We start from the raw sequence: 57671 nt of genomic DNA, 5'->3' as shown, positions 1-57671 counted from the left end.
CTATCCGCTGGTCGTCGTCATGGCCGAGAGCTTCAGCGTCGAACGCCGCAAACTGATGCGCTTTCTAGGCGCGCGCGTGGTGCTGACACCTGCCGCCGCAAAGGGCACCGGAATGGTCGCCAAGGCAAGGGAGCTGGCCGACAGGCATGGCTGGTTCTTCTGCCGCCAGTTCGAGAACGAGGCGAACCCCGACTATCATTCGCGCACCACAGCGCAGGAAATCCTCGCCGATTTCGAAGGCAGGCGTCTCGACTACTGGGTTTCCGGCTTCGGCACGGGCGGCACCTTGCGGGGTGTCTCGCGCATCCTGAAGAGCCACCGTCCCGAGACGCAGATCATCGCCTGCGAGCCAGACAATGCCCCCTTGATCGCGAGCGGCATCGGCCAGTCCTATAACGGCGACGGGTCAGCGGCCGCGAGCCATCCGATGTTCCGGCCGCATCTCATGCAGGGCTGGGCACCGGACTTCATTCCGAAACTGACGAACGATGCGTTCGCCGCGGGCCATGTCGACCGCGTCATGCCGATCAGCGGCATGGAAGCCCTGCGCCTCTCGCGCGAACTTGCCAGGCAGGAAGGCATCTTCTGCGGCATCTCCGGCGGCGCGACGCTTGCCGGTGCGCTCCAGGTGGCCGAGGTGGCGGAGCCCGGCTCGACCATACTGTGCATGATCCCGGATACCGGCGAACGCTATCTCTCCACGCCGCTTTTCGAGCATGTGCCGGAAATCATGGATGACGAAGAGCAGGCCATCGCCGCGTCGACACCCGGATACCGGATCGGCGCTCCGGCCCCCTCTCCGCAGGCCGCAAAGCTCGCACCCGTGGAAGCACCGGAACCGGAACCGGAGGCCGTCGAACGGCTGGATGCGATCATCTGCGACGACGAGGAACCGGTGGTGATGTTCGCGCTCGAATGGTGCGAATTCTGCTGGGCTCTGCGCAAGTTCTTCGACGGCCGCAATATCCCGTACCGCTCGGTCGATCTCGACTCCGTCGCCTGGCAGAAGGACAATCTCGGCGGCGACCTGCGCGTGGCGCTCCATGCACGAACCGGATCACCGACGATCCCGCAGGTCTTCATCGGCGGCAGGCATGTCGGCGGATGCACCGAGACATTCGACTATTTCCGGGAAGGGCGTCTCCAGCGGATGCTTGCCGAAAACCGTGTCGCCTTCCGGGACGATGTCGCCGGCGACCCCTACGACTTCCTGCCGAAATGGGTGCACCCGCGCTAGATGTGCAGTTTGCCCGTCTGAACTTCGGCCCCGGTTCATGCGACCGGGGCTTTTTCATGCGTGCACGCCGCAGGGAAACCGAACCGAAGCACAATCCGAAACAATCGAAACGCAGCCCCTGCCGCGACGGCATCGGACTGAAACATGGGCCTTCTAGAACTGTCACCAGGCGAGAACGACAGGGCCGTCAGATCCTGTCCCGCCGTGACCTCCAAACAGACCCGCCGCGCCGGCCCGGTTAGCCGCCGCGAACGCTTGAAAGGAAATGAACATGAACGCTCCGATGAAATCCGAGAAGATGGCAATGAACGGCATCGACGTACCGACGCTCATGGCCACGATCGGCGCCGTCAACGAACAGCGCGATCTCGCCAGGTTCACCTTCCGCGCCAACGGCGCGTGGCTGAGCGGCACCCACAGCCGCATCAACATCAACGGTTACTTCGGCGCCGGCGGCGAACAGACCCGCGACACCGACCTCATGATGGAAGGCGATCACCCCGGCGTCCTGTGCGGCACCGACAAGGCGCCGACCCCGGTCGAATTCCTGCTCGCCGCGCTCTCGGCCTGCATCACTGCCGGCATCGGCAACATCGCGTCGGCCCGCCAGGTGAAGCTGGAATCCGTGGAGACCACCGTCGAAGGCGATATCAACCTTCTCGGCATCCTGGGCCTCAGCGACCAAGTCCGCAACGGCTTCAACGGCATCCGCGCGACCTTCAAGATAAAGGGCGACGCTCCGGCCGAAAAGCTGCAGCAGATCGTCCAGCAGTCCGTTGCCCGTTCCGCGGTCTTCGACGTGCTCACCAACGGCGTGCCGGTTTCGATCGACATCAAGACAGCCTGATTTCATGCCGGCGGGCGTGAACGACGCCCGCCTCCTCCCCTCTCCCTCACAAAGAGATAGAACCATGACCATCGTTTCAAACCACTTTCCGAAGAAGAAGACGCAGATCCGGACCCAGTTCGAGCGCCTGCACTTCCCCTTCCTGAACGGCACCGACAAGAGCTCGGTCTATCATGTTCCCGGCCGCCGCTGACCCGCAGCTCAGCCCGGAACCATTACCGCAAGGCCCGCCCGGAAACCTCCCGGCGGGCCTTTTGCTGCCGGGCGGTCCCTTTCGAAACAAATGAAACGTGGAACTTCAGCAAAGAAGTCGTGCTGAAACAAGCACTTGCTACTCCTGAGCCCGTTCACGGATCCGCCATCGGATCCATCCACCTCACTGATGGAGATGCATCGTGCCCCAGCAAACGGATGTGCTGATCATCGGCGCCGGCCAGGCGGGACTTGCCATGAGCCGCTGCCTCACGGACGCCGACATCGATCATGTCCTGATCGAGCGCGGCAATGTCGGCGAACGCTGGCACTCCGAACGCTGGGATTCCCTGCGCCTCCTCACACCCAACTGGATGACCCGGCTTCCCGGCTACGCCTATCAGGGAAACGATCCGGACGGCTTCATGCGGCGCACGGATGTCGTCCGCTTCCTCGAAGCTTACCGCTCGTCCTTCGATGCGCCGGTGGAAACGCGTACCCGCGTTATAGATCTCTCAACCGAGGGCTCGGGTTTCCGGGTCACGACCGACGGCGGCGTCTGGAACGCAAGAAGCGTCGTGGTGGCAACCGGTGCCTGCGACCGGCCGAATGTGCCGGCCTGGGCCTCCGGCCTCTCCCATGACATCGAGCAGATCGTCCCCGAACGCTATCGGTCGCCCCGCGACCTTCCGGCCGGCGGCGTCCTGGTGGTCGGCGCGTCCGCCACCGGCATCCAGCTTGCCGACGAAATCCACCGGGCCGGCCATCAGGTGACGGTCGCTGCCGGCCGGCACGTGCGCGTTCCCCGCTGTTATCGCGGCAGGGACATCATGGCCTGGCTCGACGCCTGCGGTTTCCTGGACGAAGGCCGCTCGCCCGATGCGGACGCACGGCAGCTGATCCGGCAGCCGTCCCTGCAGTTGATCGGTCATCCCGGCCGGCACGCGCTCGATCTTCCTCGGCTTGCGGAACGCGGGGTGCGCATTGTCGGTCATGCCATCGGCGCCGATGGCGATCTTCTCGGCGTCGCGCCCGACCTTTCGCACGAATGCATGGCCGCGGAAGAGCGGCGGCGCAAGCTGCTGGCGCGCATCGACACTTTCATCGAAGGCCACGGGCTGAATGCGCCGCAGGACCCGCTCGCCTGGGCCTGGCCCGGAGCGATGGGCAGCAAGATCACCCGCCTGGACCTGCGCGCGGCGGGCATACGCACCGTCGTCTGGGCGACCGGATACCGGCGCAGCTATCCGTGGCTGCAACTGCCGGTCGTCGACGAAACAGGCGAGATCCGCAACATCGGCGGCGTCAGCGACGTGCCGGGGCTTTTCGTCCTCGGCCTGCCGTTCATGCGCCGCCGGTCCTCCACCTTCATCGACGGTGTCGGCCGGGATGCCGAGGAGCTCCTCGCCGATATTGCCCGCCACCTGAACCACATCCCCGAAACAGATTGCCTGAAAGGAACCCGCCATGCCGCTCAATGGGACATTCTCCAAGCACTATGACGCCATCGTCGTCGGCGCGCGCTGCGCAGGCGCTGCCACCGCCATGCTGCTCGCCCGTCAGGGCGCGCGGGTATTGATGATCGACAGCAGCGCGCATGGAAGCGACACGCTCTCCACGCACGCGCTGATGCGCGGCGCCGTGATGCAGCTCGGTTCATGGGGCGTGCTCGACCGGATCAGGCACGCCGGCACGCCGCCCATCCGCACCGCTGCCTATCTCTATGGAGACGAGGCGATCGAATTCGAAATCAAGCCGCTGCACGGCGTCGACGCGCTCTATGCACCCCGCCGCTATGTCATCGACCGCGTCCTCGCGGACGCGGCCATCGAGGCAGGTGTCGACGCACGCTACGGCCTGTCCTGCCGGGGACTGCTACATGGCCCCGACGACCGGGTACGCGGCATCCTCGCCGGCGCTGGAGGCGGGGGAACGTTCTCCGTGACGGGCGATATCGTGATCGGTGCCGACGGGCGGCGCTCGTCCGTGGCACGTTTTGCCGATGCCGAGATCCAACGACATTCCCGCAACGCGACGTCGTTCGTCTACGGCTATTTCGACGGCATGGAACATCGCGGCAACCGCTCGTATTTCGTACCGGGCCTAGCGGCCGGCGTCATACCGACCAATGACGGCCAGACATGCGTCTTTGTCGGGGTCCCGCGCGAGCGTTATCTTTCCGGCATGCGCGGTTCGCTGGAAGAAGGGCTGCTCGCCGTGGCGGCCAGCTTCCCGGAGCTTCGCGAGGCGCTTGCCGGCGCAACGCTTTCCTCGCGGCCGATCGGCTTTCCCGGCCAGAAAGGTCACATGCGCCGGGCCACCGGTCCCGGCTGGACCCTGGTCGGCGACGCGAGCCATTTCAAGGATCCTCTGACGGCCCACGGCATGACGGATGCCTTGCGGGACGCCGAAATCCTTGCGCGCGCAATCGCCGGCGGCACGCTCGACCGCTACCAGGAAGCACGCGACGTACTCGCACGGGAGCTGTTCGAGGTCACCGACACGATTGCCTCGCTCAGCTGGAGCCTTGAAGAGTTGAAGACCCTGCACAAGCGGCTCAACGCCGTCATGAAGCAGGAGCAGGAGTGGATGCAGTCCGCCTTCGAACGCGGCCTACAGGCCGCGTGAGGAGGCAGGCGGGCAGTTCCGGGATGCGTTCCGACGGATGCAGGAATGGCACCGGCAAGCGCCCGAGGGTATGGCCCCGTAAAATTGAATGCACTGGACGCCAAAACGGCTGCGCGTTCAATATTACAGGACCATACCCTGACAACGACAAAAGCCCGCCGTTGCCGGCGGGCCGTTGATGAACGGGAGGAAACCCCCTCGTTACAGGTAGCGTGAATTGCGGATGCACCTTGCCACCTCGTCGCGGCTCACGCCGATATCGGCGAACAGCCGATCCTCGCTCATCAGCAACATTTCGTAGGCGCGCCGGTCACGGGACCGTTTCACCTGGCGTTGTATGACATTCCTGACTGTACTCAACATCGTCTTCTCCAAAGTTCGTTTTCCGATGGCAAGACGATCGCAAGCTTGCGTTTCAGGCGGATTTCGCGGCGCCGCCCGCTGCGTTTCATTTGTTTCGGCGCGGGCCTCAGCCGGATTGAAACATTTGAAACACTCCCCTCCTCCCTGCGAAACGCACCTGAAACGTGGCGATATTAGTCATGAGCGATCGAAGAACGCACATGTTCTCAAGGGGCAGGACCGATGCGGGTCGTGGGGCATCAATTCAATTACCCTCATCATCGCCAGGACGGAGCCAGAATCCCGGATTTCTCCGCTTTCCGCTTGCCTCCCACCGCACGCGTGGGGCAAGATTTTCCTGCATTGGAGAGGGGAGACCGGGGCAGCCTCAGTGCACCGGTCCGGGCTAGGCAGGTACAGGAAATGGAACAGACGCTTTTCCAGAAGTATGGCGGCTTCTCGAAAGTCAGCCGCATCGTACTCGATCTTTATAACCGGCTGCTTGACGACGACGACATCGGTCCGTTCTTCGACGATGTCGACATGGCACGCATCGTCGATCACCAGACAAAATTCATCTCCTCGCTGCTCGGCGGTCCCGCCTCGTACACGGACGAACAAATTTCCAGGATGCACCATCACCTGGAGATACATACCCGTCACTTCGACAGGCTGTCGGAGATCCTCGCCGAAACGCTGACCGACCATGGAATGACGCCTCAGGATGTCGAGACGGTCGTGCAGGGTTTCGAACAACGCCGCAAGCTGATCGTGGTGTAGATCATGTCGATTGAAGCCATCAACGAACAACTGTTGCGCGCCATCGGCGTCGGTGTCGCCCTGCTTGATCTGAAGGAATTCAAGTTCCGCTTTCACAACGACACCTTCGCGGAATGGTTCGGCGAACCGGATGCCGATGCCCGGCTCACGGATTTCTTCAGCTCCCTGGACCCGGAGGCGCTGCGCGAGGCCCTCTCCGACGGGGGACGGTTTGCGACCGAGACGACCTTCAAGGTCAAGCGCCGCACGATGACGGTGGCGATGGACTTCAACCGCGCCCTCGACGGCGGCGAGCGCATCGCGGTGCTGGTGTGCCAGAACATCACCCGTATCAAGGAACTTGAGTCGATGATCGATTCCTATTCCATGATGGTCGAACGCAACACCCGCGAGCTCAAGCGGGAAAAGGAGCAGGTGGAAAAGCTCCTGCTCAACATGATGCCGCGGTCGGTCTACGAGGAATACAAGACCTTCGGCGTGGTCACGCCCCGACTCTACGACCCTGTGTCGGTCCTCACGCTCGATTTCTGCGGCTTCGGCGACATGGTCGCCACACTCGATCCGGGCGTCATCGTCAGCGAACTCAACGACATCTACAGCGCCTTCGACCGGATCGGCGAACAGTTCGGCTGCGAACGCATCAAGACGATCGGCGATGCCTATATCACCGTCTCCGGCATGCCGGATGCCGCTCCCGATCACGCCATGTCCGTGGCGAACGCCGCCATCCGTTTCCTGCGCTACCTCAAGCAACGCAATGGCAGCCATCCGGTCCAGTGGCAGTGCCGCATCGGCATCTCCACCGGAGCGGTGATCGGCTCCGTGGTCGGCGTGCAGAAATACATCTACGACGTCTTCGGCCCGGCCGTGACGCGGGCCCTGCGCATTCGCGGACACGCCGGACCGATGAGTGTTGCCGCTGACGGCGAGATCGCTCAACTGGTCGAAGCGAAGTTCAATCGCATATCGATGGGCCCACGTGAGCTTGTCGGCGGCACTGAAACCGAGATCTTCCGCATGGAGGCCGTCGCCGACCAGCCGCAAACCTACGGGTCGCAGTCATGATCCTTCGTTCCGACATGCCGGCGGACAGGGCGGACGGTACGCCGCCTCGCCAAGGCGACAGCTCGCCGGACATGCTCCGCGAAGTCATCGAGGCGATGTCGGAAGGTTTGGCGCTCTTCGACGAGGAAGCGCGGCTGGTGCGCTGCAACGCCGGCTACCGCGAGCTCAATCCGCTGATTGCCGACCTGCTGGAACCGGGAATCGGGTGGGAACTCATCCTGCGTGAATGCGGTCTGCGCGGCGCCCTTTCCTCAGAAACGCTGGATCGCCTGCGCTGGATGGAAAACCGGCTTGCGACCGGCGCCGACACCTCAGCGCTCCTGGAGATCGAACTTTCCAACGGCGCCATGCATGAAATCGCCATGCGCCAGACCCCGGTCGGCGGTTTCGTCGTCACCCAGTCGGACCTCACCGACAAGCGTCAGTACGAGGAGCACGAACGCCAGGCGGACATCCTCCTGCGCAAGGTGCTGGAGGCCTGCCCGGCCAATGTCGTCATGTCGCGGATCGGCGACGGGCACATCATCTATCGCTCGCCCGCCGCCACAGAGCTTCTCGGCACCACGCACAATTCGCAGGAGCATTTCGCCAGCCGGGAGGAACGGGCGGATTTCGTCACCGCGCTTCTGCCGGACGGCAGGGTCGACGACATGCTGGTGACCGGCGTACGGCCGAACGGATCGACCTTCCCCTGCGCCGTCTCGGCAAGGGTGATCGACTATCGCGGCGAGGAGGTCGTGGTCTCCAGTACGGTCGACATGTCCCGGGAAGTGGAGATGCAGAAGAAGCTCGCCGAACAGCGCGAGCAGATCTTCCAGGCCGAGAAGATGTCCGCGCTCGGCGAGCTACTCGCCGGCGTCGCGCACGAACTCAACAATCCGCTGTCGGTCGTTGTCGGCCACGCGCTGATGATGCGCGAGGAGACGGCGGATCCCGAGGTCCTGCGCCGGCTCGAGAAGATCTCCGAAGCCGCCGAACGCTGTGCGCGGATCGTGAAGTCGTTTCTTGCAATGGCACGGCAGCAGCCGGCGCGGCTCGCGCCGATGGACCTTGAGGAAACCATCGAGATCGCGATCGAAGCGCTGCGCAACGGTGCAAGCGGCCTGAAGGCTTCCGTCGAGATCGACCTTGCGCGCAACCTTCCGTCGATCCAGGGCGATGCGGACCAGCTCGTCCAGGTGCTGATCAATCTCATCACCAATGCCGATCAGGCGATCGCCGCATCGGGAACCGGCGACCGGATCACCATATCATCGACGTTCGACAAGGCGGCGGGCATGATCGAGCTGCGCGTCAGCGACAACGGTCCTGGTGTGCCCTCATCTATCCGCAGCCGTATCTTCGACCCGCTGTTCACCACCAAGGAGGTCGGCCAGGGTACCGGAATCGGCCTCGCATTCTGCCACCGCGTGATCACGTCGCATAACGGCCAGATCCGCTTGGAGTCCGCGCCCGGCAAGGGCGCGACATTCGTGCTGCGGCTACCGGTATCGTCGCTGCAAACTGCTGCGGACAGCCTGAGCCAGTCCGAAGCCGGCGCAGTATCTGCCACGCGCGTCCTCGTCGTCGACGACGAGGCCGATGTCGCTGACCTGATCCGGGAAATCCTGCAACGTGACGGATACCGGGTCGATTATGCCCAATCGGTGGAAACCGCCCTGTCGCTCGCCCGCAAGCAGGCGTATGCCCTGATCCTGAGCGACCTCAACATGCCCGGGATCGGCGGCCGCGGGTTCTACGAGATCATCGCACGGGACCTGCCCGAGATGGCCGACAGGGTCGGCTTCGTCACCGGCGACACGATGAGCCCGTCCGCACGCGGTTTCCTCGACAGTGCCGACAGGCCTTACCTTGAAAAACCGATCGCCCCGTCCGAACTGCGCGCCCTGGCGCAGCGAATGCTGGAGCATGCACGCGGCGGGGGGCACAAATGAGCGAGCAACAACACATCCTGGTCTGTGACGACGAACCGGAAGTCCGCGGCATGGTGGCGGAATATCTGTCACGGCGGGGCTTCCGGATTTCGCAGGCGGCCAATGCCGACGAGCTGCGCGCCTCGCTGGAAGGCGGGATGCCAGACCTGATCCTGCTCGACATCAACATGCCTGGCGAAAGCGGCCTGTCGGTCCTCAGGAGCCTGGAGGCGGATCAGAACCCGCCGGTCATCATGCTGACCGCCGCCGGCGACGTGGTCGACAGGATCATCGGCCTGGAAATGGGCGCCGACGATTATCTCGGCAAGCCCGTCGACCTGCGCGAACTGGAGGCCCGCATCAAGGCGGTGCTGCGCCGCAAGGCGTTGCCGTCGCCCGAAGGCAAGCCATCCGCCGAGGACGCCCGCCAGCGTTTCCGCTTCGGCAAGTACTGGCTGGACCTTGGCGCTGCCAAACTTTCCGACGAGGACGGTACGGAAATCCCCCTCACCGCGATGGAGTTCAACCTGCTCAAGCTCTTCGCGACCAACCGCGGCCGCGTCCTGAACCGCGACCAGATCCTCGAAGGGGCGCATGACCGGTCATGGGACCCGTTCGACCGCAGCATCGACATCCGCATTTCCCGGATCCGCCGCAAGATCGAAACCAATCCGCAAAAGCCGGCAGTCATCCGCACGGTGCGCGGGATCGGCTACATCTATGACGGCGAATAGCGTCACGTCATGACATCGGGAGCCGTGCGCCCGGTGTATTCGGTCAGCTTGCTCACTTCTGCGATCGCCTCGGCGATCTCGCGCAGGGCCGTCTGGGTTTCGATGGTAAGTTCGCCGTCCGCCGGCATGTAGCGTTCCAGGTAGATGCGCAGCGTTGCCCCTTCCGTGCCGGTGCCGGACAGGCGCAGCACACCCCGGCCGCCGCCCTCGAGCCAGATCCGGATGCCCTGGTTGCGGCTGACGGAGCCGTCCACCGGGTCGGTGTAGGAAAACTGATCGGCGGCCGAGACGACCAGATTGCCCGCCCGTGTTCCGGCAAGCTGCGGCAGCCTTTCGGTCAGGTCGGCCATCATGTCCTGCGCGGCATCCGCGTTCACGGCCTCATAATCGTGCCGCGAATAGTAGTTGCGGCCGTAGGTGACCCAGTGATCGGCCAGGATATCGCGCACCGGCAGGCGGCGCTCCGCCAGGATGTTGAGCCAGAGCAGCACGGCCCAGAGCCCGTCCTTTTCCCGCACATGATCCGATCCGGTTCCCGCGCTTTCCTCGCCGCACAGGGTGACGCGGCCCGCGTCGAGCAGGTTGCCGAAGAATTTCCAGCCCGTCGGCGTTTCGTAACAGGCGATGCCCATCCTCTCGGCCACCCGGTCGCAGGCCGAGCTGGTCGGCATCGACCGCGCCACGCCTGCCAGGCCGTGGGCGTAGCCCGGCGCGAAATGGGCATTGGCGGCGAGTACGGCAAGGCTGTCGGACGGCGTCACGTAGACGCCCCTGCCGAGGATCATGTTGCGGTCGCCGTCGCCATCGGACGCGGCGGCAAAGTCCGGGCCGTCGTCTGACATCACCAGATCCACCAGCGGCTTGGCCCAGATCGGGTTCGGGTCCGGGTGACCCTTGCCGAAATCGACCGAGGGGACGGCATTCATCACCGATCCTTCCGGCGCACCGAGCTCTTCCTCCAGAATGGCCCTGGCATAGGGACCGGTGACCGCATGCATGGCGTCGAAGCGCAGGGTAAAGCCGCTTGAGATGAGCGCGCGGATCTTGTCGAAGTCGAACAGCTCGCGCATCAGGGCGGCATAGTCGGTGACCGGATCGACGATTTCGACGGTCATGCCGCCGAGACTTTTTTCGCCGAGCTCCGAAAGATCGAGGTCCTCGCTCTCCAGCGTGCGATATTCCGCGATCCTCGTGGTCTCCTCGTAGATCGCGGCCGTGACGTTTTCCGGCGCGGGACCGCCGTTGGCGGTGTTGTATTTCAGGCCGAAATCTTCGTCGATGCCACCGGGGTTGTGGCTTGCCGACAAGACCAGCCCGCCATTGGCCTCGCGCTTGCGGATCAGGTTGGACGCAGCCGGCGTCGACAGGAGGCCGTTCTGCCCGACGATCGCCCGCGCCGCACCATTGGCAGCGGCGATACGCAGGATCGTCTGAATGGCCTCGGCGTTGAAATACCGCCCGTCGCCGCCGACGACGAACGTCTTGCCGCCGGCCCCGCCGATCGCGTTGAAGATCGACTGGACAAAGGTCTCGACATAGCCGGGCTCCATGAAGACGCGGGTCTTCTTGCGCAGTCCCGAGGTTCCGGGCTTCTGGCCCTCAAAGGGTGTGCAGCTGCGAGTCACTCCAGACATGCTTCCAGTCCTCTCTGCATTGTTTCATCAGTCGGATTTCGCTCGGGCATCAGATCGCGGATACGCGCCAGAGGTCCGGCTGCGGGGAACTGCTCGACCGCCACCGGAAACCGGCGGCGCCAGTTCGGATGCTGGTCGATCGTACCGGGGAGGTTCTGCGCCTCGATGACGCCGAAGAGATCGTCCAGTTGGAGCGCCACCAGCGCCGCGGGCGAGCGGGCAAGTCTGTTGTGGATGGCGGCGCTGATCCGCCTGATATCGGTTTCCTGCCCGATGCCGCAATGGGCGCGGAGGCTGTTGCGCTGATGCGCGCGCAGGCCATGGCGGCTTTCGGCCTCCCCGGCCGGCAGCCAGCCGATCCTTTGCCACCATTCGATGTCGATCCCGTGCCAGAACCCGGCAAGGGTGGGCGTGTCGTGGGTGCTGAAACAGGCGAGACTGAAGGGGCGCAGGTCTTCCGGCGCGCTCAGCCAGCCGCCGTCATCGGCCTCGTATTGCCACACCGCATAGCTGTAGAGCCCGGCGCCGTTGAGGCCTTCGCGAAAGCCTGCGGGAACAAGGCCCAGGTCTTCGCCCACCACCACGCATCCGCTGCGCCAGGCTTCGATGGTGATCACGGCCAGCAGTGCCTCGAAGGGCTGGGAAACATAGCCGCCCGGACTGCCGTCGTCCGGCAGCCAGTAGCTGCGCAACAGCCCCAGGGCGTGGTCGATCCGCAACAGGCCGCATTTTCCCATCAGCGTGCGCAGCATGGTCCTGAGCGGTTCGTACCGGTTGGCCGCCAGCTTGGTCGGCGCGTGGGCCGCAAGGTCCCAGGACTGGCCTTCCGGGCTCAGGTGATCGGGCGGCGCGCCGATGGAAATGCCGCCGGCGATCGTGTCCCGGTTCATCCACACCTCGGCGCCGCCCCGGCGCGGGCCGACCGCGAGGTCGAGGTAGAGCCCCAGCTTCATGCCGGAAGACCGTGCGCCATGCTGTGCCCGGACGATCTGCTGTTCGGCCCGCCACTGCAGCCACCGATGGAAGCCCGCCCTTGCGCCGGCAGCCTGATCCGCCGCCTCGCCCGGGCTTCTGAACGCCGCCGGCCATTTCTGAAACGCCTCGCCGTGCTGCTCGCTCAAGGCCTCGAAGGCAGCGAAATCGTCGAGGGGCCGGCCCGCGGCCCGGCAATACCGGCGAAAGGCCGCCTGGTCCTTTTCCGAACCGCTGTCGATGAAGCCGGCAAATTCGGCCTCCAGCGCCGCGCGATGGCGCTTGCGGAAGTCCGCATAGTCGATCAGATCGCCCGCCGGGCCAGGCCCGAGACCGGTGGCCGGCGAGATATGGTCGGTGTTGAAGAACCCGCGATGCGTCGGCGAATAGGGGCTGATCGTCTCCGCCGCGGCCCACCCCAGGGCATGGACGGGATTGATGCCGAAGAACTGCGCTCCGCTGCGGCCAAGCGCCCCGGCAGCCACGGCCAGATCAGAATAGTTGCCGAGCCCGCCATTCGTCTGCGACCGCAGCCCGTAAAGCGCGCCGCAGATCCCCCAGCTCCGCTCCGCCCCGGTCCGCTGTGAAAGGCTTGGCGCGCAGTGTGGCGGACAGAGCAGGAACACCTCTTCCGTCCAACCATCACCCGACACATGAAGCGTGAAATAGCCGACCGGCAGGTCGGCAAGCGTGATGCCAGTGTCGCTTGCGCCCACACGGACTTCCGCGCCGTCCTCTGCAACGAGGCTCCAGTCGCAGCGGCCGGGCACGGCAATTTCCGCGGGCCTTCCGGCAGGCAGGACGGCTTCGCGCGGCAAGCGGCGCGTCATTCTTTCAGCGCGCCGCTCCGCCAGCGCATCGGCGACGGCGGCATCCGTATCCGCGGCGACGCCCAGCCCGCCAAGCAGCGCACGCAGGGTCGGCGGCTCGGCGGCCTGCCGCTGTCCGGCCATGTTCTGGAACTCCAGATGCACGCCGCTCTCGCGGGCGAGTTCCCTGAGGGCCGCATCCGCAGTCATCACGCGGCTCCGAACGAACGCAATACGAATGCAGAGACCGAGTGGGGCGCAACCCGGACGCTGCCATCGGTGATCGGCCAAGGTGACTGGTGGTTCTGCGAACTGTCGATTTCCCGCACCCACTGCCGCGAACCGGGATCGGGCAGGCCCAACTCGAGTTCGCGGGATTCGCGATTGAAAGCCAGCAGGACCTCGTCCTCGGATTGGTCGCCCACCGCGCTTTCCGCGCAGCCGCGCAGCAGCAGGCACAGGCTGGAAAGTCCGGGATCGCGCCAGTTCAGAGCCGAGCCGTCGAAATCGCGCCACGCCACGTCCGGCTTGCCATCGGACTCGCGCACAGCACCGTGCAGGAAGCTGGTCTGCCGCACAGCCGCGTGTTCCCGCCGGAACCGGGAGACGGCTGCGGTGAATTCGGTCAGGCCGCCATCCATTGCCTGCCAGTCGATCCAGCTCGTTTCGTTGTCCTGGCAATAGACGTTGTTGTTGCCGTTCTGGCTGTTGCCGCCCTCGTCTCCGGCAAGGATCATCGGGGTTCCCTGGGACAGGAGCACGGTGGCCAGAATGTTGCGGATGCGCTGGCGCCGGGCCTCGATGATCACCGGGTCGTCGCTGTCGCCCTCCACACCGAAATTGTCGCTGTAATTGCTGTGGTGGCCGTCATGGTTGCCTTCGCCGTTGGCCTCGTTGTGCCGCTTGGCATAGCGCGTGGTGTCGGCCAGCGTGAAGCCATCATGGGCCGCGGCAAAGTTGACCGAGGACCAGGTGCGCCTGCCGGCGCTGTCGAAAAGGTCCGCCGAGCCGAGCAGCGCCGAGCCGAGGTCCTGGGCGCTGTGTCCGTCGCCCCGCCAGAACCGCCGCACCGTGTCGCGGTAGCGGTCGTTCCATTCGGCGAAAGGCGGCGGGAACTTGCCCAGCTGGTAGCCTCCAGGCCCCAGGTCCCAAGGCTCGGCGATCAGCTTGACGCCAGCCAGCACAGGGTCCTGCCGCAGCGCATCCAGGAAACCGCCCTGGCTGTCGAAACCATGGCGTTCGCGGCACAGCCCCACGGCAAGGTCGAAGCGGAAGCCGTCGACGCCCATCGCCTGGACCCAGAAACGCAGACTGTCCATGATCATGCGCAGCACGTAGGGATGGTCGACGTTCAGCGTGTTGCCGCAGCCCGTGTCATTGACGTAGTAGCGCCGCTGGCCGTCCATGAGCCGGTAGTAGGATGCATTGTCGAGCCCGCGGAAGCTGAGCGTCGGTCCCAGGTGGTTGCCTTCGGCCGAATGATTGTAGACGACGTCGAGAATGACCTCGATGCCGGCTGCGTGGAAACGCTCGACCATGGCGCGAAAACCGAGGATACCGGCCGGGCCGAAATAGCGTGGTTCGGGCGTGAAGAAGCCGATCGTGTTGTAGCCCCAGTAATTGACCATCGACCTTGCCCGCAGCGCGTCTTCCGACTTGATCGCATGGACGGGCAGGAGTTCGACAGTCGTGACCCCCAGACGCGTCAGGTGATCCAGAATGGCCGGAGACGCGAGCCCGTCATATGTGCCTCTCATGGCCTCCGGAACGCCGGGATGCAGAATGGTCGTGCCTTTGACATGGGCCTCGTAGATGAGCGTTCCGTCCCAGCCCCGACCGAGGGTCTGCGCGTCGAGCGGAAAGCTGGCAGGATCGGAGACCACGCATTTCGGCACATGCGGCGCACTGTCAGACTCGTCGAAGGACAGGTCGCCCTGCTGTGAACCGATCTGATAGCCGAATGTGGAACCATGTTCGCCAAACGTGCCGTGGAATTCGCGTGTGTACGGATCTATCAGCAGTTTGTTCGGATTGAACCGGTGGCCGTTGTCCGGTGCGTACGTGCCTTCCACCCGGTAGCCGTAGAGCGCGCCCGGCCTGAGGCCCGCAACGTGGCCATGCCAGACGGAGCCGGTGCGCTCGGGCAAGGCGAGCCTTTGCAGCTCGTGTTTGCCGTCCGGCGAAAAAAGGCAGAGCATCACCCGCGACGCGTTTTCGGAAAACAGGGCGAAATTCGTGCCCTCTCCGTCGAAATGAGCCCCGAGGCGGTACGGGGTGCCCGCTGTGATTTCCGACATGACACTGCAGTGATCGTTCATTCGCCGAGCTCTCTGTACAAGTCCGCATAGGCCTCGGCCGACTGTTCCCAGCCGACGGGCTGGCGCAACGCGGACCGTTGCATTGCCTGCCACGAAGGTCTGTCCGCGTAACGGTCGCAGACCCGGTCGATGACCGCCTCCAGCCCGGCAACGCTGACATCGTCGAAGACGAAACCGGTTGCGCACTTGACGGCAACCGCGGCGGCATTGGCGTCGATCACCGTGTCTGCCAGACCGCCGGTGCGCGCGACAACCGGCAGGGTGCCGTAGCGCAGGGCGCAAAGCTGTGTCAGTCCGCAGGGCTCAAAGCGCGAGGGAATGAGGATCGCGTCGCTGCCGCCCTGCAGGAGATGCGCAAGTCCCTCGTCGAAGCCGATATGGACGCCCACCATGTGCGGATGAGCGTCCGCCGCTTCAAGGAACGCCTTTTCGAGCCCCGGTTCGCCGGTGCCCAGCACCGCCAGCTGCCCGCCGCGCGCCACGATATGCGGCACCGCCCCGGCCAGCGCGTCCAGGCCCTTTTGATGGGTCAGGCGGCTGATCACACAAAACAGGGGCCCGGTGTTATCAGGGTCGAGCCCGAGCCGGACGGCGATCTGTGCCCGGTTGTCGCGCTTGCGGCCGAGACTGCGGGCGTCGAACCTGCTTTTCAACGCCTTGTCCTCCGCCGGGTTCCAGATTTCCGTATCGATCCCGTTGAGGATGCCCGACAGAGCGTCGGCGCGCGCCCGCAGCACACCGTCCAGTCCCATGCCGAATTCCGGTGTCAGGATTTCGCGGGCATAGGTCGGGCTGACGGTGGTGATCCGGTCGGCGAACATGAGCCCGCCCTTCAGGAAACTCACATCGCCGTAATATTCGAAACCGTCTGGATGAAACCAGTCGCTGCGCAGGCCGAGTTCCTTCACAACGTGCGGTCCGAACCGCCCCTGGAAGGCAATGTTGTGGACGGTCAGCACCGACCTGGGCGCCGCGCCGCCGGCCTGTTTCAGATAGACCGGCGCCAGCGCCGCCTGCCAGTCATGGACATGCACGATATCAGGCTTCCAGTCCCCGATGCCCTCCAGGCCGATCCGGGCGGCGACTTGCGCCAGAGCCGCAAACCGCAGGTGGTTGTCCGGCCAGTCCAGGCCGTCCTGTCCCGTATAAGGCTGGCCCGGCCGGTCGAATTGCTGCGGAGCATCGAGAAGCAGCAGCGTCATGCCTGCGGCGGCAACCTGTACCAGCCGCCCGGCACCGCCGGGCAGGTCGCTGAAACCGGCGACCTCCTTGCCCTTGGCGACAAGCGGCTGCAGGGATGGATAGGCCGGCAGGACCGTGCGGCAATCGATACCGGCCCGGGCCAGCGCCTGCGGCAAGGCGCCGACAACATCCGCCAGCCCCCCGGTCTTGATGAACGGGGTGCACTCCGAAGCCACCATCAGCACTTTCATGTCACATATCCAGCCTGTCGATCATGGATTGGGTAATCAGACATACCCCCTCGTCGGTGCGCCGGAAGCGCTTGGCGTCGAGCTCCGGGTCTTCGCCGACGACAAGACCGTTGGGGATCTTGACGCCGCGGTCGATGATGACGTCCCGCAGATAGGCGCGGCGGCCGACCTCGCAGTATGGCAGGGCAACGACCCCTTCCAGATGCGAATAGGAGTGGGTCTTGACCCCGGTGAACATCAGGCAGCGGTAAAGGGACGAGCCGGAAATGATGCAGCCGCCCGAGACCATGGACGAGACCGCCTGCCCGCGCCGGCCTTCCTCGTTGTGAATGAACTTGGCCGGCGGGGCCAGCTCCGAATAGGTCCAGATCGGCCAGTCATTCGCGTAGATGTCGAGCCCGGGCTCGAAATCGGTCAGGTCGATATTGGCCTGCCAGTAGGCGTCGATTGTCCCGACGTCGCGCCAGTATGGCTCGGACTCCAGACCCGACATCACGCAGGACCGCCTGAAGGGGTGAGCTATCGCGCCGCCCTCGGCAACGATCCGGGGAATGATGTCCTTGCCGAAATCGTGGCTCGAGTCGGGATCGGCGGCGTCCTTCTGCAGAAGATCGTAAAGATCTTCGGCATCGAAGACATAGATGCCCATGCTGGCCAGCGAGTGATCGGGATCGCCGGGCATTGCCGGCGGGTCGGCCGGCTTTTCCACGAAGTCGAGGATCTTGTCCGCCTCGTCGACTGCCATGACACCGAAGCCCTTGGCCTCTTCGCGCGGCACCTCGATGCAGCCCACGGTCACCCTGGCGCCGGTCCTCACATGCTGCTCGATCATGATCGAGTAGTCCTGCTTGTAGATGTGATCGCCCGCCAGAACGAGAATATATTTCGGCCCGTAACTGCGGATGATCTTGATGTTCTGGTTCACCGCGTCGGCGGTTCCCTTGTACCAGTTCTCCTCGTCGAGCTGCTGAGAGGCCGGAAGGATGTCGAGCGACTCGTTGCGCTCGGCCCGGAAGAAGCTCCATCCGCGCTGGATATGCCGGATCAGGCTGTGCGCCTTGTACTGGGTCGCGACACATATCCTGCGGATGCCGGAATTGACCGCGTTCGACAGGGCAAAGTCGATGATCCGCGTCTTGCCTCCGAAATAGACCGCCGGTTTCGCCCGGACATCGGTCATTTCCTTCAGCCTGCTGCCCCGCCCGCCCGCCAGGACATAGGCAAGCGTCTGCTGGGCCAGTCTGTGTCTGTCATATTCCATGGAGCCCTCCCTTTTCCGGTTGTATCGCCGTTAGACTTCCGAAAGCTCAAAAAACACCGTCGCCAGCGGCGGAACTGTGATTTCTATGGACTGTTCACAGCCATGAGCGGCCACGGCATCGGCCTTGACGCCCCCGGCATTCCCCTGGTTGCTGCCGCCGTAGATCGCCGAGTCGGTGTTCAAGCGCTCGGCCCAGTGGCCGGGCACGGGCACCCCGACCCGGTAACCGCTGCGCGCGACAGGCGTGAAGTTCGACATGACCAGCACAGGCGCGCTGCCCTCGGCGCCGTAGCGGATCCAGGAAAAGATCGATTCCTCGGCATTGCCGCCGTCGATCCAGCGGAAGCCTTCCGCCTTGCAGTCCCGTTCGTAGAGCGCTGGCGCCGACCGGTAGAGCCCGTTCAGGTCCCGGACCAGCGCCTGCATCCCCGCATGCGGTGGCGTTTCAAGCAGATGCCAGTCGAGGCTCTGCTCATGGTTCCACTCGGCCCGCTGCGCGAATTCCCCGCCCATGAACAGCAGCTTCTTGCCGGGATGGCCCCACATGAAGCCGTAATAGGCCCTGAGATTGGCAAAGCGCTGCCATTCGTCCCCCGGCATGCGTCCCAGAAGCGATCCCTTGCCGTGCACCACTTCATCGTGGCTCAGCGGAAGAACGAAGTTCTCCGAAAAGGCGTAATGCAGGCTGAAACTCATCTTGTCATGGTGATATTTCCGGTACACCGGGTCTTCGGCCATATAGCGCAGGGTGTCGTTCATCCAGCCCATGTTCCACTTGAAGCCGAAGCCGAGCCCGCCGTTCGAGGTGGGCGCGCTGACGCCGGGATACGCGGTCGACTCCTCGGCGATCGTCATGATCCCGGCACTTTCGCCGTACACCGCCTCGTTCATGTGCTGCAGAAAGGCAATCGCCTCGAGGTTTTCCCGGCCGCCATGGACATTGGGCACCCATTCGCCTTCCTTGCGGGAATAGTCGCGATAGAGCATCGAAGCCACCGCATCCACCCTCAGCCCGTCGATATGGTACTCTTCGAACCAGAACTTCGCGTTGGCGATCAGATAGTTGGTAACCTCGGTGCGGCCGTAGTTGTAAACCAGCGTGTTCCAGTCCGGATGATAGCCCTCCTTCGGGTCGGCATGCTCATAAAGCGCGGTTCCGTCGAACTGCGCCAGGCCGTGAGCGTCGGACGGGAAATGCCCGGGCACCCAGTCGACGATCAGGCCGAGACCGGCGTCATGACAGGCCTCCACCAGGACGCGGAAGTCATCCGGCTGGCCGAACCGGGACGTGGGCGTGAACATCCCGACCGGCTGATACCCCCATGAACCGCCGAACGGATATTCGGAAATCGGCGTCAGCTCGATATGGGTAAAGCCCAGATCTGTCGCATAGGCCACCAGCTGCGTGGCGAACTCGCGATAGGTCAGCGGACGGCCGTCCTCTTCCGGCACGCGCCGCCAGGATTCCAGGTGGACCTCGTAGATGGAGATCGGCCGGTCGATCCGCTGCAGGTCGGAGCGTTTGCCGATCCATTCCCCGTCGGTCCATTCATGGCGGCCGAGATCACGGACGACCGAGGCCGTCTGCGGCGGTTTCTCCGAGCCGAACCCGACCGGATCGGCCTTCAACGGCAGCAGCTGGCCGCCGCTGCCCAGGATTTCGTATTTGTAGACGACGCCGTCACCGACGCCCGGCACGAAGAGTTCATGCACGCCCGTGGCGCTGCGCCGCCGCATAACATGCCGGCGCCCGTCCCAGCCGTTGAAGTCGCCGACGACGGAAACACGCCGCGCGTTGGGCGCCCAGACGGCAAAATGCGTGCCCTTAACCCCCTCGTGCGTGATGACATGGGCTCCGAGGGCCTCCCACAGCCGGCCATGGGTACCTTCGCCGAGAAGGTACTCATCGATCTCGCCCAGACAGGGTCCGAAGGCATAGGGATCCGCCTGCGTCCATGTCTCTCCCCCGCGCGTCATGCGCAGCCGGTAGTCAAAGCGTTTACGGCGCTCCGGGACAGTCGCGGCAAACACACCCGGGGCGCCTTCCACCGGCTTCAAGGCGGTCACGAGACTTCCGGTCTCTGCATCCAGCAGGTCCACGGCCTCCGCCTCGGGATGGAAACAGCGCACGACGAGATTGCCCCCGTCCTCGTGCATGCCGAGTACGGAAAACGGATCACCGTGATCGCCGGTGGCAATCGCGCGGGCAGCATCAGGATCGATCAGCGCAGCATCACTCATGCCGTCATCTCCAGGCCCGCCCTGTCGACGGCGTCCACTTGCCAGATATCGCGCGCATAGCCCCTGATCGTCCGGTCGGAGGAAAACCAGCCCATGCTCGCGGTATTGCGCAGCGCCATCGCCGCCCAGTTCGAACCATTGCGGTACACCTGGTCGGCGCGGCGCTGGGTGTCGAAATAGCTGTCGAAATCGCAGGTCACGAGGAAATAGTCATGATCGTAGAGGCCGCCGACAAGCCCATGGTAGCGCGAGGAATCCTCGGGCGAGAACTGCCCGTCGGCGATCTGGCCGAGAACGCGCGACAGACGCGGGCTCGCCTCGATCGCGGCCCTTGCGTAGCCGTGGACATGGCGCCGTTCGACAACCTCGCGGGCGGTGAGGCCGAAGAGGAAGAAATTCTCCGATCCCACATGCTCGCGGATTTCCACATTGGCTCCGTCCAGCGTGCCGATGGTCAGCGCGCCGTTGAGCGCGAATTTCATGTTGCCGGTGCCCGAGGCTTCCTTTCCGGCCGTGGAAATCTGCTCCGACAGGTCAGCGGCGGGAATCAGGCGCTCGGCCATGGTCACATTGTAGTTCGCTGGAAACACCACCTTCAGCAGGTCGCCGGTCACCGGGTCATTATTGATCACCCGGGCGACGTCGTTGATCAGGTGGATGATCTGCTTGGCCACGTGATAGCCCGGCGCGGCCTTGCCGCCGAAGATCTTGACCCGCGGCGTCCATTCGGCATCCGGCGCATCGCGCATCTCGTTCCACAGCGCCACCGTTTCCAGGATGTTCATCAGCTGGCGCTTGTATTCATGGATGCGCTTGATCTGGACGTCGAACATGGCATCGGGATCGACCGCGATGCCGCAAGTCTGTGCGATCCAGTCGGCCAGCTCCGTCTTGTTCTGCCGCTTGGCCGCGCTGAACGCGTCAAGGAACTCACGGTCGCCGGTGCGCTGGTTCAGCGCCTTGAGCTTTTCCAGATCCGCGACCCAGCCATCGCCGATCTCGCGCGTGATCAGGTTGCTCAGGGGTGCGTTGCAGGTGTGAAGCCAGCGGCGCGGAGTGATGCCGTTCGTCTGGTTGACGATCCGTGTCGGGTGGATGCGGTGCAGGTCGGAAAAGACCGTGCTCTTGACCAACTCCGTATGCAGTGCCGAGACGCCGTTGACCTTGTGCGCCATGATGAAGGCAAGCTCCCCCATATGCACATGGTCATGCTCCAGAATGCGCGGACTGCCGGGATGCCTGGCCTGCTGGTCTTCATCGATGGCGCGGATGATTTCCAGGTGCCGGGGCAGAACACGGCCCAGGAGACCGACATGCCAGCGCTCCAGCGCCTCCGGCAACAGCGTGTGATTGGTATAGCCGAGGCAGCGCCGGGCCAGTTCGATCGCTTCGTCCATCGGCAGATTGTGCTCGTCGCTCATCAGCCGGACAAGCTCCGGCCCGGCGATGGCCGGATGGGTGTCGTTGAGCTGAATGGCCACGTACTGCGGCAGTTCGCGGATGTCGTCATGATCGCTGAGGAAACGGCGCAGCAGGTCCATGATGGACGCCGCGGTGAAGAAATACTCCTGCTTGAGGCGCAGTTCCTTGCCCGCCTCGGTCGTGTCGTCGGGATAAAGCACCCTTGAAATGGTCCGCGCCAGCGCTTCGGAGCGCCCCGCCGCCAGATAGTCGCCCCGGTTGAAGCTTTCCAGGTCGAACTTGGATGCCGGCCTGGCCGACCACAGGCGCAGCGTATTGCCCCATTTGCCCTGCCAGCCGACGACCGGCGTATCATACGCAGTGGCCAGCACGGTTTCCCAGGGATGCCAGTAGGCCTTGCCGTCATGATGGTCCACATGGCCACCGAAGCCGATGCGGAACTGGACTTCGGGCCGTTCGAATTCCCAGGGATTGCGTTGCGTCAGCCAGGTTTCGGCGGTTTCCACCTGGCGTCCGTCCACGAAATCCTGCTTGAACAGCCCGTGTTCGTAACGGATACCGTAGCCGTAGGCGGGAATGCCCAGGGAGGCGAGCAGATCCATGAAACACGCCGCCAGACGGCCGAGCCCGCCATTGCCGAGAGCTGCATCCGGTTCGTTCAGCACGACCGCGTCATAATCCTGACCCAGCTCCGTCAGCGCGGCCCTTGCTTCCTCGACAAGGCCGAGATTTGCGGCCATGTCCTCCACGAGCCGGCCGATCAGGAATTCCATCGACAGGTAATAGACCCGTTTTGCGCGGGTTTCGTAGGTCTCGCGGGTACTTCGAAACCAATGGTCGACCATCCGGTCGCGCAGCGCCAGTGAAAGGGCTACGCGCCAATCGTGAACGGATGAATGCGCTGCATCCTTGCCGAGCGATTTGCACAGATGTCGTAGGATTTCTTCTTTCATTGCGTCGGCCTCTGGGACTTTATCTGTCTCTCTGATGAGCATTTTTAACCCGCCACGGACCAACGACTTTAACGAAGCGTGTTTCTTGTTGTCCATGGCCATGGCAACCGGAACCAACAGTTAGTGCGTTTTCCGGCCAAATGAATTCAATCCAATCGCGAGACGCCCTAACCGGCGTCTGCGTCGAAAATGCGGTGTCGTCAGGGATAAAAGGCGTGGACGGGGCAAAAGATCCGGGCCGGCCCTCAAGCGGCCAGATAGGGCTCCGCCATCAGCCAGACGCCGCAAAGGGCAAGGAGAATACCGGTGGCGGTGGTCAGTAGGCGGTGTCCGGCGGCGAGCTTTTCCACCGCCACGTAAATCGCGATGCCGGCAATCCAGAAGAGGTTCATGATCCCGCCGACGAACAGGAGCGCCATCAGGAACCAGCAGCAGCCAAGACAGTAAGCTCCGTGCTCCGCTCCCATGCGAAAGGCCCCGACGGCGCCCGGCTTCCAGTGATGAAGCAGGAAAAACATGGGATGACGGCAATGTTTGAGGCAGGTCTCCTTGAGCGGCGTCAACTGGTAAAGGCCAGCGGCAAGCAGCACCATGCCGGCAAGCGGTGCGCTGACGATCTCCATCATGCCCGTCATCGTGCCGACCCGCTCGAGCCCCCATTGCAGGGCCATCGCCACAAGGCTGAAGCCGCCCCACACGGCGAGGTAACCCGCGACGAAGCACGAGACGGCTCCATAAGGCGAACGTGCGGTTTTGCGCTTGCGGGCAAGAGAGGCGTGAAGGAGGATCATCGGCGCCGCGCTCGGCACCATCATGGCGATCATCATCACCCACCACATGAGGAAGACGAGCAGGGCGTAGGGCGCGGACCAGACCGCCGGTTCCATCATCATCCCCGGCATTTCGACGGCCATCCCGGTCATGCTGAGCGCCGACATGGACATGCCGACGCCCGCCACCGTGTAGACCGCCGCCAGGGCAACCACCGTCGCAAGCCCGACCATGACGATCAGGCGATCGCGCTTCAGGACGGTCTCCAGGGGCGTGGTGTCGGTCACGGGACACTCTTCCGGCAGGCAAAACCCGATGAACCTACGCGGCCCATGAGAACGGAGCGAAATGCGCGTTCCTGGTGCCGCTGGCGTCGTCCCAGTCGATACCGAAAGCGTGCAACCTGCTTCGTGTCGCCTTGGCAAGTGCCAGCTTCGAATTTACCGGATGGGCGACATTCTCCAGCATGATCGCCTTGCCGGCATCAGCTGCGGAGGGCACGCCCTCCAATGCCTGGTCCACCAGTTCGCCGGCCTTGACGGCATATCGCATGCCATCGCCTTCGAAACTGATGGGCCGCTTTTCGACACCCGCCATTTCGCCGACGAGCGGGCCCAGGGCTTCCATCGGTCCGCCGGCCGCACCCGTCGCGATTTCGGTGATGGCCGCCGTCTGCGCCTCGTCGGCGCGCTCGTCAATGATCAGACCGACCTTGATGTTGCCCTCTGCCATCGCTCCCGGCGACCACAGAAGGGCGATGAAGGACAGCCCGTCGAGCCGGACACCGTCCTTTTCGCCCTTGTCGATCCGCATGGCGATTGCGGCCTTGCAGTCACCTTCGGTCGGGACCGCCTCGAGGTTGCTGGTAATGCACGGGCACACAAAATCACAGTTGCACGTTTCCATGTATTGGCCTTCGATTTTCCAGCTAGTCATTGCAGCCTCCATTCCGTTACGGAAGCCGGAAAAATAGCACACGACAGGAGGGATCGTATACCGAAGTCTCAGGAGGCACGGACCGACGCCGCCCCCCAGGTTTGCCGACAGCGGTTGAAGGGTGGGAACGCGCCGGTCGGCCGGTCAGTGTGGGTGGTCGAGATTGACGGTTTCCAGATGTTCCGGCACGCGGGCCGGCCAGCCCAGTTCATGTTCGATCCTGAAATGCATGGTGTCCGCCGCGGCGGGTTTCGTTCAGGCCGGTTGTTGCACCGGGGCGGCCTCGTAGCCGGCAGCCTTGAGGGTTTCCTGGATCTTATCCGAAGGAAGCCGGCTTTCCACCGTGACAATCCTGTTCTCCATGTCGAATTCCAGGCGGGCCGCCGCGTCCGCGTCCTTGAGAGAGCGATCGATCGTCGCTTTGCAATGGCCGCAGCTCATGTCCGGTACGTGATACTTCATGGCACACCTCCTTGGTACGATTACGTTCATGGTGGATTATGCAGTCTCCAGTAAGTGGAAGGTCAAGCCCCAACGTGCCGTGAAAAAAGATTCGTCACGCCCTTGACCTTCCAGTCACTGGAAGCCCTAGATAAGCTGCCGGAACCTCAAATCGGAGACGACTGACCATGACACAGCACGCTACGCTTTCCATCGAGGGAATGTCCTGTGCGTCTTGCGTGGGGCGTGTGGACCGCGCCCTGGCGGCAATCGATGGCGTCAGCGACGTATCGGTCAACCTGGCGAATGAAACCGCGCGGCTGACCGTGGACCGGCCCGAACAGCTGATCGGCGCGGCAGACAAGCTCGATGAGCTGGGCTATCCCGCCCGCCGTGCCAGCGTCACGCTGAATGTGAAATCGATGTCCTGCGCCTCTTGCGTAGGACGGGTGGACATGGCGCTGGCCGCTGTCCCGGGCGTGACGGACGTGAATGTGAACCTAGCCTCCGAAACGGCCAGAGTGACTTATCTGGAGGGCGTCACCGATCCCGCGGCGCTGGTCGCCGCCGCGACCAAAGCCGGCTATCCGGCGGAAATCGCCGAGGCGAGTGCCACCCAGGATCGCGCGGCCCAAAAAGAGGAAGAAGCGCGCGGCCTCGCCCGGCGGGTGATCCTGGCCGCCGTGCTGGCCCTGCCGGTCTTCATCCTGGAGATGGGCAGTCATGTCATCCCGGGAATGCACGCGCTGATCGGCCACACGATCGGCCATCAGACAAGCTGGCTGATCCAGTTCGTTCTGACGAGCGTGGTCCTGTTCGGGCCGGGGCTGCAATTCTTTCTGAAGGGCATACCCGCGCTCCTTAAGGGTACCCCGGACATGAACAGCCTCGTCGCCGTCGGCACCGGCGCAGCCTATGCCTATTCGGTGATCGCTACCTTTCTCCCCGACCTGCTGCCCGATGAGGTCCGCGCCGTCTATTTCGAGGCCGCGGCGGTGATCGTCGTGCTCATCCTGATGGGCCGGTTTCTGGAGGCCCGTGCCAAGGGGCGCACGGGAGCCGCGATCCAGAAGCTTCTGGGCCTGCAGGCCCGTACCGCACGGGTGCTGCGCGACGGCGAGCCGGTGGAAGTTGCCATTGACGAGCTGCATACCGGCGACATTGTCGTTGTCCGCCCGGGCGAACGCATCGCCGTCGACGGCGAGGTGACGGAAGGCACGAGCCATGTCGATGAGAGCATGATCACCGGCGAACCCGTGCCGGCGGAAAAAACGCCGGGCGATGCGGTCACCGGCGGAACCGTGAACGGGACGGGGGCCTTGCGCTTCCGCGCCACACGGGTCGGTGCCGACACGACGCTGGCGCAGATCATCCGCATGGTGGAAGAAGCCCAAGGCGCCAAGCTGCCGATCCAGGGGCTAGTGGACCGGATCACACTGTGGTTCGTGCCCGCCGTGATGGCGGTGGCGGCGCTGACCGTGCTCGTCTGGCTGATCTTCGGCCCCTCCCCGGCCCTGACGCTGGCACTGGTCGCCGGGGTCTCGGTGCTGATCATCGCCTGCCCCTGCGCCATGGGACTGGCGACGCCGACCTCTATCATGGTCGGCACCGGCCGGGCCGCCGAGATGGGAGTGCTTTTCCGCAAGGGCGACGCCCTGCAGCAGCTCTCCTCGGTCGGAGTGGTTGCGCTCGACAAGACCGGCACGATCACCGAAGGCCATCCCGAACTGACCGACCTTATCCTGGCCGACGGTTTCGACCGCGCCGATGTGCTGGCCCTTGTGGCCGCGGTAGAGGAGAATTCGGAACATCCGATCGCGGCCGCCATCGTGCGGGCGGCCCGCAGCGAGGGCGTCGCTCTTGCCGATATCGCGGACTTCACCTCGATCACCGGCTATGGCGTGCGGGCTCTCGCCGGGGGCGCTGACGTGCTCGTCGGTGCGGATCGGCTGATGCAGCGCGAGGGCATCGATCCGGGAGCGTTGGCGGAAGCCGAAGCGGATCTCGCCCGGCGTGGTCGCACGGCGCTCTTTGCCGCCATCGATGGCAGGATCGCGGCGGTGATCGGGGTTTCGGATCCCGTCAAGCCCGCGAGCCGCGCCGCAATTGCCGCTCTTCATGCCCAGGGCCTGAAAGTGGCGATGATCACCGGCGACAAACGCGAAACCGCCGAGGCGATCGCCGCGGAAACGGGGATCGACCAGGTGGTTGCGGGCGTCCTGCCCGACGGCAAGGTCGCCGCTCTCGACACGCTGCGGGGCAGCGGACAGAAGATCGCCTTTGTCGGCGACGGGATCAACGACGCGCCTGCCCTCGCCCATGCCGACGTGGGCATCGCCATCGGCACCGGCACGGACGTCGCCATCGAATCCGCGGATGTCGTTCTGATGTCGGGCGACCTGCGCGGTGTGGTAAACGCCTTTGAAGTGTCGCGGCGGACCATGAGCAATATCCGCCAGAACCTGTTCTGGGCATTCGGCTACAACGTGGCGCTGATCCCGGTTGCCGCCGGCGTATTCTATCCGCTCTTCGGACTCCTGCTGTCGCCCGTCCTGGCTGCAGGGGCCATGGCCCTCTCATCGGTCTTCGTCCTGACCAACGCCCTGCGGCTGCGCCGCGTCGAAGCGCCGATGGACGAGAGCAAAGCCCCCGTGCCGCAGAGCGCGGTCCCGCAACTGAAACCAGCCGAATAACAGGAGAGAGTGACGTGAATATCGGAGATGTTTCCACCCTGTCCGGCGTCCCGGTCAAAACGATCCGCTACTATGAGGACATCGGTCTGATCAAACCGTTGCGGAGCACGAACGGCTATCGCAGCTTTCGCGAACAGGATTCCCACAAGCTGGCCTTTCTCGGCCGGGCGAGAGCCCTCGGGTTTTCGATCGAGGACTGCCGAACCCTGCTGGAGCTCTACGAGGACGACAGCCGGGAAAGCGCCGACGTGAAGCGCATTGCCGGTGAACACCTGGCCAGGATAGACGAAAAGATTGCGCAGCTTCAATCCATGCGCTCGACCCTGGCGCATCTAATGGACGCCTGTGCGGGCGATCATCGCCCGGACTGCCCGATCCTCGATGATCTCGGCCAGTCGTCACCCGGATCTTCCTCCACCATGCGATGAAGGACAGGCGCGGTGGCGAACACCGCGCCTGAGCCATCGGAGAACGCGTCAGGCCGCGATCAGTCGTCGGAATCGGAATCGTCCGTGCTCCACCGTGGCCCGATTTCCTCGCCGGTCAGCTGACCGTCTCCGTCCTTGTCGAGCATCTTGAACATGCGGGCATGGACGGCCTGGAACTCCTCAAGCGACAGATTGCCGTCTCCATTGGTGTCCATCATCACGATCATCATCTCCGGACCCATCATTCGGCCCATCATCATGCCCGGGCCCATCATATGGCCGCCCCAGCCGCGTCCGGACATCATCCCGTAGCCCATCCGGCCGTAGTCCCCCTGCATCATGCCTTGCCAGCGGTGGAACGGACCGGGCATTGACTGGCCCTGGTCGGTGTTTTGGCGGCCCATCATACCTGAACCGCGCTGCGGGTTGTCTTGTTGCGCAGCGGCCGTTCCGATGGTCCCTGCCAGCATGAAAGTGCAGAGCGTGGCTGCAAGAAATTTTTTCATGGAAGTTCTCCCGTATCCCTGGACCGCCCTTCCATCATCATCGGCGGCCCGTTCGCCGCAGACGAAATGCGGCCGGCCGCGAACGGCCGATGAATGCCTCGAACGGTCATGAGAAAAATCACACCGCCCAGCATTCCCAACCCTAGCATTGGCGCGCCAAACCACCTTGATCTGCGTCAAGAGAAACGCTGTCCCGCCGCCCCGTACCGGGAGCATTCGGTGTGTCGACGGCTATGCAGGCAATGGGCACTGGAGCACGGCCATTACAGCTGGGGGACCAGGCAAGGCCGGCTCCCGTGCCCCTTGGCCGGAACCGTTTCGCCGACGCGGGATTTAATCATTGGAGGTTTCGGATCGAGGATGCCGGCGCAACGGCTGGCGTCATCTCGCCGGCGTCTTACCCTGACGCGCTCCGCGAGAGCGCCAGTTACAAGCCTGCGTAGCGTCGACCAGGCTCGGGAGAGGTAACGCGCGGAGCAAATTCTGAGCTGCTGCAAGGAGACATATGTCCGAAATCGTTTTCCAGGAAATCGCATTGCTTCTGCTCGGCGCGGCAGCCATCGGGCTGATCGGCTCCGTTCTGCGCCAACCCGCTATCGTCAGCTTCATCGCCGTCGGGATCGTGGCCGCTGCCTTTGTCGACAAGAGCCATGAGACGGCGAACCAGATCCGTTTCCTGGCCGAGCTCGGCATCGCGCTTCTCCTGTTCCTGGTCGGGCTGAAACTCGACTGGCGCCTTGTCAAGACACTCGGACCGGTCGCGCTCGCCACCGGCATCGGCCAGGTGGTCTTCACGGCAGGTATCGGCTTCTTGATCGGCCTCGCGCTTGGATTCAACTGGTTGACCAGCCTCTACATCGCGACTGCCCTGACGTTCTCCTCCACGATCATCGTCGTGAAGCTGTTGAGCGACAAGCGTGAACTGGAGACGCTGCACGGCCGCATAGCCCTCGGTTTCCTGATCGTTCAGGACATCATCGTCGTCATCGCCATGGTTATCCTGTCAACGATCGGCATTGGGGTCGCCGAAGGGGGCAGCGGCCTTGCCGACCTGGGCATCGTCCTCGGGTCGCTGGTGGCCGTGATCGTGATCCTGATCCTGTTCGTGCGCTACGTTGCCGATCCCCTGATGGCACGGCTCGCCCGCACGCCGGAACTTCTGGTCATCGCCTCCATCGGATGGGCGGCAACCGCTGCCGCGATCGGTGAAGCGGTCGGGCTCGGCAAGGAACTGGGCGGCCTCGCCGCCGGCGTCTCCATCGGTTCAACCCCGTATCGCGACATGGTATCGGCACGGCTTTCCGCGCTTAGGGACTTCCTGCTCCTGTTCTTTTTCCTGTCCATCGGCACGACGCTGGATTTTTCCACCCTTGGCCAGGACTTCATATACGCCGTCATCTATTCCGTGTTCGTGCTGATCGGCAATCCGCTGATCGTCATTCTCATCATGGGCCGGATGGGCTACCGCGCCCGTACCGGTTTCTTCGCCGGCCTGACGGTGGCGCAGATTTCCGAGTTCTCGCTCATCTTCATGGCCATGGGCCTGAGCCTCGGCCATGTCGACCAGTCCGCAACCGGGCTGGTCACGCTCGTCGGTCTCGTGACGATCGCGCTTTCCGTCTACATGATCACCTATTCGCAGCAGCTCTACGCCTGGTCCAGGCCCCTGCTGCGGCTGATCGATTTCGATCCCTGGCGGGAGGCGGCAGCCGAGGATGAAGAGGACAGTCCACCGGTGGATGTCATCGTCTTCGGGCTCGGCCGCTTCGGCAGCCAGTTGCTGCGCCGCCTTGAGGACGCCGGATACAACGTGCTGGGCATCGACCTCGACCCCAGAACGATCAGCCGTTTCACCGGCGAGGGGTACAGGGTCTGCTATGGAGACGTTACCGAGCAGGAATTCTGGACGGATCTTCCCCTGACCCAGGCTCGCTGGATCGTGCTTGCAGTGCCATATGGCACGATCCTGCTGACGGAGACCGATCCGCAGAGCGGGCTTTTCACCGCCCTGAGCACCCACCGCTTCGCCGGGCGGGTCGCGATCACCGCCCGTGACGAGGCGGAAGCCGCCCGCCTCAAGGAAAACGGAGGCGTGGACCTTGTGCTTTATCCCTTCGACGAGGCCGCGATGTCGGCAGCCAGGCAGATAACGGATCTGGACGAGCAACTCGGAAACGATGCCAGGGCGGAGGTCCGCGAGTAAAGACGATGGCAGACGTCACAGGTCTGCCGGAGCGATCCTGGATGATGGGTCTACGGTGAATTACGTAGGCACAGTGCCGTTCGGGGCTTGGCTTTTGCAGTGCAGCACGCTATGAGACTGGCACCACAAGGACCCGGGTGAGATTCCCGGGTGGCTCTTCCGGCCGCCGATCCGCCGGACAACCCGAGATAACTTTCCCGTAAGCCGCAGCGGCACATTCGCTACGGACAACCGGACTTTGGGCTGTTTATGTTTTCCTTCCTGCAATACCGAAACCAATGGACGGGCAACGTCCGGGCCGACCTGCTGTCGGGCCTTGTCGTGGCGCTCGCCCTGATCCCGGAGGCGATTGCCTTCTCCATCATTGCCGGCGTCGATCCGAAGGTCGGTCTCTACGCATCCTTCTCCATCGCCGTGATCACCGCGATCGCCGGCGGCCGGCCGGGCATGATTTCCGCCGCCACCGCCGCAACGGCGGTGCTGATGGTGACACTGGTAAGAGACCACGGACTGCAATACCTGCTGGCCGCGACCGTCCTTGCCGGTCTCCTTCAGATCGGTGCAGGATTTCTGAAGCTCGGCTACGTGATGCGCTTCGTCTCGCGCTCCGTCATGACCGGTTTCGTCAATGCGCTGGCCATCCTGATCTTCATGGCCCAGTTGCCCGAACTGGATCCCTCGCTCGTCCCGCCCCTGACCTTTGCGCTCGTCGCGGCCGGACTGGCGATCATCTACCTCTTCCCGCGCGTGACGAAGATCATTCCCTCACCGCTCGTGACCATCGTCGTGCTCACCGCCCTGACGATGCTGTTCGGATGGGACGTGCGCACCGTCGCCGACATGGGAGAACTGCCCGACACGCTGCCCGTCTTCCTGATCCCGGACATTCTGCTGACTTTCGAGACGCTGCGGATCATCTTCCCCTATTCCGTCGCGGTCGCCGTAGTCGGCCTGCTGGAGAGCCTGATGACCCAGCAACTCGTCGACGATCTTACCGACACGTCGTCAAACCGGAACCAGGAATGCATCGGCCAGGGTCTTGCAAATACGGCAACCGGGTTCATCGGCGGCATGGCCGGCTGCGCCATGATCGGCCAGTCGATGATCAACGTGAAGTCCGGCGGCCGCGGCCGGCTGTCCTCTTTGCAGCCGGCGCCTTTCTCCTTTTCATGGTCGTCGCATTGGGCGACCTGGTCGGCCAGATCCCCATGCCCGCACTGGTGTCGATCATGATCATGGTGTCCATCGGCACCTTCTCCTGGAGTTCCATCAAGAACCTCAGGGAACATCCCCGCTCCTCCTCCATCGTCATGCTCGCGACCGTGTTCTTCGTGGTCTACACCCACAACCTTGCCATTGGCGTACTGGTCGGCGTGCTCCTGTCCGGTATTTTCTTTGCCTGGAAGATCGCCCAGCTCTTCCGCGTGACGACGACGATCAGCCCGGACGGCCGCCACCGGACCTACAAGGTCGAGGGCCAGTTGTTCTTCGCCTCGATCGAGGACTTCATGAAGGCGTTCGATTTCAAGGAAGCCCCCGAGAAAGTGACGATCGATGTCGGCCGCGCCCATATCTGGGATATTTCCTCCGTCGCGGCGCTGGACATGGCCGTCTTGAAATTCCGCCGCGAAGGTGCTGAGGTCGATATCATCGGCATGAACGAGGCATCGGAAACCATCGTCGACAGGCTTGCAATTCACGACAAGCCGGGCGCCATGGAAAACCTGCTCGGCCACTAGGGGAGGCACAAATGACCACAGGAACACTTATTGCCCTGGTGGACGGGTCGAAATATTCCGAAAGCGTCTGCCACTACGCGGCCTGGATCGCAAAGCGGACCGGAGCCACGGTGAAAATCTACCACGTGCTCGGCCGCCGCGAAGGCGTCGCAAGCCAGAACCTGAGCGGCGCCATCGAACTCGGCGCCCGATCCCACATTCTGGAGGAACTGAGCGAACTCGATGCACAGCGCGCGAAGCTCGCCCAGGCCCAGGGCCGCGCTATCCTCGAAGATGCCAGGGCGATAGTCGAAGCCGATGGCGTCAACGTGGAAACCCGGCTGCGGCAGGGCGACCTCGTCGAGACGGTTCTCGCCAAGGAAGACACCGGCGACATGATCGTCATCGGCAAGCGCGGTGAAGCGGCTGATTTCGCCAGGCTGCATCTCGGCTCCAACCTGGAGCGCGTCGTCCGCTCCAGCCACAAGCCGGTGTTCGTCGCCAATCGCGAGTTCAAGCCGGTCACCAAAGTGCTGATTGCCTTTGACGGCGGACAGTCCTCACTGAAGGCCGTGGATTACCTGGCCCGGCACAAGCTGCTGGCGGGCCTGCCCGTCACGCTGGCCTTCGCGGGTGCGGAAACTGCGGAGATCCGCAAATCGCTGGAAAGTGCCAAGGCAACGCTGGCGGCCGGCGGCTTCGACGCCGCGATCGTCATCGACAACGGCAAGCCGGAAGCGACGCTGGCCAGGCTGGTGGAAGAGCAGCACTACGACCTGATCGTCATGGGCGCCTACGGCCACTCGCGCATCCGCAATCTGATCATCGGCTCGACCACCACGGAAATGGTGCGCACGTGCAAGGTGCCGATCCTCTTGATGCGGTGACACGGTTGGCAGATCCGGCCAACCGCATGACCTGACGGTCGGCAGGGCGTCAGCGTAAGGCTCTGGATCTAGTGAGAGGTGTCAGCCGAGAGACTCTCGGGCGCGTGACAGGCGGCTTTTGACGGTCCCGATGGCGACACCGGTCTGAAATGCGATCTGCGCATGGGAAAGCCCGCCAAAGGCGCTGAGCTGCAAGGTGGTACGCTCCTCCGGACGCAGCTTTTCCATCGCCCTGACGACCTCGTCCAGTTCGAGACACTGCTCCTGAGAGGGGGCGAGCGAAACGCCTTCGTACCAGTCCTCAAGGGAGACCTGCCGTCCCTGCCGACCGAATTTGCGGCACTCGTCCAGGAAGGCGTTCCGGACAATGGCAAACAGCCAGGGGCGCAACACCGCGCCATCTTTGAACTGGGACCTGCTTCGCAGCGCCCGCTCGAGAGCTGTCTGCATAAGATCGTCCCCGGCATCCCGAGAACCGGTCATAGCTTTCGCAAAGCGGCGCAAATGCGGAATCTCCGCCTGCATTTCTTCCACGAAGGTATCTGCTCCACCGGCCATCTCACTCTCCATTTTACTAGCGGCACAATGGGTATGTAAGTTCAAGAAACGCGATTACGAACTACATACAAGGATACTCTCGCTTATTTGAGAATAATAATGGCCAGAATAAAGCGAAGACACAAAAACGTTGTTTCTGGTTACTTCAGGTGAACTCCGTATTGCCGTTCTCGGTCCGGCCCGCTCATTTTTTCGTGCTTGTTATTTGACCGCAAGCAAGGGAACCCGGACAGCAGGTGGTCGTAAATACCGTCTCAGGCAGCCAGCGGCGCGACGGGTCGCACCCGCACTGAAGCCTGTGAGAGAACCCATTGAGGAGAAAACCATGCATACGAGCAAAAAACTTCTGTCTATCCTGGCAACCGCCGCCGTTTTGTCCGGCGCATCTGTCGCTACCGCACAGGCCGACAATCTCTTCGACCGCTACGGCGATGCCACCGGCAACAGGCCTCTATCCATTTACCAGCAGCAGGAATTCAATGCCAAAGCACTGCGCGATGCAGCCGGCAACCGGTTGCTGATCCTGCAGCATGTCGGCACATTGAACGGAGAGGAACCGCTGAGCCAGGATCTGCAAAAGGAAAGCATTGCGAAGATACATGCCGCCGGGACCAGCAACGCGCGGCACGCCATGCCATTCCAGGGTGACTGGAACGGGACGGCCAAGGCCGGTTTCCCGCACCGGTAAGCGGAAGGCCCATTCCCGACGACAAATGGCCGCGTATGATGCGCGGCCTTTCTTCGTTCGCCCGCCAAGACGCCCGCAAACGGTCAGTAGGCTCCCAGGCCGGCGGCCCCCTTTGCAGCATCGACGCTGTAAAGGGGAAAGGAAATCCTGTGGCAGGTAGTCACGGACACCTGTCGTCACTATGATCGCGTGCCGCGCCTCTCTCTACCGCAAGCTGAATGCGTGCTATGATGGTCGAAGGCCGCTTGACCAGCATCAATGCCGGCGCGCCGGGTGGGAGTCCGTGTAATTGAATGGACCGGGCCCGGTGAAAACCGGAACCGCGATCGATTTAAGGACAAAGGCAATGAAACGCGGACACGTTGTCGACGCAGGTCAGACCGAACTCGCGATTCCGCTGGAAAAGGTCTGCTATATCATTTTCAAGGCGCGTGAGCTGGATGCCAAGGACGTCGTGACGGAGCCGGACCCGGGATCCAACCCGAGCGACGACAATGATTTGGCGGTTCTGGAAGACCACCCGGACGATCCGGTGAGTGAAGAACTGACGTCCCTGATCAGCAACCTGTCAGTAGACGAGCAGATCGACCTGGTGGCGCTGATGTGGCTGGGCCGGGAAGATTATTCGAGCGAGGACTGGGAACAGGTCCGCTCGGAAGCGGCCGATGCGCATAACGAACGAACGGCGGAATATCTGTGCGGCCACCCGTTGTTGGCGGATTACCTTTCCGACGCCCTGTCGATGCTCAACCATTCCTGCACCGACTACGAAATGGATCATCTTTAGACTGTCCGGCCGGTAAGGCCGCCGACAGGCGTGCTCCAGTACCGGGTTCAGGGCCTCTGCCGCGCCGGCGAGACGCGATGCCGGTCGTTCAGGACGTCTCCCAGGAACCGCGTCGCCCGAGCCTGCGCCGCTGCGTCCCTGACGGTTGCGGTAACGTAGACGGTTCCCCGGCCCGGCAGGAGGAACGTGTCGTAGAAGGTCTCGAGGTCGATTTCATCCTCACCGTCTTCAACGTCCTGATCCGAGATGCTCAGCCCCGGCTCGTCCTCGACCAGCACGGAGATCGACCAGCCTTCCTTCTCGCTTCCAGGACGGATCTCGAGGCTCGCCACGGTCGCAATTTCGCTGAGGTCTTCCTCTTCGGCATCGCCAATCAGGAATTCCGGCCGCTTGTCGAACGTGCGAACCTCCCGTCCGCAGCTTGCCCATGTCTTCAGCCGTGAAGGCTTTTGGGCAAGCTCGGCCCTTGTCCAGAATACCAGTTGCTCCGGATCGATTTCCAACGTGTAGCTTCGCATCGCACCGCTCCGATCTGTACCGCCGGCAGGAGCCCGGCTTGACCTTAACCTCGTGTTCCCTATCTGCCATCGTGATCCGCCCGACTTGATACGCCGGTGCCATCCCGATCAATTTTGCGCCTGGCAAAGTAATACCAACCGTCATTGATTATGACCCATCTGACCGAGTTTTTGGACCGTCCGGCGAGGAGCGCTTCGCAGGGCGATGCGGGGCATCGGCCAAGAAGCGCGACGATGTCCGGGCGTTTCGAAAACACGGCCTTCGGTGGACCATATAGGCCCGCCGGACGTCGTTGCATCGCTTGCCCGACCGGACGGTCGAGCTGCGCGACGCGCCTCGCCGGCAAACCGATATGGTCCATCAGATGAGTCATAATCAATGACGGTTGGTATAACAGGTCATTCGGGGCAGAACGTTGACCGCGGCCGACCCGAAACCCCGGAGGCGCAGAGCACGCGGGGAACGGAAGACACCGCGGAACCTTGCCGGCACCAGGACAGTTTTACCTTCGAGCACCGGCAGACCCGGCATCACGGAACACTCTTCCAGTGAGGAGCAAATGTTTCCCACAGTCAACCGCCCTTTCACCAATGACAACGTGGCGATCGACACGGTCACCGTCAAGCCGCCCGGACTGCCCGGCATCTTGAGAATACCGGAACCGGCTCAGGGTCTGGTGGTCTTCGCCCATGGCAGCGGATCGAGCCGCATGAGCCCGCGCAACAACCAGGTTGCGGAAGGGCTGGCGGAGGCGGGGCACGCCACGCTGCTGTTCGACCTCCTGCGCCCGGACGAAGCCGCGGACCGCGCGAATGTCTTCGACGTCGCCCTTCTGGCCGACAGGCTGGTCAGCGGCGTCGAATGGGTGATGAAAGAGGACAGGACCGCCGGTCTCCCCATCGGCCTCTTCGGCGCGAGCACCGGCGCCGCCGCGGCACTGATCGCCGCCGCAACCCTCGGCGACCGCGTTTCGGCAGTGGTCTCGCGCGGCGGCCGGCCCGATCTTGCCGTGGAAGTCTTCGACCGGGTGAATGCACCCACGCTGCTGATCGTCGGTGGCGCCGACACGGAAGTGCTCAAACTCAACGAAGAAGCGCTGAAGCGCCTGGGTTGCACCAAGGGCCTTGCCGTCATTCCCGATGCCACGCATCTCTTTGAGGAACCGGGAGCCCTCAAGGAAGTGATCAGGGAGGCGTCCGGCTGGTTTTCCCGCTATCTGACGCGCGAAGACCGCGCACCACGACAGTAATTCGAACCGGCCGCGGCGGCTCTGGTCTGGCGTAAGGCCGAGCCCCTAAACGGAGAATGCCCCATGCCCATTGCCCCTCCAGCAACCCTGCTCATGGCGTCGGCCCTGCTGGCCTGGACCGGGATCTCGGCCGCGGCCCAGGAGACCGGAGATCTGGCAGCCCTTCGAAAGGAAGCCTTGAACGAGGTCAACCAGGTCCGGCAGGAGCACGGCCTCACAACACTCGAGACGAGCCGCGTGCTCGATGAAGCGGCGCAGGCCCATGCGGTCGACATGATTGAGGAAAACTACTACGCGCATGTCTCCCCGGACGGTGAGGCACCGCGAGACCGGTTTCTGGAGCACGGCGGCAGTCGCTGGAAAGTGGTGAGAGAGAACATAGCCCGATGCAGCAACTGCCCGGTACCGCCGACCCTGGAGCGGGTGCGGTCATTTCAGCAGGGCTGGATGAACAGTCCTGAGCACCGGGACAATATCCTTGCCGAAGGCCTGGAGAGTTTCGGCTTCGGGATCGCGGGCGAAGGAGGCCAGGTTTTTGCCGTCCAGACCTTTTCCGGGCCGGGGACACCGCGCGGACTTCAGGCCGGCGAAGAACCCACCCGCCTCGACACCGGGGAACTGGATGACCGCGCCGTCGAAGCCGTCAACCGCGCAAGGGAGCAGCAGGGCCTTCAGCCCGTGTCGCCGAACCCGGCACTCAGCCGGGCTGCCGAAAAGCTTCTCCCCGAGCCGGGTTCCTCCGACACGCTCGCAAGCGGGCAGCACCAGCTCTTCGACCTCCTGCCGCAGGAGGACCGCCGCTCCTGGGCCGGCCTTCAGGTTCTCGCGGCATCCTGCGGCGGATGCGGTACCTTTGCCACGGCCGAGGACGTCACCGGCTTCGTGGACCAGTGGCTGGACAATCCCCAGCACAGATCCACGCTTCTGAGCGGTAACATTGACGACATGGGCTTTGCCATGCTGACCAATGGCGAGGGCCGAAAGGTCGCCATCGCCGTTGCCGGCCGGCAACGGTGAAGCGTCAGGGAAGAGTTGCCGGCGCCATGTCCTCGACGTTTGTTTCCTCGGCACCTGCAGAAGTTGCGGTACGAGTAACGCTCTGAAGCGAACTATATTGCTCGAGATATGCTTTGATCCACTTGACCGGGCCATAGCTGAAGCGTTTGGGCTTGCCCCAGAAGCCCAGCCTTACATCCGCAAGCTCGCGCATCTTTGGCTCTCCGTGAAAGACAATGATGATTGCTGAGCGATCACGGAGCGCCCGTTCGTAGCCGTTCAAGAACAGACAGATTGGAAAATAGTGGCCGTAGAACTTGAACGAAGGACACCAGGCCAGCGGGAAGCGCCATGAGTTCTTGGCAAACTTGCTGACGTAGTTCTGGTCGTTCCCGCCGATCGGGTGTTTGAAATCATGAAACAGGTGCCGTTGGCTTTCTGGCCTGAAAGCCACGACCGATGAGTTCCCCAGCTTGTCCGGATGGAACCATTTGGGCAGGAACCGCCAGCCGAAGGCGGGACGTTTCGCCATCAGGAACAGCGCATCTTCCTTTTTCACACAGTCGACCAGAGGAGCGAGTTGACCAACCACGGCAATGTCCAGGTCAAGAAACAGGGCATAGTCATAAGCGCCGGAAATCTCGTCGCTGTACGCGATCAGCTTTGGCCAACAACCGCCTGTATGCATGCCTCTTTCGAGAAGCTGTTGAAGATTCAGCGGCCTGACTGTGATGCTGTCCGCCAGGCCTTCCGGATCATCAGTAACACAGACAAAGTCATGCTCGTATTCGAGGTGATTTCTTGTTGCGTTCGCCAGTATGTTCACATCATCTGCGGAATACCGGCTTCCCCATTTGACACAGATTACAACTATTCTATTTTTATTATTCATAAGCCATATACAGTATAGTTAAACATTATCCGAAGACTACAGTGCGGATGCTGATCCGGTTCTAAGGCAATCTCGTGCGGGAGGAGAGTGGCGGCCTGGAGCTGTGCATGGATCATGACGTGACTGCATTGGACTTCGACCTGAATTTTGTTGTCGCAAAAAAGATGATTTTGGCGGAGTTATGCGTGACCAAGCAAGTTGTGTCCAGAGCCTTTGCCAGGAATGGGGATTATAGTCACCGGTTTGTTGCGGTGGCCTCGGGCGCGGAGCCATTGAAGGCGCCGCCGGATCAATCTGGGTCAATGGGGAATTCGAACAAGACACGCGCCGCTGGCCGCTTTGCCTGTATCCGTTCAAGGTTCAGCGGTTTAGGTATGGCCCATCGGCCGCAGAAGCAGCGCAACCGGGACAGGGAGCGTCATTGATCTTCCCGGCGACAAACGAACGCTTCGACAATCCGCCCCGTCAGAGCGTCGCCTCCACCTCTTCAAGCTTGACCTTATAGCCCCAGAGCCGCTCGACATATTTGAGCGTCGCGTCCCTGCTGGCGGCGTCCAGCGGCACCCGGTCGCGCTTTATGACGCGCATATGCAGGCAGCGGTCCCCCAGAAGGTCGGCATCGACGATCTGGATGTCCGGGTCCGTGTTGGATATGTCGTGGTTGCGCGCTAGCACATCCCTGAGATGCCGGTAGCCGCTCGTGTCGTGGATGCCGGTCACGGTGAGGTGTGAATCCCCGGTCTCATCGGTCAGGGCGAACATCCGGAACCGGCGCATCACCGCCGGGGACAGAAACTGCTGCAGGAAGCTTTCGTCGCGATAATTCGCCCAGGCGTATTTCAGCACGCTTCGCCAATCGCCCTTGCCCGCAATATCGGGAAACCATTCGCGGTCTTCCTCGCTCGGCTCCTCGCAGATGCGCCGGATGTCCTGCATCATCGCGAAGCCCAGCGCGTAAGGATTTATGCCGCTGAAACGCGGGTCGTCGAAATCCGGCTGTGTCAGCACGTTGGTGTGATTGTGCAGGATTTCCAGCATCGCCCCGTCGGACACGCGCCCTTCGGCATAGAGCTTGTTCAGGATGTAATAGTGAACGAAGCAGGCGCAGCCCTCGTTCATGACCTTGGTCTGTTTCTGCGGATAGAAATACTGGCTGACATTGCGCACGATCCTGAGGATCTCACGCTGCCAGGATTCCAGGATGGGGCTGTAGTGCTCCAGGAAATAGAGCAGGTTTTCCTCCGGCAGCTGCATCTCCCGCTTGCGCTCCTGGAGGGCGGCATCGATTTCCTCCTTGCTGCCCGGGATATCCGGGATCGTGTTCCAGAGGTAATAAACGTTCTGTTCGGCGGCCGCGATCCGTTCCCGGCGCTGTTCTTCCGCCTCCTGGAGAGATAGACGCCGCGGGCGGCGGTGCCGGAATACGCCGTAAGGCATCAGCGCGTGGGCCGCATCCAGGACCGCCTCGACCCTGCCCGGACCGTGCAACTCCTCGCAGCCGGCGATGTAGCGGCGCGCGTATTCCAGATAATCGAGAATCCCCTCCGCGTCGGTCCATTGCTGAAACAGATGATTGGACTTGAAGAAGTGGTTATGGCCGAAAGCGGCATGCGCCATCACGAGCGCCTGCAGCGGCATCGTGTTTTCTTCAAGACAGTAGCTGATGCAGGGATCGGAGTTGATGACGATCTCGTAGGCGAGCCCGCGCGCGCCCTTGCGGTAAAGCCGTTCATGGGAGAGGAAGTGCTTTCCGAACGACCAGTGCCGGTACATCAGCGGCATGCCTATGGAGGAATAGGCATCGAGCATCTGTTCCGAGGAGATGATCTCGATCTGGTTCGGATAGACATCGATTTCCAGATCTTTGCGGGCAACCTCTTCGATCGCGTCATAGGTTCGCCGCAGCCTGTCGAAGTCCCAGTCGACCTGCTCGAACAGCAGACCTGGTTTGGGCTTGCGGGTAACCTTAGCCATGGGGTTCTCCGGCGCGGCTGCGTGAAAAGAGTTCCCGGAAGACGGGATAGATATCGGAGACCCTGGCAACGCGCTTGCGCGCGAAATTGGGCCAGATGTCAACCACCTGGCGATAGGATTCCCAGAGCTCCATTCCACTTGCCTCGCTGTTGATCAGCTGGGCTTCGTCCTCGTCGACGATCTCGACATAAGCGAAATACTGGCAAATGCGCATGAGTTCCTGGGACAGGAGCCCGGCGCATTTGGCCGAGTCGCCGCTGAAATTCTCGCCGTCCGAGGCCTGCGCGGCATAGATGTTCCACTCCGAAGGCGAATAGCGCTCGCTGATGATCTCCTTCATCTTGACGAGCGCCGTGCTGACCACGGTGCCGCCCGTCTGGGGCGAATAGAAGAACGTCTCCTCGTCCACCTCGTCCGCGTCATGGGTGTGGCGGATGAAGACGATGTCCGTCTTTTCGTAGCGGCGCTCCAGAAACAGGTGCAGCAGCATGAAGAACCGCTTGGCCAGGTCCTTCTCGCGCTCCCCCATGGATGCCGAGACGTCCATGAGGCAGAACATCACCGCATTCGCGTTCGGCTCCGGCTGCTGCTGAAAGTAGTTGTAGCGCACGTCGAGCGGATCGATATAGGCGATCACCTTGCGCCGCCGGGTGACCTCGTCGCACTTGACCCGCAAGGCGGCAAGTTCCTTTTTCTGCTCTTCGGTCGGCGATGAGACCCGCTCCAGCTGGACGATCCGGTTCACCAGCTCCTGCGCCTCCTTGTCCTTCGGGCGCCTGAGGCCGATGCGTCGGCCGAACGCGTTGCGCATCGTGCGCGCCACGTTGATGTTTGCGGGCGATCCGGTGATGGAATATCCGGAGCGGCGCGGATGCGTGCGCGTAATCTCCTTGAGGCTCTGTTTCACCAGGTCGGGAAGTTCGAGATCCTCGAAAAAGAAGTCGAGGAATTCCTCTCGCGACAGCGCGAACAGGAAGTCGTCTTCCCCCTCGCCGGATTGCGCGCCCTGCCGGCCGCCGCCGCCCGCGCCGCCGCGCGGCTTGGCAATCCTGTCGCCGGTCTGGAAGGTTTTGTTGCCGGGAAACACCCGCTCGCGCCGCCCGCCTTCCTGTGCCTGGCGGAAGGTCGGCTCGGCGACCCCGCCCGTGGGCACGGAAACGCTCTTGCCGCGCCCCACATCGGCGATGCCGCGCTCGCGGACCGCTTCGTCAACCGCCTCCCTGATCTGAGCGCGAACCCGCTTGAGGAACCGCCGACGGTTGCTCAGGCTCTTGTCTTTCGGGTTCAGTCGGCGGTCGACGAAATGCGCCATAGTCTATCAGCCTCACCAGACCCGTTATCCTGCCTTGTTCACGCGCATGTACCATTCGACCAGCCGGCGCACCTGACGCTCGGTGTAGCCGTGACGGGTCATGCGCTCGACGAATTCGTGATGCTTTTCATCGGTCTTCTTGTCGCGCTTGGCACCGAAGCTGATCACCGGCAGGAGTTCTTCCACCTTGCCGAACATGCGCTTCTCGATGACCTGGCGAAGCTTTTCGTACCGGCGCCAGTCAGGGTTCTGGCCCTGGTTCTCGGCACGGGCCCGCAGGACGAACTTCACGACCTCGTTGCGGAAGTCCTTGGGATTGGAGACACCGGCCGGCTTTTCGATCTTCTCCAGTTCCTTTTCCAGAACCTCGCGATCGAAAATCTGTCCCGTGTCAGGATCCTTGTAGTCCTGCTCCTCGATCCACGCGTCGGCATAGGCGATGTAGCGGTCGAACAGGTTCTGCCCGTAGTCGGTATAGGATTCCAGATAGGCCTTCTGGATTTCGTTGCCGATAAACTCCGCATAATGCGTCGCCAGTTCCGATTTCAGGAAGTTGAGATATTTGCTCTCGGTCTCCTTGTCGAACTGCTCGCGCCGGACCGCCTGTTCAAGCACATACATCAGATGCACCGGATCGGCGGAGACCTCCTCCGTATCGTGGTTGAACGTCTCCGACAGAACCTTGAAGGCGAAGCGCGTTGAGATACCGTTCATGCCTTCGTCGACGCCCGCCGCATCGCGGTATTCCTGCATGGACTTGGCCTTCGGATCGCTGTCCTTCAGCATTTCGCCGTCATAGACCCGCAGCTTGGAATAGAGCGTCGAATTCTCGTGCTCATGCAGCCGGGTCAACACGCTGAAACGGGCCAGAAGCGGCAGGGTTTCAGGCGCGCAGGGCGCATCGGACAGCGCACTCTCGCTGAGGAGCTTGCCATAGATCTCCGACTCCGCGGAAGCGCGCAGGCAGTAGGGCACCTTCACCACGCTGATCCGGTCGAGAAACGCCTCATTGTTCTTGTTGGTCTTGAACTGGTACCACTCAGCCTCGTTGGAGTGGGCGATAATCAGTCCCTGATAGGGGAACGCGCCAATGTTCTCCGTGCCGACATAGGAGCCCTCCTGGGTCGCCGTCAGCAGCGGGTGCAGCACCTTGATCGGTGCCTTGAACATTTCCACGAACTCCATCAGCCCCTGGGTCGTGCGGTTGAGCGCGCCGGAGTAGCTGTAGGCGTCGGGATCGTTCTGGCTGAATTGCTCCAGTTTTCGAATGTCCAGCTTGCCGACCAGCGCGGAGACATCCTGGTTGTTCTCATCACCGGGCTCGGTCTTGGTCACCCCGATCTGCCGCAGCTTGGACGGGTAGAGCTTGACGATCGAGAACTTGGAAATGTCGCCTTCGAATTCGTCGAGGCGCTTTGCGGCCCAGGGGGAAATCAGCCCCGTCAGAAGCCGTTTGGGAATGTTGTACTTGTCCTGAAGCAGATCGCCCATGCGATCCGCATTGAAGAGACCGAGCGGCGATTCGAAGATGGGGCTGATCTCGTCGCCCGCCTTGAGCGCATAGATCGGCTCCTGCTCCATCAGCTGCTTGAGAATTTCGGCGATGCTGGACTTGCCGCCGCCCACCGGACCGAGCAGGTAGAGGATCTGCTTGCGCTCCTCCAGACCCTGGCTGGCATGACGGAAGAACCCGACGATGCGTTCGATCGTCGTCTCCATTCCATAAAGGCGCTCGAAGGGGGCATACCGTTTGATCGTCCGGTTCATGAAGATACGGCCGAGACGCTGGTCCTGGCTCGTATCGATGACCTCCGGTTCCCCGATCGCGGCGATCATCCGTTCGGCTGCTGTGGCGCGCATCATCGGATCGTCCCGACAGCCGAGAAGGTAGTCCTGGATTGTCAATTCTTCCAGGTTTCTTTGTCTGTAATCTTCAGCGAAACGTGTATAGATCTCCATCATTCAACTTCCATCGCTAGGCGACTCCGTAAAATCGGCTCCTTTACCTAACATGGGGTTATAGTCCGCTGGGGCAATTCAAAGTTTCGCGTTTGGCACAATTTTTTTCGCGTTTCGGAAGGAGGGCGGTTGCTATCGGGGCCTGGCCACCATTTGGTTGGAAATCTGTCCGAGCCACGTTTCCGAAAGAACGTCCTTCTCCGTTTTCAGATAGACCCGGGCCTCGATCGGATTGTCGTCGTTCACCCTGGCGTCGAATATCACCCTCCAGCGACTGGTCCCCACGACCGGCAGTACATAAGCATTAATCGGCTCTCCTTTCGAAAGTTCCACAACCGGCTCGATTTCATCCGCCGCTCTCTTTCCCTCAAGGGCCTTGCCGGCGAAATCGATGACGACCTTGATCTGGTCCGCCGGACGGGGCTGGCCGGGAACCCCGCCCTGCCCGACACGGGTCGCGGCCACCCGCGCGCCGCTGCGGGGCAGCGGGTGGCGATCGCGCCATGTCATCCGATAGGCGAATTGCCGTTCCTCCCCGGCTTGCGGAAGGTCTTCAGGCAGGAAATAGGCAACGATGTTGTCGTAGATCTCATCGTCGGTCGGCAGTTCCACAAGCTGGACCGCCCCCTTCCCGAAGGGCTCCCGGGGCTCGATCCAGACGGACGGACGCTTGTCGTAGAAGACACCGTCATCCTGGTAATTTGCGAAAGTCCGGTCGCGTTGCGCAAGACCGAATCCCTTCACGTTGTCCGTCTGAAACGTGGAGACCCGGATCTGTGAGGGATTGTTGAGCGGACGCCAGATTTCCTCTCCCGTTTCGCTGATGATCGCCAGCCCGTCGGTATCGTGAACCTCTGGCCGCCAGTCCAGACCCGTGGAGCGGTTGGTTTCCGAATACCAGTACATGCTGGTAAGGGGCGCAATGCCGAGCCGTTCCACCGGCTTGCGGAAGAACAGGTGACTGTCCACATCGATGACCTGCCCCTCGCCTTCCTCATTGTTCATGCTCATCCGATAGGCGCCGGTGACGGACGGGCTGTCCATGAGCGCATAGACGGTAAGCGTCTCGTCCTCCGAGGTGGCCGGCTCGAACCAGAATTCGGTAAACCGCGGAAACTCTTCTGGTGTCGACAGGCCGGTGTCGACGGCAAGCCCCCTGGCGGATTGCCCGTACTGGCGGGACTGGCCATCGGTGCGGAAATAGGCCGCGCCAAGGAACGATATCCAGTCCGTTTCCAGATCCGGTCTCATGACCCGAAAACCGGCAAAGCCGATATCGGACGGCAACTCCCGGGCCGGATTGTCGTCGGGTATGTCGAAATAGTCGGGCGAATAAAGAATTTCCCGGGCCTCCCCGTCGCGCACCTCATGCAGTGTCACCGGCTCCTTGAAAAAGCGCCCCAGGTGAAAGAACTGCAGGGGCACGCCCGGTGCAAGCTCGACCGTCTCTTCCTTGCGGAAGCCGATTTGCCAATGGGCATCATAATCGATGTCTTCAAGCGTCCGCGACGCCCGCACTTCCGGCTCCTGATACGGACGGGCCGCGGCCCGGCGCGCGGTCTCTGTCAGAATACCGAAGCTGAAAGGCCGCGGCTCGCCGCGCTCCGCCTCAAGTTCTCCGGCGCGCGCCTGAAAGGACACGATCATGGCTGCAAGCATGGCGACGAGGGAAAGGTGATTTCGCATGAGACCCCGGGACGTTTTGCTGGCTGCATTTGAAGGTCGGACACCGGGTTCGGCATCCGCGAACGAGAGACGGAAGGGCGCAACGAGAGGCTGCTCCTTCGCGTCACCGCTACTGCAACGCAGGAATGGGGCACCCTTAGGGCAGATCGGGCAGGCCGCCGAGAGAGAGCGGCAGGATGGCCATCTGCCGATACTGGCCTCACCGCCACAGGCCCGATCCAATGCAGCAAAGCCGAATTCAAAGGCCGGGATATGAGCAGCCTGCCCTCGTGCGTTTCCACACGAAGGCAGGCCATACCCTTGGACGCGGGAAGCTCTGTAAAACCCACCGCCCCTGCCGTCACACGCGTGAAACGAACCACACATTCATCGGATCATGCGCCAGCACGTGACGCTCCACGGTTTTAAAGCCTGCGCCACGGAGCATGGCTTCCGCGGTTTCCCAGCCCCACATCGTGCCGAGCCCGGCGCCGCCCTGGCCGATCGAGACAGGCGTGCAGTGGACCAGCGAAACGGCATAGAGCAGCGTTGCAAACGGAAAGTCGAGATTGTTTTCCAGATGGGCCGAACCGCCGATATCCTGCATGAGATAGGACCCGCCCGGGCGCAGCGACCGGCAGAGGCCGCTGATCAGGCCTTCGGGATCCTTCTGGTCGTGAACCGCATCGAAGCTCGTGACGAAATCCCAGCGGCCGGGCTCGCAATAGCCGGTGAGGTCGCGCGTCTCGAAGGTGATGTTGGAAAGGCCTTGGGCCCGCGCAGTCTCGGCCGCGTGGGCAATGGCATCCGCGCACAGGTCATAGCCGGTAAAGCGGCTCTTCGGATAGCGCCGCGCCATCGCCATCAGCGCCAGTCCACGACCGCAACCGGCATCAAGCACGTCGATCCCGGCCTCCAGACGGGCCTCCAGTCCGGCGACGAGCGGCAGGATATGCTCGAACAGGCCCGCGGTGACCGTCTGTCCGCTGTCTTCGGCCATGATCTGGTGGAAGCAGGGGTAGTCGCCGTAGCCGGTCCCCTCGCCGGTCTTCAGACAGTGCAGGGTCCGCTCTTCCATCCTGCCGAGAAGCGAAACGTGCTGTGCATAGACAGCAAGGTTGCCGAGCGCAGCCTCGCGCGTCAGGCATGCGGCATGCTCTGGCGGAAGGTGGAAGCGGCGCGTTTCCGGTTCATAGCGCAGTATGCCGGCCGTCGTCATTGCCGCGAGCCACTCGCGCACATAGCGTTCCGCAAGGCCGGTGCTCGCCGCAATTTCGGTGCTCGTCGCAGGCGCTGCTCCGGCCATGCCGTCGAAGAGGCCGAGGCGGTGACCGATGGAGATCATGGTCGCCGCCGCACCGGCATCGAACATTCCACCGACCCGGTCTGCGAAAGCTTCCGCGCGCTCCAGGTCAAGAGAAGGGGTATCAATCACGTTCATGTCCGCTTTCCTTTGTTGGATGTGACGCGCTCCAACAAGCACGTGCAGACTTACGCCACGAGAGCGGTTTCGGACGAAAAGAGGTCAAACCGGCCAGGAATTCAATGAGTTTGATGGACGAGGGAGGGTATTTCGGCCAATATTATCGCCATGCCGGACGACAAGCCCATCCTCTCAGTCACTCTGCTCACGCTGCCGGAATCCTTTCCCGGTTCGCTTTACTGCCTGCATGAGCTCTTCGGCCTTGTGGGAAGGAGCTGGCAAAGTATCACCGGAGAGCCTGAAACGGCTGCCTATCACTTTTCGCCATTGCTGGTCTCCCGCGACGGCCGATCCTCGCGATCGCCCGCAGGATCCGTCATCGCCGTGGAGGCCGCTCTGGCGGACGCACCAGTGGCCGATATCGTCATCGTCACGGATCTGGGACTGGACCTCCACACCCCCCTCACGGCCGCTGGACCGAGGAAATCGCCTGGGTGCGCGACATGCATGCAGCCGGCGCGGTCGTCTGTTCGATATGTACGGGAACGCTTTTTCTGGCGGAGGCGGGCCTGCTCTACGGCCTCGAGGCGACAACGCACTGGTCCGTCGCACCCTTCGTGCGCGAACATTATCCCGACGTGCGGCTTCGTCCGGAGCGCCTGCTGTGTCCGGCCGGCACCGGACACCGGATCGTCACCGCCGGCGGCGCATCGACGTGGAGCGAACTTGGTCTCTATCTCACCGCCCGCTTTGCCGGCGACACGGAAGCCCGGCGCATGTCCAAGCTATTCCTGATAGGCGACAAGAGCGACGGACAGCTCCCCTTCGCCGTCATGGCCCGTCCGCACCAGCACACGGATGCGGCCATCGCGGCCGCCCAGGTCTGGCTCGGCGACAACTATACGACCGGCAATCCGGTCGCCCGCATGGCCGAGATCGCAAGGCTGCCGGAGCGCACCTTCTCACGCCGTTTCCGAAAGGCGACGGGCTACGGCCCTGTCGAATATGTGCAGGCCCTGCGGCTGGAGGAGGCCAAGCAGATGCTGGAAACGACGGCGGAGGCCGTCGATGCCGTGGCCCTCGCCGTCGGCTATGCCGATCCGGTCTTCTTCCGCCGCATCTTCAAACGCTCCGTCGGCGTCACCCCGGCCCGCTACCGCCAGCGCTATGCCGGGTTCTTGCGGGTGTAGGCACGCCCGCCGTGGGACGCAACGTTCAAATACCACATAGACCCGATCCAGCAAGCAGCGTCCATGAACCAGCCAGCTCTTGCAGCAATGAATGCTGCCCTTCTACTGCCATCGTTACCTTGCTGGGCTAAACGCGGGACGCGCGCTTTTGACGAACCGCCAGAAAGAGCGCAATCGGCGATAACATTGCGAGCCCGAAAACTCTGTTCAATGAGGTCGCCAGATAAGCCGACGAGGCCGTAAGCCCCACGGCTGGTCCCAAGACTGCCGCAAACGCCTCACGGATACCCAGGCCTGCCGGAACGATTGAAACCGCCGCACCGAGAGCTCCCGAAACAGTCAACACCGAGACTTGCCCGAATTCTACCTGTGGCCCCAATGCATGGAAACAGAAATAGAGACGCATGGCATCGACCAAGACAAGCCCGATCTTGATCACCACGAGAATGGCAGTCTGACGCCACACCCTTTGGAACCAGATTGTAAGTCCAACACACAGTGCCAACAGCAAAATGCCCCCGAGCAGGAAGAACACTCCCAGAACAGCAGTGTCTTGGAGAACAAGGAGCCAGCCGCCGGCATAAGCAAAGGAGACACCGATCCAAATGAAGGCAACAAGGACAATAGCCAACGAGCCTTCCTTGTAGCTGGATCCGGACGCCCGTAACGCGGCAACTCGCACGATTGCGCCTCCCGGCAATGGCAGCATGTTGGCGACACCACCGATTATCGTCGTTTCCGCTGCTCTGGCGAAGGTGAAACTCCGCCCGATAAGCCGGGCAGTTGCACGGAACTCCAGCGTGTTCAGTACGACAGTTACCGGGATGCCGATGAGGATCAGGCACAATACCGGCCGCCAATCGAGATTCGACAAGAGGCCAGGTTGAGCCCTCATCGATAATCCGATTCCGGCGACGAATCCCAAGGCGGCGATGATCAGAATTGCTCGCCGCCACACCGGGTCGTTCAGCACCGCTGGAGACAAGACGGCTTTCAGGCGCACGAGCCAGATGTTAATGCCCAAATTGCCCCATCCATGTTCTCGGCTCCGGGTCTTGCCCAAGTAGTTCGCCTGTTGCCCCGCCGGCGATCCGGCAACAGGCATACTCGGGCAAATGAGTAATCAAGAGGTTCAACATTGCCGTCATAAGGAAACCATTGAACCGGGTTCACACACATATCTCAGCATTCTTCGTCCACAGCTTCGCAATAAATCTGCGCCACATCTAGCGCCACGCGCCGCCAGGAAAAATGCTCCCGAACCACATTAACAGACGCGGAGGTGTAGTCAGCCCGCTCCTGCTCCGACCAGCCTCCGATGCGCTGAATGGCCCCAACCCAGTCGGCAGGGTTTCCAGCGGCAACGAGGAACCCAGTTCGCCCTTCAACAACAGCTTCCGGCAGTCCGCCGCACCTCGCCGCCAGAACTACACCGCCAGCCGCTGCGGCTTCCGTGGCGACCAGTCCGAATCCCTCGAATTCGCCATTGGCCAGTTCGATGTTCGGAACGATCACGCACATTGCGTTACGGTAGGCATTCGTCAACGCCTCTCCTCTCAGACTGCCGCAGTATTCGACATTTGGGGCCTCGAGAGCGGAACGCTCCTCCCGATCCGATACTGTTCCGGCAACCTGAAGAACTGTGTCCTGCGGTAGTTCCGGCAGAACGTTTCGAATAAACCAGGCGCAGCCTTTTCGCTTGACCAAGCGGCCAACGAACAAAATTTTTCCGTTGTGATTGCCGTCATGCAACGAACGCGGAACGTCGGTTGCCAGCGGCACGACCCTCGTCATGCGCCAGCCCAATGTTTCAGTTGCCGCTTTTGTTGCTTGCGAGTTGGCAATCACTACGGACTTCGAGAGAAGCCGCGCGCCCAAGCGAAGGTATCGTTCATAAAGCTTGCCGCGCATCCCACCGCGTTTCGGATACGAGACGTCCGTACCGTGAGCCGATAGGATAACGCGCGTCGGGCCGTATCGAAACCGCGCGAATAGACCGACAGGCCAGAGAGCCATATCGCCAACGTGAAGAATAGACGGCGCGCTACCACCGCGAAAATAGTTCCACGCTGCCACAATTGGAAATGCAAGCAGGGCAGCAATGGTCGGAGGCATTCCATTGGCGCGTCCAGGCAACGCAATAATCCGGACTGAACCCAATTTTACCAGTTCTTCGGAGAGCTTCAGCGACCAGGTTTCCATCCCGCCAATAGCTGGCGGCCATTTGCGGGTAATGAAAACGGTATTCGGCAATTTCGTCATTTCAAGGCTGGCGCGGAAATTGGTTCATTTTACAGCCGCTCATAGTTAAAACGCTCCATCAGCGCCACATAGCTCGTCGACAGTTTGTCGTTTGGCAGAACTCTAATAGCTACATACATAGTCAAACCTATTCCTGAAAAGTATACGTTATAAATTAAACGATAATTACCTATTTCCTTAAGAAAAATAGTTCATAAGTTCCTCTATCTCCGTTATAAATATTTGCAATGTGCGAGACTGGATAGGTTCGCGCCATTCCCGGTCGATCGTATTGCGCTACCAGCGACGGCTGAAGGCCAGCTTTCGTCAAGAGGTCTATTACTTCACGTATTTCTTCGACCTTAAGTACATCTCCGTGTAACTCAAGAAAGACGCATCGTACTTTATTCAAAGTCTCAACTGCCCCTTTCAGAACTTCAAGCTCAAATCCTTCTACATCCATCTTAATAAAGGTTGGATATCCATGTTGGTTACTGAAGGTATCAATCCGCGTGCAGGGTACTGCTATAGTATTTTTTGCTCCATGTTCTACGTCGCGGCAAGAATGCCAATTCGACAGCAAGGAGCATTGCATCGGGATTTCGCCCTCAACAGATCCGAAAGCTAGATTGAAGGTATCAATGTTGGTAAAATCATTTAATGCAACGTTTTCCTCCAGCCGTTGGTAATTTCCAGGATGCGGTTCAACAGCATAGACCTTCTGGCACATCCTGGCCTCAATCAAGGCGTAGTATCCTAGGTTAGCTCCGACTTCTAAGACGACATCATTGGAGTTTAACATTCGCATGATGTAGCCTGTAGCGATCGGCTCGCGTATCCCATCGAGCAGGAGATCTCGGTCTAACCCTCTATGACTCGGGTCGAGCTTCATTTGACAACCAAGAATATCCCGAACTAAAGGCTCTTGTAATCGGAGTCGTCTGAACTGAATTCTTCGGCGTCTATCGTGGATTCTAGCATGTGCAAAGTTCAGCATCCGCTCCATTGTAGGGCTGATACCTGACGTCTTCGCCATTTCAATAGCGGCACGCACCTGCTTAACGAAGGTCATGTTTTTCTCCCGCTTCTACTAGGTTGTATCCAAAAAGGCGCAGATCGCCGCGTAATCTATTCAAAATTTGGAGGGGGTAAAAACCCAACCTGAAGATCAGAATTGACACATACCAAGCGCAACACATTCTCGAACTCTCCGACGTTGAACCCCACATTAACCTGATAATTGCTAAAGAAATTCAGAATCAGTGTTCGAGTCAGATACCAGCGAGAGGGGACTGTCTGGCTGATATTTGAGCCGGAGCCAGGTGATCTCAATCAGAATGCGCCGTGCCCACGCGTTGCCCGCCTTGGAAGTGCCCCTGGCATTTGGTTACAGTTCCGCTGTCATATGCGCTCGGTGTCAGGCCAAGATACGACGCCAGATGTCGGAAAGATATGCCGTGGGATCTTCCCTTTGCGAGAGATCGAATAACCTCGGCACCGTGAATAAACTGATGGCCGTCAACGAGAGCCATTCCTTCATCGATGAGCTTTCCACTGGCTCTGACAAGAGTTACCGCTTCATGATTTGGGTGCTCCCTGGCGTTCAGCAATTCAAGATCGGAAGAGAGCATTGCTAAAAATTTGTCATGACTGGCCCTGAATCGAAAGGCACCTTGGGACGTGGCACCTCCGGCAATGCCCAAAGTTTCAGGCATGCTCCGTTTTCGTAGAGCAACCGATGCTCGCCTGCCGCGAAGTCAAAGGTTTCGCCATCTGCCATCCGCCGCCCATCGATGGACACCACACCACCTTCAAGAGAATACAGTCCAGCTCGAAATAGCGTCAAAGGCTGCTCCCCCGGTGCAGGACAAAGAAGCTTTCCCGCAAGCCAGAGGTCGCCCTGGTAATGAATGAAGTTATCCCTCAAAGCAGCAAAATCGCGCGGTTGAAATGACTCGGGCATGTGCTCCCCGGCCAGCGCCGCGATCACCGGCGGACTATCAGCCAGCACAAACCCCACATTTCCGCGTTCGATCTCCCGGGCAATCAGGGCATCGCCCTTCTCATGATAGCTCTTGAGTCCTATCCCGGAAATAAGGTGAGGGATGATCCGCGGATAGTCGGAAATGAAACCTGTATAGGCCAGGTAACCGGTCGGCTCAGGAAAAAGTCGGTGAACCTCGTTTATGAGAGCCCGTTGCCGGTCGATGACGTCATAATCTTCCAAAAACAGGAATTTAATCGGCGACAACAGCACAATGGGCAATATGCCGAGGACGCTGTATCGACGTGCCAACAGCGCGATCGATGGTGCGATCGCGACGCATACCGGAGCGAGCAGGAAGACGAAGAAATAAGGGTATGTGTTGCGGTAAAAGATCAGCGTTACGAGCGGCACGAGCAGGCTGGCGAGCACGATGTTCTCATTCCTGCTGCGTCCTGGCATGAGGAATGGCAGCAACACGATACCTATAAGGATGAGTGGAGCCATTAGCGCTTGGGCGATCGTGTACTGCGCACGCAGGAAAAGTCCACTGTTCAGAAACGACTGGCTCTTGGAAACCACGGAGGCAGAGGCCGTTTGGTGTATTTGGATTCCGTTCATGTGAACTACAAGAACAACTGCAAATACAATCACGGCCACGACAGGTACAGCGGCGACCCGTAACAGCGTCATGCCCTGGGAGGACCTGCTCTCAAGAAGCCTGAAGACTGCAATACCCGCGAAACAGGGCAGGTAGAAGATGCTTTTGACAGTCATCATACCGGCGAGGCCGACAAGTGAACCTGTGAGCAGGATATTCCAGACAGAAAGATCACGTCGTGCCAAAACATAAAGGGCGGTCATCAAAGTTGCTGCTGCCATCGGATCGGGCCGATAGGAAAAGCCGTGCGCGAAGGTGTAACCACCAGCGAGATAGACGAGCCCTGTCAACAGCGCGATTTCGCGGTCGACGAATTGCCGTGCCAACAGAATAACCATCATGACCGCGACAATTTCGAACCCCAGCATCACGAATCGTGCTGCCTGCAATTGCGTGATGATGTCCGGCGACACTGCAGGCGCCCAGAAGAAAAGACGCGATTGCAGCGTCTGAAAGAACCAGACCAAGCGACCATTGGCCAAATCATAAACCTGGCTGAAGTGTAGGAACTCGTCCCAGTTCATCGATTTCAGGAAGATCAGAGCGGCCTGCGTCAGGAACAGGCAAACCATCGTCGCAAAAATGAACTTCGAATAATCTTTGATTCTGCTTTGGGAACTAGCCTCTTCTCGCGTTGTCTGGGTAAAAAAGTTCACCGCAATATCCTGTTTTCGACTTCGTAGCTTTTTGCATTTTGAACATCGTCTCCAGTCATCACCGGCTTGCCAAGTTCAATCCGCTCGAGCTTTGCCTCAAGCCTACGCATTTTTTCAAGCATTGCTTCTGAAAGCTTGCGATTGGCGCTGATCAGGTGAGCCAGAAATCCGAGCAGAAGAGTTATGGCCCCCAGGATAAGGAGGGCACCGCCGATGACCAGCGACTGCACGTGTCCCGCAGTGTCCCCTTGGAGGGCAAACAGGAGGAAGCGCAGGATCGGCATCAAGCCAATGAACGCAAGTATCAGGCCGATGCCTCCAAAGACCTGGATCGGATTGTAAGTAAGATAGGCGCGTACAATCGTCACGCCGGTTTGAGCGATAAACTGTGGAATCGAGCGGAATAGCCGCGACGGCCGCGCAGCCGGGTTGGTACGAATCGGCACGCTGGTAATTCTCATACGCTTGCGCCCAGCTTGGATAAGCATATCGGTCGTATAACTGAAATCAGCAGTGATAAAGATCCGCTGCGCAGCTTCGCGGCTAATTGCACGAAAACCACTCACCGCATCGGTGATATCGGTGCGTGATAACCGACGCACCACGGTGCTGCCCAGACGTTGCAATTTACGTTTGAATGGGCCGAAATGAACATTATCGTGCACCCCGCGATCTCCAATCACGATGTCCGCACTACCTTCGATTACCGGCGAAACCAGTTTGGCAATATCCGCCCCGCAATACTGACCGTCAGCGTCGGTGTTGACGATAACATCCGCGCCAACCTGCAAAGCATAATCAATACCGCTCTGAAAGGCGGCAGCCAGACCACGGTTGAGCCTGTGGCGGATAACGTGGTCGACGCCCAAGGAGCGCGCGACGCCCGAGGTATCATCAGCACTTCCATCATCAATCACCAGCAACTCGATTTCATCGATGCCAGCAATCTCCCGAGGAAGCGCTGCAAGTGTTCCGGGTAAATGCTCAGATTCATTCAGGCACGGTATCTGAATAACAAGTTTGGTCACTGTTACCACCAACGTATTGAATACATACCTCTAATCGATCCTGTCTCAAAAATCGCAAACCTACGCCTTCAGAGACGAGATCAGCATGACCACCTTGATCACGATCGGGACCAGAACGATGAGGATGCTCATCGGGAAGAGGAAGAGGGCGAGCGGGAACAGCATCTTGACGGGCAGCGTATTGGCCTTTTCCTCTGCCCGGATCATCCGCATCTGCCGCATCTCGCGGCTGTAGACGCGCAAGGTCTTCGTGATGCTGGAGCCCAGCTCCTCCGACTGGCGCAGCAGAACCGCAAGGGACCGTGCCTCGTCGATCTGGACCCGCTGCGCGAAATTGGCGAGAGCGTCGCGCAAGCGCCGGCCGCCGCGCACCTCGAGCATCATGATCGACAGATGAATGCCGAAGCTCTTGTGACTGGCCAGGAATTCCTTCGCCACCCGGTCGACCGCGGCCTCGATGCTCAGCCCCGCATCGGCGCAGACGATCAGCATGTCCATGAAATCGGGAAACAGCTTCTGGTATTCCCGTTCACGCTTCATGCCCCTGCGTTCCAAAAGCAGGTTCATGACGAAGAACGAGAAGCCGGAGGCGATCATGGCCATCAGCAGGATAATCAGCCGGGACTTATCCGGCAGGAGATAACCGATCGCGAAGAAACTGCCGGCAAGAACCAGGACGGCGACAGTGAAGCGCAGCACCTGGAACACCGGCACCGCGGACTTGCTGAAGTAACCTGCTCGGATCAGACGGGACCGCAGCGAATTGGGATCGTTGGTTCCGCGCACCACCTCGAAATAGTTCGAGATCATGTCATGGTCGGCGGTAGAGAACCCGGCAAGATCCCGCTGGGTGAGGGAAATGCCCTGCATCCGGGCCGTGCCCGATGCCTCTTCCACGCGGGAGCCGAGTTCCGCCCGGGCGCTCAACCAGCCCACGACGCTCATCGACAGGATCATGACCGCCAGGAAAACCGCGGCAAGAATGAGCAGATCATTCATGAACGCCTCCCCTAGAGCATATGGCGATGAACATGAACCATTTGATATTGGAAAGCAGCTCATTCGGCCAGGCGCGTCGCGCAGCGCGATGCGGAACATCGGGCAAGCGGCGCAACGCAACCGATGGGCTGCTTTCCATCACCCGAAGGGCCGGGCTCATTTGCCCGCTGACTTCGTTGGACCGCGCTTGTGGTGGCGGAACATCGGGCAAGCGGCGCAACGCAACCGATGGGCTGCTTTCCATCACCCGAAGGGCCGGGCTCATTTGCCCGCTGACTTCGTTGGACCGCGCTTGTGGTGGGAAACACCACGGCGCGCGATCCGCCTCGTCAGCAGACAAATGAGCTCCGGTCAAATGGTTCATATTCATCGCCTTATGCTCTAGAAGTCAAAGTTGACGAGCTTGCGCAGGATGAGCATGCCCACGGCCATGATCACGAGCCCCACCATGATCACGATGTTTCCGTAGCCACTATCCCAGATCGGATCGAAATAGCCCGGAGCAAGGGTGCTGATCATCAGGTACAGAAAGAAGGGAAACGCGAGCATTATCCAGGATGTCATGCGCCCCTCGGCGGAGAGGGACTTTATCTTCGCCTTGATGAGTTGCCGGTGTCGCAGGACGTCGGACAGGTTGCTCAGGATCTCACCGAGATTGCCGCCGGTGCCGCGCTGAACGGTCATGGAAATGGCCACCAGCTTCAGGTCATCTGCCCCGACCCGTTCGACCATGTTGCGCATTGAATCGGTAATGTCGGTTCCGTAGGTGAGCTCGTCACTCAGCATGCCGAACTCGCTGCCGATGGGATCGGGCATCTCCCTTGCCACCAGAGCAATCGATGTCGGCAGGGGATGACCTGCCGCAAGGCTCCGGGTCATGACATCGAGCGCATCCGGCAACTGTCTCAGGAACAGGTTTATGCGTTTGGAACGGACAAAAAGAATTGCCAGAATGAAAAGCGCAACCATGGAACTCAGACAAAGAACGCCTCTCAGGAGGACTGAGGAGAAGGCCAGCCCCAGAACCAGCCACGACACCAGAAGATAGGCAACTCCATAGAGCATGAATCTTTGCCAGTCGATCTTCAGTCCGGATTGCGCAAAGATCCTGTTGAACCATATACTTAGTTGCTCATGCTCGTCTCCGCCGATAGCCCGTTCACGCAGCATGCTCTCGTAAATGGCTTTGCGGTCCTCATTTTTTTCCAGCAGCTTTAGTCTGTAGTTCAGGTGTTTCTTGCGCGTAAACACGCCCTGAAGCAGACGGATCAGGCTGTCGAACAGCACCAGGCTGGCAATAAACACGGCGCCGTAAATGAAGATGATATTCATGATGCTCCGCTAACTGATCGGGCGCGAGGGATCGAAGATGGCATCGGGAACGGACAGGCCGACTTCGGCAATCGTCTCAAGAAATCTTGGCCGTATGCCCGTGGCCAGGAAGTGCCCCTGTATCTTGTTCTCGGCATTCACGCCGGTTTTTCTGAACGCCATGATTTCCTGCATCTGGATGACGTCGTTTTCCA

General features: G+C 61.5%; 48 protein-coding genes, 1 pseudogene and 1 other annotated feature (2 of these 50 cut by a window edge). Of the genes and pseudogenes, 20 read left to right on the top strand and 29 right to left on the bottom strand.

Features of this window, described 5'->3' with window-relative positions:
* The 5 genes from cysK to ON753_RS25635 form a co-directional block, all read left to right on the top strand.
* Positions 1-1237 carry the 3' portion of a cysteine synthase A gene (cysK, locus tag ON753_RS25655; RefSeq protein ID WP_265966841.1) on the top strand. The gene continues 260 nt to the left of window position 1, outside the view, so only the last 1237 of its 1497 coding nucleotides appear in the window; the start codon falls outside the window, past its left edge; the stop codon is at positions 1235-1237.
* 271 nt (positions 1238-1508) lie between these two features.
* Positions 1509-2084 carry an OsmC family protein gene (locus tag ON753_RS25650; protein WP_265966839.1) on the top strand — a complete coding sequence of 192 codons (576 nt, stop codon included), beginning with the start codon at positions 1509-1511 and terminating at the stop codon, positions 2082-2084.
* A 64-nt stretch (positions 2085-2148) separates the two neighbouring features.
* Positions 2149-2277: a hypothetical protein gene (locus ON753_RS25645; RefSeq protein ID WP_265966837.1), complete on the top strand. Its 129-nt coding sequence runs from the start codon at positions 2149-2151 to the stop codon at positions 2275-2277.
* Positions 2278-2479: 202 nt separating this feature from the next.
* Positions 2480-3778 (top strand): NAD(P)-binding domain-containing protein, encoded by a 1299-nt coding sequence (locus ON753_RS25640; protein WP_265966835.1) that lies wholly within the window; start codon positions 2480-2482, stop codon positions 3776-3778.
* A complete protein-coding gene (locus ON753_RS25635) occupies positions 3744-4904 on the top strand; it encodes an NAD(P)/FAD-dependent oxidoreductase (RefSeq protein ID WP_265966833.1) in 1161 nt (386 codons plus the stop codon). Before ON753_RS25640 ends, ON753_RS25635 begins: the two co-directional genes overlap by 35 nt.
* A gap of 201 nt (positions 4905-5105) precedes the next feature.
* Here ON753_RS25635 and ON753_RS25630 read toward each other — a convergent pair whose 3' ends face one another.
* On the bottom strand, positions 5106-5267 hold the full coding sequence (locus ON753_RS25630; RefSeq protein ID WP_265966831.1) for a hypothetical protein: 162 nt from the start codon (positions 5265-5267) through the stop codon (positions 5106-5108).
* 402 nt (positions 5268-5669) lie between these two features.
* Here ON753_RS25630 and ON753_RS25625 point away from each other — a divergent pair, with 402 nt between their 5' ends.
* Genes ON753_RS25625 through ON753_RS25610 form a run of 4 tightly spaced genes read left to right on the top strand, consistent with a single transcriptional unit; the run spans position 5670 to position 9738 of the window.
* The gene (locus tag ON753_RS25625) at positions 5670-6026 is read left to right on the top strand and encodes a group I truncated hemoglobin (protein WP_265966829.1); all 357 of its coding nucleotides are present in this window, start codon (positions 5670-5672) and stop codon (positions 6024-6026) included.
* Positions 6027-6029: 3 nt separating this feature from the next.
* Positions 6030-7091, top strand: coding sequence for an adenylate/guanylate cyclase domain-containing protein (locus tag ON753_RS25620; RefSeq protein WP_265966827.1), 1062 nt, complete (start codon positions 6030-6032; stop codon positions 7089-7091).
* Complete coding sequence (locus tag ON753_RS25615) at positions 7088-9025, top strand: hybrid sensor histidine kinase/response regulator (RefSeq protein ID WP_265966825.1); 1938 nt, start codon at positions 7088-7090, stop codon at positions 9023-9025. The genes ON753_RS25620 and ON753_RS25615 overlap by 4 nt, the downstream gene beginning before the upstream one ends.
* On the top strand, positions 9022-9738 hold the full coding sequence (locus ON753_RS25610) for a response regulator (protein WP_265966823.1): 717 nt from the start codon (positions 9022-9024) through the stop codon (positions 9736-9738). Before ON753_RS25615 ends, ON753_RS25610 begins: the two co-directional genes overlap by 4 nt.
* 2 nt (positions 9739-9740) lie before the next feature.
* Here the strand turns inward: ON753_RS25610 and ON753_RS25605 are convergent, their stop codons facing one another.
* From ON753_RS25605 to ON753_RS25560, 10 genes are all read right to left on the bottom strand, one after another.
* Positions 9741-11372, bottom strand: a complete 1632-nt coding sequence (locus ON753_RS25605; RefSeq protein WP_265966821.1) for an alpha-D-glucose phosphate-specific phosphoglucomutase — start codon at positions 11370-11372, stop codon at positions 9741-9743.
* Entirely contained in the window at positions 11360-13363 is a 2004-nt protein-coding gene (gene malQ / locus ON753_RS25600; RefSeq protein ID WP_265966819.1) for a 4-alpha-glucanotransferase, read from the bottom strand. Before malQ ends, ON753_RS25605 begins: the two co-directional genes overlap by 13 nt.
* Positions 13363-15471, bottom strand: a complete 2109-nt coding sequence (glgX, locus tag ON753_RS25595) for a glycogen debranching protein GlgX (protein ID WP_265966817.1) — start codon at positions 15469-15471, stop codon at positions 13363-13365. The genes malQ and glgX overlap by 1 nt, the downstream gene beginning before the upstream one ends.
* Positions 15468-16904, bottom strand: a complete 1437-nt coding sequence (glgA, locus tag ON753_RS25590; RefSeq protein ID WP_265966815.1) for a glycogen synthase GlgA — start codon at positions 16902-16904, stop codon at positions 15468-15470. The genes glgX and glgA overlap by 4 nt, the downstream gene beginning before the upstream one ends.
* Position 16905: 1 nt before the next feature.
* Positions 16906-18165 carry a glucose-1-phosphate adenylyltransferase gene (gene glgC, locus ON753_RS25585; protein ID WP_265966813.1) on the bottom strand — a complete coding sequence of 420 codons (1260 nt, stop codon included), beginning with the start codon at positions 18163-18165 and terminating at the stop codon, positions 16906-16908.
* A 30-nt stretch (positions 18166-18195) separates the two neighbouring features.
* Positions 18196-20406, bottom strand: coding sequence for a 1,4-alpha-glucan branching protein GlgB (gene glgB, locus ON753_RS25580; RefSeq protein ID WP_265966810.1), 2211 nt, complete (start codon positions 20404-20406; stop codon positions 18196-18198).
* On the bottom strand, positions 20403-22781 hold the full coding sequence (locus ON753_RS25575; protein WP_265966808.1) for a glycogen/starch/alpha-glucan phosphorylase: 2379 nt from the start codon (positions 22779-22781) through the stop codon (positions 20403-20405). Before ON753_RS25575 ends, glgB begins: the two co-directional genes overlap by 4 nt.
* 245 nt (positions 22782-23026) lie before the next feature.
* Positions 23027-23839, bottom strand: a complete 813-nt coding sequence (locus ON753_RS25570; protein ID WP_265966806.1) for a DUF2182 domain-containing protein — start codon at positions 23837-23839, stop codon at positions 23027-23029.
* Between the two features lie 34 nt (positions 23840-23873).
* Positions 23874-24488, bottom strand: coding sequence for a DUF1326 domain-containing protein (locus tag ON753_RS25565; protein ID WP_265966804.1), 615 nt, complete (start codon positions 24486-24488; stop codon positions 23874-23876).
* Between the two features lie 255 nt (positions 24489-24743).
* Positions 24744-24950, bottom strand: coding sequence for a heavy-metal-associated domain-containing protein (locus ON753_RS25560; protein WP_265966802.1), 207 nt, complete (start codon positions 24948-24950; stop codon positions 24744-24746).
* A 167-nt stretch (positions 24951-25117) separates the two neighbouring features.
* On the opposite strand from ON753_RS25560, the gene ON753_RS25555 reads away from it, so the two are divergent.
* On the top strand, positions 25118-27622 hold the full coding sequence (locus ON753_RS25555; protein WP_265966800.1) for a heavy metal translocating P-type ATPase: 2505 nt from the start codon (positions 25118-25120) through the stop codon (positions 27620-27622).
* 14 nt (positions 27623-27636) lie between these two features.
* Positions 27637-28050: a Cu(I)-responsive transcriptional regulator gene (gene cueR / locus ON753_RS25550; RefSeq protein WP_265966798.1), complete on the top strand. Its 414-nt coding sequence runs from the start codon at positions 27637-27639 to the stop codon at positions 28048-28050.
* Positions 28051-28109: 59 nt separating this feature from the next.
* On the opposite strand, the gene ON753_RS25545 is transcribed toward cueR, so the two are convergent.
* A complete protein-coding gene (locus ON753_RS25545; protein WP_265966796.1) occupies positions 28110-28556 on the bottom strand; it encodes an EF-hand domain-containing protein in 447 nt (148 codons plus the stop codon).
* A gap of 505 nt (positions 28557-29061) precedes the next feature.
* On the opposite strand from ON753_RS25545, the gene ON753_RS25540 reads away from it, so the two are divergent.
* The 3 genes and pseudogenes from ON753_RS25540 to ON753_RS25530 all read left to right on the top strand — a co-directional run bounded on the left by ON753_RS25540 (position 29062) and on the right by ON753_RS25530 (position 33364).
* Complete coding sequence (locus tag ON753_RS25540) at positions 29062-30759, top strand: cation:proton antiporter (RefSeq protein ID WP_265966795.1); 1698 nt, start codon at positions 29062-29064, stop codon at positions 30757-30759.
* A 126-nt stretch (positions 30760-30885) separates the two neighbouring features.
* Positions 30886-30943, top strand: a sequence feature (sul1 is cis-regulatory element that is thought to sense ions involved in sulfur or methionine metabolism; They are found in Alphaproteobacteria).
* 65 nt (positions 30944-31008) lie between these two features.
* Positions 31009-32498 (top strand): annotated as a pseudogene (locus ON753_RS25535) (SulP family inorganic anion transporter).
* An 11-nt stretch (positions 32499-32509) separates the two neighbouring features.
* Positions 32510-33364 (top strand): universal stress protein, encoded by an 855-nt coding sequence (locus tag ON753_RS25530; protein ID WP_265966793.1) that lies wholly within the window; start codon positions 32510-32512, stop codon positions 33362-33364.
* A gap of 81 nt (positions 33365-33445) precedes the next feature.
* On the opposite strand, the gene ON753_RS25525 is transcribed toward ON753_RS25530, so the two are convergent.
* A complete protein-coding gene (locus ON753_RS25525) occupies positions 33446-33922 on the bottom strand; it encodes an RNA polymerase sigma factor (RefSeq protein ID WP_265966790.1) in 477 nt (158 codons plus the stop codon).
* A 325-nt stretch (positions 33923-34247) separates the two neighbouring features.
* Between ON753_RS25525 and ON753_RS25520 the strand changes: the two genes are divergently transcribed.
* Both ON753_RS25520 and ON753_RS25515 read left to right on the top strand, forming a co-directional pair.
* On the top strand, positions 34248-34610 hold the full coding sequence (locus tag ON753_RS25520; RefSeq protein ID WP_265966788.1) for a hypothetical protein: 363 nt from the start codon (positions 34248-34250) through the stop codon (positions 34608-34610).
* Positions 34611-34956: 346 nt separating this feature from the next.
* Positions 34957-35397, top strand: a complete 441-nt coding sequence (locus tag ON753_RS25515; RefSeq protein WP_265966786.1) for a DUF3775 domain-containing protein — start codon at positions 34957-34959, stop codon at positions 35395-35397.
* A 47-nt stretch (positions 35398-35444) separates the two neighbouring features.
* On the opposite strand, the gene ON753_RS25510 is transcribed toward ON753_RS25515, so the two are convergent.
* Positions 35445-35915, bottom strand: coding sequence for a hypothetical protein (locus ON753_RS25510; RefSeq protein ID WP_265966784.1), 471 nt, complete (start codon positions 35913-35915; stop codon positions 35445-35447).
* Positions 35916-36475: 560 nt separating this feature from the next.
* Between ON753_RS25510 and ON753_RS25505 the strand changes: the two genes are divergently transcribed.
* Both ON753_RS25505 and ON753_RS25500 read left to right on the top strand, forming a co-directional pair.
* A complete protein-coding gene (locus tag ON753_RS25505) occupies positions 36476-37165 on the top strand; it encodes a dienelactone hydrolase family protein (protein WP_265966782.1) in 690 nt (229 codons plus the stop codon).
* Between the two features lie 63 nt (positions 37166-37228).
* Entirely contained in the window at positions 37229-38182 is a 954-nt protein-coding gene (locus tag ON753_RS25500; RefSeq protein ID WP_265966780.1) for a CAP domain-containing protein, read from the top strand.
* A 4-nt stretch (positions 38183-38186) separates the two neighbouring features.
* Here the strand turns inward: ON753_RS25500 and ON753_RS25495 are convergent, their stop codons facing one another.
* Positions 38187-38987, bottom strand: coding sequence for a hypothetical protein (locus ON753_RS25495; protein WP_265966779.1), 801 nt, complete (start codon positions 38985-38987; stop codon positions 38187-38189).
* 173 nt (positions 38988-39160) lie between these two features.
* Here ON753_RS25495 and ON753_RS25490 point away from each other — a divergent pair, with 173 nt between their 5' ends.
* Entirely contained in the window at positions 39161-39478 is a 318-nt protein-coding gene (locus ON753_RS25490; protein WP_265966777.1) for a hypothetical protein, read from the top strand.
* Between the two features lie 40 nt (positions 39479-39518).
* Here the strand turns inward: ON753_RS25490 and ON753_RS25485 are convergent, their stop codons facing one another.
* From ON753_RS25485 to ON753_RS25465, 5 genes are all read right to left on the bottom strand, one after another.
* The gene (locus ON753_RS25485; RefSeq protein WP_265966775.1) at positions 39519-41027 is read right to left on the bottom strand and encodes a SpoVR family protein; all 1509 of its coding nucleotides are present in this window, start codon (positions 41025-41027) and stop codon (positions 39519-39521) included.
* The gene (locus ON753_RS25480; protein WP_265966773.1) at positions 41020-42339 is read right to left on the bottom strand and encodes a YeaH/YhbH family protein; all 1320 of its coding nucleotides are present in this window, start codon (positions 42337-42339) and stop codon (positions 41020-41022) included. The genes ON753_RS25485 and ON753_RS25480 overlap by 8 nt, the downstream gene beginning before the upstream one ends.
* A 24-nt stretch (positions 42340-42363) precedes the next feature.
* Positions 42364-44301 (bottom strand): PrkA family serine protein kinase, encoded by a 1938-nt coding sequence (locus ON753_RS25475; RefSeq protein WP_323054787.1) that lies wholly within the window; start codon positions 44299-44301, stop codon positions 42364-42366.
* 129 nt (positions 44302-44430) lie between these two features.
* Positions 44431-45984: an OpgD/OpgG family glucan biosynthesis protein gene (locus ON753_RS25470; protein WP_265966771.1), complete on the bottom strand. Its 1554-nt coding sequence runs from the start codon at positions 45982-45984 to the stop codon at positions 44431-44433.
* Positions 45985-46324: 340 nt separating this feature from the next.
* Positions 46325-47404 carry a class I SAM-dependent methyltransferase gene (locus ON753_RS25465; protein WP_265966769.1) on the bottom strand — a complete coding sequence of 360 codons (1080 nt, stop codon included), beginning with the start codon at positions 47402-47404 and terminating at the stop codon, positions 46325-46327.
* A gap of 485 nt (positions 47405-47889) precedes the next feature.
* Between ON753_RS25465 and ON753_RS25460 the strand changes: the two genes are divergently transcribed.
* Entirely contained in the window at positions 47890-48576 is a 687-nt protein-coding gene (locus ON753_RS25460; protein WP_265967272.1) for a GlxA family transcriptional regulator, read from the top strand.
* Between the two features lie 127 nt (positions 48577-48703).
* Here the strand turns inward: ON753_RS25460 and ON753_RS25455 are convergent, their stop codons facing one another.
* The 9 genes from ON753_RS25455 to ON753_RS25415 form a co-directional block, all read right to left on the bottom strand.
* Positions 48704-49600 carry a lysylphosphatidylglycerol synthase domain-containing protein gene (locus ON753_RS25455; protein ID WP_265966767.1) on the bottom strand — a complete coding sequence of 299 codons (897 nt, stop codon included), beginning with the start codon at positions 49598-49600 and terminating at the stop codon, positions 48704-48706.
* 158 nt (positions 49601-49758) lie between these two features.
* The gene (locus tag ON753_RS25450) at positions 49759-50838 is read right to left on the bottom strand and encodes a glycosyltransferase family 4 protein (protein WP_265966765.1); all 1080 of its coding nucleotides are present in this window, start codon (positions 50836-50838) and stop codon (positions 49759-49761) included.
* A gap of 169 nt (positions 50839-51007) precedes the next feature.
* The gene (locus tag ON753_RS25445) at positions 51008-51889 is read right to left on the bottom strand and encodes an FkbM family methyltransferase (RefSeq protein ID WP_265966763.1); all 882 of its coding nucleotides are present in this window, start codon (positions 51887-51889) and stop codon (positions 51008-51010) included.
* Between the two features lie 561 nt (positions 51890-52450).
* Entirely contained in the window at positions 52451-54118 is a 1668-nt protein-coding gene (locus ON753_RS25440) for an ArnT family glycosyltransferase (protein ID WP_265966761.1), read from the bottom strand.
* On the bottom strand, positions 54115-55146 hold the full coding sequence (locus ON753_RS25435; protein ID WP_265966759.1) for a glycosyltransferase family 2 protein: 1032 nt from the start codon (positions 55144-55146) through the stop codon (positions 54115-54117). Before ON753_RS25435 ends, ON753_RS25440 begins: the two co-directional genes overlap by 4 nt.
* 60 nt (positions 55147-55206) lie before the next feature.
* On the bottom strand, positions 55207-56145 hold the full coding sequence (locus ON753_RS25430) for a type II secretion system F family protein (RefSeq protein ID WP_265966757.1): 939 nt from the start codon (positions 56143-56145) through the stop codon (positions 55207-55209).
* Positions 56138-56509, bottom strand: coding sequence for a hypothetical protein (locus ON753_RS25425; RefSeq protein ID WP_265966755.1), 372 nt, complete (start codon positions 56507-56509; stop codon positions 56138-56140). Before ON753_RS25425 ends, ON753_RS25430 begins: the two co-directional genes overlap by 8 nt.
* 17 nt (positions 56510-56526) lie before the next feature.
* Positions 56527-57477, bottom strand: coding sequence for a type II secretion system F family protein (locus ON753_RS25420; protein WP_265966753.1), 951 nt, complete (start codon positions 57475-57477; stop codon positions 56527-56529).
* 9 nt (positions 57478-57486) lie between these two features.
* Positions 57487-57671 carry the 3' end of a CpaF family protein gene (locus ON753_RS25415; protein ID WP_265966750.1) on the bottom strand. Its footprint extends 1246 nt past the window's final position, so only the last 185 of its 1431 coding nucleotides appear in the window; the start codon falls outside the window, past its right edge — the gene reads right to left on this strand; it ends in the stop codon at positions 57487-57489.

Origin of the sequence: Roseibium salinum (genome assembly GCF_026240905.1) — a bacterium.
In the GTDB taxonomy this organism is placed as follows: domain Bacteria; phylum Pseudomonadota; class Alphaproteobacteria; order Rhizobiales; family Stappiaceae; genus Roseibium; species Roseibium salinum.
This window is presented reverse-complemented; position numbering and strand designations above follow the sequence as displayed.

Bases quoted from the DNA above. Each gene is read 5' to 3' on its own strand.
- ON753_RS25650 (WP_265966839.1), top strand. From the start codon at position 1,509: ATGAACGCTCCGATGAAATCCGAGAAGATGGCAATGAACGGCATCGAC.
- ON753_RS25645 (WP_265966837.1), top strand. From the start codon at position 2,149: ATGACCATCGTTTCAAACCACTTTCCGAAGAAGAAGACGCAGATCCGG.
- ON753_RS25635 (WP_265966833.1), top strand. From the start codon at position 3,744: ATGCCGCTCAATGGGACATTCTCCAAGCACTATGACGCCATCGTCGTC.
- ON753_RS25630 (WP_265966831.1), bottom strand. From the start codon at position 5,267: ATGTTGAGTACAGTCAGGAATGTCATACAACGCCAGGTGAAACGGTCC.
- ON753_RS25625 (WP_265966829.1), top strand. From the start codon at position 5,670: ATGGAACAGACGCTTTTCCAGAAGTATGGCGGCTTCTCGAAAGTCAGC.
- ON753_RS25620 (WP_265966827.1), top strand. From the start codon at position 6,030: ATGTCGATTGAAGCCATCAACGAACAACTGTTGCGCGCCATCGGCGTC.
- ON753_RS25615 (WP_265966825.1), top strand. From the start codon at position 7,088: ATGATCCTTCGTTCCGACATGCCGGCGGACAGGGCGGACGGTACGCCG.
- ON753_RS25610 (WP_265966823.1), top strand. From the start codon at position 9,022: ATGAGCGAGCAACAACACATCCTGGTCTGTGACGACGAACCGGAAGTC.
- ON753_RS25605 (WP_265966821.1), bottom strand. From the start codon at position 11,372: ATGTCTGGAGTGACTCGCAGCTGCACACCCTTTGAGGGCCAGAAGCCC.
- malQ (WP_265966819.1), bottom strand. From the start codon at position 13,363: ATGACTGCGGATGCGGCCCTCAGGGAACTCGCCCGCGAGAGCGGCGTG.
- glgX (WP_265966817.1), bottom strand. From the start codon at position 15,471: ATGAACGATCACTGCAGTGTCATGTCGGAAATCACAGCGGGCACCCCG.
- glgA (WP_265966815.1), bottom strand. From the start codon at position 16,904: ATGAAAGTGCTGATGGTGGCTTCGGAGTGCACCCCGTTCATCAAGACC.
- glgC (WP_265966813.1), bottom strand. From the start codon at position 18,165: ATGGAATATGACAGACACAGACTGGCCCAGCAGACGCTTGCCTATGTC.
- glgB (WP_265966810.1), bottom strand. From the start codon at position 20,406: ATGAGTGATGCTGCGCTGATCGATCCTGATGCTGCCCGCGCGATTGCC.
- ON753_RS25575 (WP_265966808.1), bottom strand. From the start codon at position 22,781: ATGAAAGAAGAAATCCTACGACATCTGTGCAAATCGCTCGGCAAGGAT.
- ON753_RS25565 (WP_265966804.1), bottom strand. From the start codon at position 24,488: ATGACTAGCTGGAAAATCGAAGGCCAATACATGGAAACGTGCAACTGT.
- ON753_RS25560 (WP_265966802.1), bottom strand. From the start codon at position 24,950: ATGAAGTATCACGTACCGGACATGAGCTGCGGCCATTGCAAAGCGACG.
- ON753_RS25555 (WP_265966800.1), top strand. From the start codon at position 25,118: ATGACACAGCACGCTACGCTTTCCATCGAGGGAATGTCCTGTGCGTCT.
- ON753_RS25545 (WP_265966796.1), bottom strand. From the start codon at position 28,556: ATGAAAAAATTTCTTGCAGCCACGCTCTGCACTTTCATGCTGGCAGGG.
- ON753_RS25540 (WP_265966795.1), top strand. From the start codon at position 29,062: ATGTCCGAAATCGTTTTCCAGGAAATCGCATTGCTTCTGCTCGGCGCG.
- ON753_RS25530 (WP_265966793.1), top strand. From the start codon at position 32,510: ATGACCACAGGAACACTTATTGCCCTGGTGGACGGGTCGAAATATTCC.
- ON753_RS25525 (WP_265966790.1), bottom strand. From the start codon at position 33,922: ATGGCCGGTGGAGCAGATACCTTCGTGGAAGAAATGCAGGCGGAGATT.
- ON753_RS25520 (WP_265966788.1), top strand. From the start codon at position 34,248: ATGCATACGAGCAAAAAACTTCTGTCTATCCTGGCAACCGCCGCCGTT.
- ON753_RS25515 (WP_265966786.1), top strand. From the start codon at position 34,957: ATGAAACGCGGACACGTTGTCGACGCAGGTCAGACCGAACTCGCGATT.
- ON753_RS25510 (WP_265966784.1), bottom strand. From the start codon at position 35,915: ATGCGAAGCTACACGTTGGAAATCGATCCGGAGCAACTGGTATTCTGG.
- ON753_RS25505 (WP_265966782.1), top strand. From the start codon at position 36,476: ATGTTTCCCACAGTCAACCGCCCTTTCACCAATGACAACGTGGCGATC.
- ON753_RS25500 (WP_265966780.1), top strand. From the start codon at position 37,229: ATGCCCATTGCCCCTCCAGCAACCCTGCTCATGGCGTCGGCCCTGCTG.
- ON753_RS25490 (WP_265966777.1), top strand. From the start codon at position 39,161: ATGGATCATGACGTGACTGCATTGGACTTCGACCTGAATTTTGTTGTC.
- ON753_RS25485 (WP_265966775.1), bottom strand. From the start codon at position 41,027: ATGGCTAAGGTTACCCGCAAGCCCAAACCAGGTCTGCTGTTCGAGCAG.
- ON753_RS25480 (WP_265966773.1), bottom strand. From the start codon at position 42,339: ATGGCGCATTTCGTCGACCGCCGACTGAACCCGAAAGACAAGAGCCTG.
- ON753_RS25475 (WP_323054787.1), bottom strand. From the start codon at position 44,301: ATGATGGAGATCTATACACGTTTCGCTGAAGATTACAGACAAAGAAAC.
- ON753_RS25470 (WP_265966771.1), bottom strand. From the start codon at position 45,984: ATGCGAAATCACCTTTCCCTCGTCGCCATGCTTGCAGCCATGATCGTG.
- ON753_RS25465 (WP_265966769.1), bottom strand. From the start codon at position 47,404: ATGAACGTGATTGATACCCCTTCTCTTGACCTGGAGCGCGCGGAAGCT.
- ON753_RS25460 (WP_265967272.1), top strand. From the start codon at position 47,890: ATGCATGCAGCCGGCGCGGTCGTCTGTTCGATATGTACGGGAACGCTT.
- ON753_RS25450 (WP_265966765.1), bottom strand. From the start codon at position 50,838: ATGACGAAATTGCCGAATACCGTTTTCATTACCCGCAAATGGCCGCCA.
- ON753_RS25445 (WP_265966763.1), bottom strand. From the start codon at position 51,889: ATGACCTTCGTTAAGCAGGTGCGTGCCGCTATTGAAATGGCGAAGACG.
- ON753_RS25430 (WP_265966757.1), bottom strand. From the start codon at position 56,145: ATGAATGATCTGCTCATTCTTGCCGCGGTTTTCCTGGCGGTCATGATC.
- ON753_RS25425 (WP_265966755.1), bottom strand. From the start codon at position 56,509: ATGAACCATTTGACCGGAGCTCATTTGTCTGCTGACGAGGCGGATCGC.
- ON753_RS25420 (WP_265966753.1), bottom strand. From the start codon at position 57,477: ATGAATATCATCTTCATTTACGGCGCCGTGTTTATTGCCAGCCTGGTG.